The sequence below is a fragment of the Sphingomonas sp. 22176 genome (assembly GCF_052045505.1).
GTDB lineage: Bacteria > Pseudomonadota > Alphaproteobacteria > Sphingomonadales > Sphingomonadaceae > Sphingomonas.
Genome location: NZ_JBQEPL010000004.1, coordinates 114628 through 169809, shown reverse-complemented (window position 1 = coordinate 169809; position 55182 = coordinate 114628). Strand labels below are relative to the sequence as shown.

At 67.1% G+C, this 55182-nt stretch carries 59 protein-coding genes (2 of these 59 cut by a window edge); 31 read left to right on the top strand and 28 right to left on the bottom strand.

Annotation, left to right across the window (positions count from 1 at the left end; genetic code table 11):
• A protein-coding gene (locus ACTJKY_RS15370) for a M1 family metallopeptidase (protein WP_440846997.1) crosses the window boundary here: on the bottom strand, positions 1-798 show its 5' portion. Its footprint begins 1815 nt before the window's first position; 798 of the gene's 2613 nt are visible here — the first part of the coding sequence; the start codon lies at positions 796-798; the stop codon falls past the left edge of the window.
• 140 nt (positions 799-938) lie between these two features.
• On the opposite strand from ACTJKY_RS15370, the gene ACTJKY_RS15365 reads away from it, so the two are divergent.
• The gene (locus ACTJKY_RS15365) at positions 939-2162 is read left to right on the top strand and encodes an SGNH/GDSL hydrolase family protein (protein ID WP_440846996.1); all 1224 of its coding nucleotides are present in this window, start codon (positions 939-941) and stop codon (positions 2160-2162) included.
• Between the two features lie 239 nt (positions 2163-2401).
• Here the strand turns inward: ACTJKY_RS15365 and ACTJKY_RS15360 are convergent, their stop codons facing one another.
• Positions 2402-3472, bottom strand: a complete 1071-nt coding sequence (locus ACTJKY_RS15360) for a PA0069 family radical SAM protein (RefSeq protein ID WP_440846995.1) — start codon at positions 3470-3472, stop codon at positions 2402-2404.
• A 56-nt stretch (positions 3473-3528) separates the two neighbouring features.
• On the opposite strand from ACTJKY_RS15360, the gene ACTJKY_RS15355 reads away from it, so the two are divergent.
• On the top strand, positions 3529-3864 hold the full coding sequence (locus ACTJKY_RS15355; RefSeq protein WP_440846994.1) for a VOC family protein: 336 nt from the start codon (positions 3529-3531) through the stop codon (positions 3862-3864).
• Between the two features lie 73 nt (positions 3865-3937).
• Here ACTJKY_RS15355 and moaB read toward each other — a convergent pair whose 3' ends face one another.
• From moaB to ACTJKY_RS15340, 3 genes are read right to left on the bottom strand one after another with little or no spacing between them, the layout of a single operon-like run.
• Positions 3938-4465 (bottom strand): molybdenum cofactor biosynthesis protein B, encoded by a 528-nt coding sequence (moaB, locus tag ACTJKY_RS15350; protein ID WP_440846993.1) that lies wholly within the window; start codon positions 4463-4465, stop codon positions 3938-3940.
• Complete coding sequence (locus tag ACTJKY_RS15345) at positions 4455-6335, bottom strand: transglycosylase SLT domain-containing protein (protein ID WP_440847112.1); 1881 nt, start codon at positions 6333-6335, stop codon at positions 4455-4457. The genes moaB and ACTJKY_RS15345 overlap by 11 nt, the downstream gene beginning before the upstream one ends.
• 29 nt (positions 6336-6364) lie before the next feature.
• Entirely contained in the window at positions 6365-7087 is a 723-nt protein-coding gene (locus ACTJKY_RS15340) for a uracil-DNA glycosylase family protein (protein WP_440846992.1), read from the bottom strand.
• A gap of 131 nt (positions 7088-7218) precedes the next feature.
• Here ACTJKY_RS15340 and ACTJKY_RS15335 point away from each other — a divergent pair, with 131 nt between their 5' ends.
• The 9 genes from ACTJKY_RS15335 (at position 7219) to ACTJKY_RS15295 (ending at position 17551) form a co-directional block, all read left to right on the top strand.
• A complete protein-coding gene (locus ACTJKY_RS15335; RefSeq protein WP_440846991.1) occupies positions 7219-8871 on the top strand; it encodes an electron transfer flavoprotein-ubiquinone oxidoreductase in 1653 nt (550 codons plus the stop codon).
• A complete protein-coding gene (locus ACTJKY_RS15330) occupies positions 8846-10432 on the top strand; it encodes a tetratricopeptide repeat protein (protein ID WP_440846990.1) in 1587 nt (528 codons plus the stop codon). The genes ACTJKY_RS15335 and ACTJKY_RS15330 overlap by 26 nt, the downstream gene beginning before the upstream one ends.
• A 20-nt stretch (positions 10433-10452) precedes the next feature.
• Positions 10453-11289, top strand: a complete 837-nt coding sequence (locus tag ACTJKY_RS15325; RefSeq protein WP_440846989.1) for a 4-(cytidine 5'-diphospho)-2-C-methyl-D-erythritol kinase — start codon at positions 10453-10455, stop codon at positions 11287-11289.
• Between the two features lie 160 nt (positions 11290-11449).
• On the top strand, positions 11450-12184 hold the full coding sequence (locus ACTJKY_RS15320) for an enoyl-CoA hydratase/isomerase family protein (RefSeq protein WP_440846988.1): 735 nt from the start codon (positions 11450-11452) through the stop codon (positions 12182-12184).
• The gene (locus ACTJKY_RS15315) at positions 12181-12912 is read left to right on the top strand and encodes an N-formylglutamate amidohydrolase (protein WP_440846987.1); all 732 of its coding nucleotides are present in this window, start codon (positions 12181-12183) and stop codon (positions 12910-12912) included. Before ACTJKY_RS15320 ends, ACTJKY_RS15315 begins: the two co-directional genes overlap by 4 nt.
• Before the next feature lie 11 nt (positions 12913-12923).
• Positions 12924-14645, top strand: a complete 1722-nt coding sequence (gene ilvD, locus ACTJKY_RS15310; RefSeq protein WP_440846986.1) for a dihydroxy-acid dehydratase — start codon at positions 12924-12926, stop codon at positions 14643-14645.
• Positions 14626-14964, top strand: a complete 339-nt coding sequence (locus tag ACTJKY_RS15305; protein ID WP_440846985.1) for a hypothetical protein — start codon at positions 14626-14628, stop codon at positions 14962-14964. Before ilvD ends, ACTJKY_RS15305 begins: the two co-directional genes overlap by 20 nt.
• On the top strand, positions 14961-16364 hold the full coding sequence (locus ACTJKY_RS15300) for an NAD(P)H-hydrate dehydratase (RefSeq protein WP_440846984.1): 1404 nt from the start codon (positions 14961-14963) through the stop codon (positions 16362-16364). Before ACTJKY_RS15305 ends, ACTJKY_RS15300 begins: the two co-directional genes overlap by 4 nt.
• The gene (locus tag ACTJKY_RS15295; RefSeq protein WP_440846983.1) at positions 16361-17551 is read left to right on the top strand and encodes a class I SAM-dependent RNA methyltransferase; all 1191 of its coding nucleotides are present in this window, start codon (positions 16361-16363) and stop codon (positions 17549-17551) included. The genes ACTJKY_RS15300 and ACTJKY_RS15295 overlap by 4 nt, the downstream gene beginning before the upstream one ends.
• Here the strand turns inward: ACTJKY_RS15295 and truA are convergent.
• Together truA and fmt are read right to left on the bottom strand one after the other, a co-directional pair.
• Positions 17541-18287 (bottom strand): tRNA pseudouridine(38-40) synthase TruA, encoded by a 747-nt coding sequence (gene truA / locus ACTJKY_RS15290; RefSeq protein WP_440846982.1) that lies wholly within the window; start codon positions 18285-18287, stop codon positions 17541-17543. The genes ACTJKY_RS15295 and truA overlap by 11 nt on opposite strands.
• Positions 18284-19186: a methionyl-tRNA formyltransferase gene (gene fmt, locus ACTJKY_RS15285; protein ID WP_440846981.1), complete on the bottom strand. Its 903-nt coding sequence runs from the start codon at positions 19184-19186 to the stop codon at positions 18284-18286. Before fmt ends, truA begins: the two co-directional genes overlap by 4 nt.
• A 53-nt stretch (positions 19187-19239) precedes the next feature.
• Here fmt and recR point away from each other — a divergent pair, with 53 nt between their 5' ends.
• The 4 genes from recR (at position 19240) to ACTJKY_RS15265 (ending at position 23614) form a co-directional block, all read left to right on the top strand.
• Positions 19240-19836, top strand: a complete 597-nt coding sequence (gene recR, locus ACTJKY_RS15280) for a recombination mediator RecR (RefSeq protein WP_440846980.1) — start codon at positions 19240-19242, stop codon at positions 19834-19836.
• Positions 19837-19867: 31 nt separating this feature from the next.
• The gene (gene def / locus ACTJKY_RS15275; protein ID WP_440846979.1) at positions 19868-20392 is read left to right on the top strand and encodes a peptide deformylase; all 525 of its coding nucleotides are present in this window, start codon (positions 19868-19870) and stop codon (positions 20390-20392) included.
• Between the two features lie 248 nt (positions 20393-20640).
• Positions 20641-22047: a DNA recombination protein RmuC gene (locus ACTJKY_RS15270; protein ID WP_440846978.1), complete on the top strand. Its 1407-nt coding sequence runs from the start codon at positions 20641-20643 to the stop codon at positions 22045-22047.
• A 10-nt stretch (positions 22048-22057) separates the two neighbouring features.
• On the top strand, positions 22058-23614 hold the full coding sequence (locus ACTJKY_RS15265) for a hypothetical protein (RefSeq protein ID WP_440846977.1): 1557 nt from the start codon (positions 22058-22060) through the stop codon (positions 23612-23614).
• Positions 23615-23656: 42 nt separating this feature from the next.
• Here ACTJKY_RS15265 and ACTJKY_RS15260 read toward each other — a convergent pair whose 3' ends face one another.
• From ACTJKY_RS15260 to ACTJKY_RS15230, 7 genes are all read right to left on the bottom strand, one after another.
• A complete protein-coding gene (locus ACTJKY_RS15260; RefSeq protein WP_440846976.1) occupies positions 23657-24166 on the bottom strand; it encodes an META domain-containing protein in 510 nt (169 codons plus the stop codon).
• Positions 24135-24938, bottom strand: coding sequence for a TrmH family RNA methyltransferase (locus ACTJKY_RS15255; RefSeq protein WP_440846975.1), 804 nt, complete (start codon positions 24936-24938; stop codon positions 24135-24137). The genes ACTJKY_RS15260 and ACTJKY_RS15255 overlap by 32 nt, the downstream gene beginning before the upstream one ends.
• A 212-nt stretch (positions 24939-25150) precedes the next feature.
• Positions 25151-25423: an HPr family phosphocarrier protein gene (locus tag ACTJKY_RS15250; RefSeq protein WP_064312097.1), complete on the bottom strand. Its 273-nt coding sequence runs from the start codon at positions 25421-25423 to the stop codon at positions 25151-25153.
• Positions 25420-25824, bottom strand: coding sequence for a PTS sugar transporter subunit IIA (locus ACTJKY_RS15245; protein WP_064312096.1), 405 nt, complete (start codon positions 25822-25824; stop codon positions 25420-25422). Before ACTJKY_RS15245 ends, ACTJKY_RS15250 begins: the two co-directional genes overlap by 4 nt.
• 1 nt (position 25825) lies before the next feature.
• Entirely contained in the window at positions 25826-26758 is a 933-nt protein-coding gene (gene rapZ / locus ACTJKY_RS15240) for an RNase adapter RapZ (RefSeq protein WP_440846974.1), read from the bottom strand.
• Between the two features lie 50 nt (positions 26759-26808).
• On the bottom strand, positions 26809-28383 hold the full coding sequence (locus tag ACTJKY_RS15235) for a stimulus-sensing domain-containing protein (protein WP_440846973.1): 1575 nt from the start codon (positions 28381-28383) through the stop codon (positions 26809-26811).
• Positions 28352-29062, bottom strand: coding sequence for a response regulator (locus ACTJKY_RS15230; RefSeq protein ID WP_440846972.1), 711 nt, complete (start codon positions 29060-29062; stop codon positions 28352-28354). Before ACTJKY_RS15230 ends, ACTJKY_RS15235 begins: the two co-directional genes overlap by 32 nt.
• A 208-nt stretch (positions 29063-29270) precedes the next feature.
• On the opposite strand from ACTJKY_RS15230, the gene ACTJKY_RS15225 reads away from it, so the two are divergent.
• Together ACTJKY_RS15225 and ACTJKY_RS15220 are read left to right on the top strand one after the other, a co-directional pair.
• Positions 29271-30872, top strand: coding sequence for a phosphoenolpyruvate carboxykinase (locus tag ACTJKY_RS15225; RefSeq protein WP_440846971.1), 1602 nt, complete (start codon positions 29271-29273; stop codon positions 30870-30872).
• 136 nt (positions 30873-31008) lie between these two features.
• Positions 31009-31320 (top strand): hypothetical protein, encoded by a 312-nt coding sequence (locus ACTJKY_RS15220; protein WP_440846970.1) that lies wholly within the window; start codon positions 31009-31011, stop codon positions 31318-31320.
• 36 nt (positions 31321-31356) lie between these two features.
• On the opposite strand, the gene ACTJKY_RS15215 is transcribed toward ACTJKY_RS15220, so the two are convergent.
• The 5 genes from ACTJKY_RS15215 to ACTJKY_RS15195 form a co-directional block, all read right to left on the bottom strand.
• Entirely contained in the window at positions 31357-31584 is a 228-nt protein-coding gene (locus ACTJKY_RS15215) for a DUF4170 domain-containing protein (protein WP_093295174.1), read from the bottom strand.
• A gap of 77 nt (positions 31585-31661) precedes the next feature.
• Positions 31662-31973 carry a hypothetical protein gene (locus ACTJKY_RS15210; protein ID WP_440846969.1) on the bottom strand — a complete coding sequence of 104 codons (312 nt, stop codon included), beginning with the start codon at positions 31971-31973 and terminating at the stop codon, positions 31662-31664.
• A gap of 4 nt (positions 31974-31977) precedes the next feature.
• Entirely contained in the window at positions 31978-32310 is a 333-nt protein-coding gene (locus ACTJKY_RS15205) for a DUF3618 domain-containing protein (RefSeq protein WP_440846968.1), read from the bottom strand.
• Positions 32307-32648, bottom strand: a complete 342-nt coding sequence (locus ACTJKY_RS15200) for a phage holin family protein (RefSeq protein ID WP_440846967.1) — start codon at positions 32646-32648, stop codon at positions 32307-32309. Before ACTJKY_RS15200 ends, ACTJKY_RS15205 begins: the two co-directional genes overlap by 4 nt.
• Before the next feature lie 18 nt (positions 32649-32666).
• Complete coding sequence (locus tag ACTJKY_RS15195) at positions 32667-33275, bottom strand: hypothetical protein (protein WP_440846966.1); 609 nt, start codon at positions 33273-33275, stop codon at positions 32667-32669.
• A 114-nt stretch (positions 33276-33389) separates the two neighbouring features.
• On the opposite strand from ACTJKY_RS15195, the gene eno reads away from it, so the two are divergent.
• The 4 genes from eno to ACTJKY_RS15175 all read left to right on the top strand — a co-directional run bounded on the left by eno (position 33390) and on the right by ACTJKY_RS15175 (position 37627).
• Complete coding sequence (gene eno, locus ACTJKY_RS15190) at positions 33390-34670, top strand: phosphopyruvate hydratase (protein ID WP_440846965.1); 1281 nt, start codon at positions 33390-33392, stop codon at positions 34668-34670.
• A gap of 56 nt (positions 34671-34726) precedes the next feature.
• Positions 34727-35047 (top strand): FtsB family cell division protein, encoded by a 321-nt coding sequence (locus ACTJKY_RS15185; RefSeq protein ID WP_440846964.1) that lies wholly within the window; start codon positions 34727-34729, stop codon positions 35045-35047.
• A 146-nt stretch (positions 35048-35193) separates the two neighbouring features.
• Entirely contained in the window at positions 35194-36243 is a 1050-nt protein-coding gene (gene pdhA, locus ACTJKY_RS15180; protein WP_440846963.1) for a pyruvate dehydrogenase (acetyl-transferring) E1 component subunit alpha, read from the top strand.
• A 1-nt stretch (position 36244) separates the two neighbouring features.
• On the top strand, positions 36245-37627 hold the full coding sequence (locus ACTJKY_RS15175; protein WP_440846962.1) for a pyruvate dehydrogenase complex E1 component subunit beta: 1383 nt from the start codon (positions 36245-36247) through the stop codon (positions 37625-37627).
• Positions 37628-37686: 59 nt separating this feature from the next.
• Here the strand turns inward: ACTJKY_RS15175 and ACTJKY_RS15170 are convergent, their stop codons facing one another.
• The 3 genes from ACTJKY_RS15170 to ACTJKY_RS15160 are packed head-to-tail and all read right to left on the bottom strand — an operon-like array spanning position 37687 to position 40972.
• Positions 37687-38421, bottom strand: coding sequence for a TadE/TadG family type IV pilus assembly protein (locus tag ACTJKY_RS15170; RefSeq protein ID WP_440846961.1), 735 nt, complete (start codon positions 38419-38421; stop codon positions 37687-37689).
• Entirely contained in the window at positions 38418-38993 is a 576-nt protein-coding gene (locus tag ACTJKY_RS15165; protein WP_440846960.1) for a TadE/TadG family type IV pilus assembly protein, read from the bottom strand. The genes ACTJKY_RS15170 and ACTJKY_RS15165 overlap by 4 nt, the downstream gene beginning before the upstream one ends.
• Positions 38990-40972 carry a TadE/TadG family type IV pilus assembly protein gene (locus ACTJKY_RS15160; RefSeq protein WP_440846959.1) on the bottom strand — a complete coding sequence of 661 codons (1983 nt, stop codon included), beginning with the start codon at positions 40970-40972 and terminating at the stop codon, positions 38990-38992. Before ACTJKY_RS15160 ends, ACTJKY_RS15165 begins: the two co-directional genes overlap by 4 nt.
• A 75-nt stretch (positions 40973-41047) precedes the next feature.
• On the opposite strand from ACTJKY_RS15160, the gene ACTJKY_RS15155 reads away from it, so the two are divergent.
• Complete coding sequence (locus ACTJKY_RS15155; RefSeq protein ID WP_440846958.1) at positions 41048-41728, top strand: squalene/phytoene synthase family protein; 681 nt, start codon at positions 41048-41050, stop codon at positions 41726-41728.
• A gap of 59 nt (positions 41729-41787) precedes the next feature.
• On the top strand, positions 41788-42279 hold the full coding sequence (locus ACTJKY_RS15150) for a histidine kinase (RefSeq protein ID WP_440846957.1): 492 nt from the start codon (positions 41788-41790) through the stop codon (positions 42277-42279).
• 4 nt (positions 42280-42283) lie between these two features.
• Here ACTJKY_RS15150 and ACTJKY_RS15145 read toward each other — a convergent pair whose 3' ends face one another.
• On the bottom strand, positions 42284-42994 hold the full coding sequence (locus tag ACTJKY_RS15145) for an SDR family NAD(P)-dependent oxidoreductase (protein WP_440846956.1): 711 nt from the start codon (positions 42992-42994) through the stop codon (positions 42284-42286).
• Positions 42995-42998: 4 nt separating this feature from the next.
• Positions 42999-44462 carry an amidophosphoribosyltransferase gene (gene purF / locus ACTJKY_RS15140; RefSeq protein ID WP_440846955.1) on the bottom strand — a complete coding sequence of 488 codons (1464 nt, stop codon included), beginning with the start codon at positions 44460-44462 and terminating at the stop codon, positions 42999-43001.
• Between the two features lie 132 nt (positions 44463-44594).
• Here purF and ACTJKY_RS15135 point away from each other — a divergent pair, with 132 nt between their 5' ends.
• Positions 44595-44843 (top strand): DUF7218 family protein, encoded by a 249-nt coding sequence (locus ACTJKY_RS15135; protein ID WP_440846954.1) that lies wholly within the window; start codon positions 44595-44597, stop codon positions 44841-44843.
• Positions 44844-44846: 3 nt separating this feature from the next.
• Here the strand turns inward: ACTJKY_RS15135 and ACTJKY_RS15130 are convergent, their stop codons facing one another.
• The gene (locus ACTJKY_RS15130) at positions 44847-45947 is read right to left on the bottom strand and encodes a lysozyme inhibitor LprI family protein (RefSeq protein ID WP_440846953.1); all 1101 of its coding nucleotides are present in this window, start codon (positions 45945-45947) and stop codon (positions 44847-44849) included.
• A 100-nt stretch (positions 45948-46047) separates the two neighbouring features.
• Here ACTJKY_RS15130 and hisI point away from each other — a divergent pair, with 100 nt between their 5' ends.
• The 5 genes from hisI (at position 46048) to ACTJKY_RS15105 (ending at position 49649) form a co-directional block, all read left to right on the top strand.
• On the top strand, positions 46048-46410 hold the full coding sequence (gene hisI / locus ACTJKY_RS15125) for a phosphoribosyl-AMP cyclohydrolase (RefSeq protein WP_121077314.1): 363 nt from the start codon (positions 46048-46050) through the stop codon (positions 46408-46410).
• The gene (locus tag ACTJKY_RS15120; protein WP_440846952.1) at positions 46407-46904 is read left to right on the top strand and encodes a hypothetical protein; all 498 of its coding nucleotides are present in this window, start codon (positions 46407-46409) and stop codon (positions 46902-46904) included. Before hisI ends, ACTJKY_RS15120 begins: the two co-directional genes overlap by 4 nt.
• Before the next feature lie 73 nt (positions 46905-46977).
• Positions 46978-47346 (top strand): hypothetical protein, encoded by a 369-nt coding sequence (locus tag ACTJKY_RS15115; protein WP_440846951.1) that lies wholly within the window; start codon positions 46978-46980, stop codon positions 47344-47346.
• A 45-nt stretch (positions 47347-47391) separates the two neighbouring features.
• Positions 47392-47820, top strand: a complete 429-nt coding sequence (locus tag ACTJKY_RS15110) for a MerR family transcriptional regulator (RefSeq protein WP_333571902.1) — start codon at positions 47392-47394, stop codon at positions 47818-47820.
• A 26-nt stretch (positions 47821-47846) separates the two neighbouring features.
• Positions 47847-49649, top strand: coding sequence for an acyl-CoA dehydrogenase C-terminal domain-containing protein (locus ACTJKY_RS15105; RefSeq protein WP_440846950.1), 1803 nt, complete (start codon positions 47847-47849; stop codon positions 49647-49649).
• Here ACTJKY_RS15105 and ACTJKY_RS15100 read toward each other — a convergent pair.
• Complete coding sequence (locus tag ACTJKY_RS15100) at positions 49646-50956, bottom strand: cell wall hydrolase (RefSeq protein WP_440846949.1); 1311 nt, start codon at positions 50954-50956, stop codon at positions 49646-49648. The genes ACTJKY_RS15105 and ACTJKY_RS15100 overlap by 4 nt on opposite strands.
• A gap of 201 nt (positions 50957-51157) precedes the next feature.
• On the opposite strand from ACTJKY_RS15100, the gene ACTJKY_RS15095 reads away from it, so the two are divergent.
• Together ACTJKY_RS15095 and ACTJKY_RS15090 are read left to right on the top strand one after the other, a co-directional pair.
• Positions 51158-52975, top strand: coding sequence for a cation:proton antiporter (locus ACTJKY_RS15095; protein ID WP_440846948.1), 1818 nt, complete (start codon positions 51158-51160; stop codon positions 52973-52975).
• Positions 52972-53607, top strand: a complete 636-nt coding sequence (locus tag ACTJKY_RS15090) for an OmpA family protein (RefSeq protein WP_440846947.1) — start codon at positions 52972-52974, stop codon at positions 53605-53607. The genes ACTJKY_RS15095 and ACTJKY_RS15090 overlap by 4 nt, the downstream gene beginning before the upstream one ends.
• Positions 53608-53744: 137 nt before the next feature.
• On the opposite strand, the gene cysK is transcribed toward ACTJKY_RS15090, so the two are convergent.
• Positions 53745-54665, bottom strand: coding sequence for a cysteine synthase A (gene cysK / locus ACTJKY_RS15085; RefSeq protein WP_440846946.1), 921 nt, complete (start codon positions 54663-54665; stop codon positions 53745-53747).
• Positions 54662-55182: the end of an MFS transporter gene (locus ACTJKY_RS15080; RefSeq protein WP_440846945.1), read on the bottom strand. 802 nt of this gene lie beyond the right edge of the window; only the last 521 of its 1323 coding nucleotides appear in the window; the start codon falls outside the window, past its right edge — the gene reads right to left on this strand; it ends in the stop codon at positions 54662-54664. The genes cysK and ACTJKY_RS15080 overlap by 4 nt, the downstream gene beginning before the upstream one ends.

Below are 55182 nucleotides of genomic sequence, written 5' to 3'. Positions count from 1 at the left end.
GTAGTTTTCGAGCAGCGAGACGATCTTGCCGGATTCCTTGAGGGCGAAATCCAGCTGGCCGGCATTGGGCTTGGTGCCGACCACGCCCAGCGGCATCGGCGTGCTGCGCTGCGGGGTCGGCGGGATCATCGTCGCGGCAGTGGCGAACGGGCCCGTAACCAGCGCGACCAGATAGGTCGGCAGCGGCTTGGTCGGCGCGAACTGGTGGCGAACCAGCGTACCCGCCTTGCGGCTGCTCGCCTCGGGTGCGTTGCTCACCGCGGTGAAACCGGGCTTGGTAGTGATCGAAACGGTGAAGGGCGTCTTGTAGCCCGGCTGGTCGAAGGACGGGAAGGCGGCGCGCGCCTCGATCGATTCGAACTGGGTCCAGCTATACCAGCTGTCCTCGACCTTGACGTGGTAGAGCCCCTGGGTGCCGGTGCCGAAGGCGGCGTCGTAATCGAACACCAAAGTCACGCGGCCGGCGGGCAGCGTCTTGCCGAAATCGAGCTCGGCAAGGCCGGTGGCGCTCTTCTGGGTGAAGGTGGCGGTGACCGACTTGCCGCCGCTGCGCGCGATCGCCTTGGCGACGTGCAGGTCGCGGCCGTGCATCCAGATCGTCCGCGCGGGCGCCTTCAGGTCGATGTCGATCTCGGTATGGCCGTTGAAGCGATCCTTCTCGGGCAGGATAGTGAAATCGAGGCGATAGGCGATCGGCGTGGCCGCATCGGGCAGCTTGCCGGTGGGCACGGCGGGCGTCTGGGCGAGGGCGGCGACGGGCAGCAACAAGGCGGAGGAAGCGAAGAGAAGCGCGCGCATCGAGATTCCTTGGTCGAAGAAGGAAACTGCTTAGGTCTGCCGCTGCATTGCCGCAATAGCACAGCGGCACGCCCGAAAGGGTTGCCCTGTCTAAGTTCCGGGCTATGGTACCGCTATCAACGCGTTAGTGGAGAGGTTGTATGGCGAAAAAGCTGCGCTGGGTAGCGGTTGGGCTGCTTGCGGCGGCTACGGCGCAGGCCGCGCCCGCAGACCGATGGACGACCGCCTGGTGGACCTCGCAGCTGTCGCTCGACTCGCAAAATGCCTTGCCCGCGGCCGATCTCACCGATGCGACGCTGCGCCAGATCGTCCGGCTCCAAGGATCGGCGACGCGGCTGCGGGTGCGCTTCACCAACCGCTTCGGCACCGCCCCGCTGACCATCGACGGTGCGACCATCGCGCGGGCGACGGATGCGGCGAGTCCGCGGATCGACCCCGCCACGCTGCGCCCCCTGCGCTTTGGCGGCGCGACGGCGGTGACGATTCCCGCGGGTGCCGATTACTGGAGCGACCCGGTCGATGTGAAGGACGCGGGCGGCACCAATCTCGCTATCTCGCTTTACGTCGCCAACCCGCCAGCGCAGCAGACTGGGCACCCCGGCTCGCGTGCGACCTCTTATATCGTCCACGGCAACCACAGCGCCGACCCTGACCTGACGGGTGCCAAGACGGTCGACCACTGGTTCCAGATCGCCGGCATCGAGGCGGTGGCGCCCAAGGCACGCGCGATCGTGGCGTTCGGGGACTCGATCACCGACGGCTATGGCGTGAAGCCCAACACCAATGCGCGCTGGACCGATGCGCTTCAGCGCCGGCTCCGTGCCGTGCCCGGAATGGGCGAGGTCGCGGTGCTCAACGCCGGGATCGGCGGCAACCGGCTGCTCAACGACGGGCTCGGCCCGAACGCGTTGGCGCGGTTCGACCATGACGCGATCGGCCAGCCGGGCGTAACCCACCTGATCGTGTTGGAAGGCGTAAACGACCTCGGCACGCTGACCCGTGAGGCACCGGTGCCGGCGGCGACGCACAGCGCGCTGGTCGTGCGGATGATCGACGCCTATCGCCAGATCGTCACCCGCGCCCATGCCCGCGGCATCAAGGCGATCGGGGCGACGATCATGCCCTATGCCGGCTCGGGCTATTACCATCCTGACGCGCAGAACGAGGCCGATCGCCAGGCGGTCAACCGCTGGATCCGCACGCCCGGCAATTTTGACGCGGTGATCGACTTCGACGCCGCGATGCGCGATCCAGCCGACCCCAATCGGCTGCGCAAGGACTATGACAGCGGCGACGGGCTGCATCCCTCGGTCGCGGGCTATGCGGCGATGGCAGGGGCGGTGCCGCTGGCACTGCTGCGGTAGGGCGTGCTTCTCGACATGGCACCTGCTCAGCGGTACGATCCGGCAATGCCGAGAAGGTCTGCCTTTCTGATGGCCGCCGGTATGGCGATGCTGGCATTTTCCTGTGCCATTCAAGGCGATCGGGGCGGCGGGGCACGTGCGGGCTGCCGCGTTCGGCGGCGCGGTGTTCGCCTTCCTGCTTTTTGCCGGAGTCTTTCTTCGTCAGGCATTCCGAACGCCTGCCTGAGATTTCCTGCAGCTTAGAACAATTCGCCCTGCGGCCCGGCGGGCGGGCGGAATAGGTCGGTGCTGAGCCGCATCCGTTCGCCGTCCAGTCCGTAGCGCTTCACGGCGCGGGTGAAGCGGGTGCGGAGCAGGTCCGCCCAGGGGCCCTGGCCACGCATGCGGGTGAAGAAGCCGGGATCATTGTCCTTGCCGCCGCGGATCGACTGGATCGTCGCCATCACCTTAGCCGCGCGATCGGGGAAATGCGTGTCGAGCCAGGCGCGGAACAGCGGGGCGACCTCCCAGGGGAGGCGCACGGGCAGGAAGAAGGCGCCGCGCGCGCCCGCTTCCGCCGCGCGTTCGAGGATATGCTCCATCTCGTGATCGGTGACGTGCGGGATCACCGGCGACATCGAGACGAACACCGGCACGCCCGCATCGGTGAGGGTGCGGATCGCCGCCAGCCGCCGCTCGGGATGCGGCGCGCGCGGCTCCACCGTCATCGCGATCTTCGGGTCGAGCGAGGTGACCGACAGCATCACCGCGGCCAGCCCCTGCGCGGCCATGGGCGCGAGCAGGTCGACGTCCTTCACCACACGGTTCGACTTGGTGGTGATCGTCACCGGATGGCGGCATTCGGCGAGCAGTTCCAGGCAGCCACGCGTGATCCGCCAGGTCGATTCGATCGGCTGATAGGGATCGGTGTTGGTGCCGAACGCAATCGGCTTGCAGACATAGCCGCGCTTGCCGAGTTCGGCGCGGAGCAGGTCCGGCGCGGTCGGCTTCACGAACAGCTTGCTCTCGAAATCGAGGCCTGGAGAGAGATCGATATAGGCGTGGCTCGGCCGCGCGAAGCAATAGATGCAGCCATGCTCGCAGCCGCGATAGGGGTTTACCGATTGCTCGAAGCTGATGTCGGGCGACTGGTTGCGGCTGATGATCGTGCGCGGGCTTTCCACAGTCACGGTGGTGCGGAGCGGCGGCGGGGCGCCGTCGATCGCTTCCTGCGCGTCGAGCCAGTCGCCGTCCGCCTCGCGGGCGGGAAGGTTGAAGCGCGCGCTCGCGTCGTTGAACGTGGCGCCGCGGACGGGGCGACTCTTTGCCATTGCGCGATGGTAGGGCGAGCGATAGAACGAAGCAAGAACATTGAGGGGAATGGACGATGGCACGGCTGAACTATCTGGAATTGCCTGCGGGCGACGTGGGCGCGCTCAAGGGCTTCTATGGCGCGGTGTTCGACTGGCAGTTCACCGATTTCGGGCCGAGCTATGCGGCGACGATGACCGGGGATACCGATGTCGGGATCGACGGCGATGCGCAGGGGCGCACGCAGCTGCTGCCGGTGATCGCGGTCGACGATCTGGAGGCGACGCTAGCGGCGGTGGAAACCGCGGGCGGTGTGGTGACGGTGCCGATCTTCAGCTTTCCCGGTGGGCGGCGGTTCCACTTCCGCGATCCGCAGGGGCATGAGCTGGCGGCGTGGGTGATGGAGGGGTGAGCTGCTTAGTGCCCCTNCCCTGCTTTCGCAGGGGCACGGCAAGGAAAGGGGCACGACGAAAGTAGAAACCCCCTTACCGCTCCTGCAGCCGCCCCATCAGCTCGACGAAGTTGCAGGGCTTGTGGCGGATGTCGAGCTGGGTGGCGAGGATGCCGTCCCAGGCGTCGGTGACCGCGCCGGTCGAGCCCGGCAGCGCGAAGATATAGGTGCCGCGCGCGACCCCGGCGGTGGCCCGCGACTGGATCGTCGAGGTGCCGATCTTGGCATAGCTCAGCCAGCGGAACAGCTCGCCGAAGCCGGGAATTTCCTTGTCCCAGACCCGCGCCAGGGCTTCGGGCGTCACGTCGCGGCCGGTCACCCCGGTTCCGCCGGTGGCGAGGATCACCTCGACGGCGGGTGCCGCGATCCACGCTTCGAACTGCGCCGCGATCGCATCGACATCGTCGCGCAGGATCGCGCGGTCGCTGAGCAGATGCCCTGCCTCGGTCAGCCGCTCGACCAGCCTGTCGCCGGAGCGATCGTCGGCCAGCGTGCGGGTGTCGGAGACGGTGAGGACGGCGATGCGGACGGGGCGGAAGGCGATGCTCTCGTCAATTGCCACGCGCGACCTCGCTCGGCAGCTTGGCGGCGCTGATCGTGACGGCGGTACCGGTCGCGGGCAACTGGAACTGCTGCTGGATCGGCGCGGGCTCAACCGGCTGGGGCGCCGGGAAGGTCAGCGTCGGCGCGCGCAGGGTCTTGAGCTTGACCGCCTTGGCGCCGGCCATGCCGGGGAAGCGCGGCCACATGCCCCCGGCGAGCGCAATGCGGCTGGGCGAAGGCTTGCCGTCGTGCAGCTCGTACATCCAGTAGTTGCGCAGCACCGTCACGACATAGCCGCGCGTTTCCCAATAAGGGATGCTCTCGATGTAGAGCAGCGGATCGCCGCCGTCGCGCGAGGCCTGGTTCCAGGCATCGACCGGGCTCGGGCCCGCATTGTAGGCTGCGATCACCTTGGGGAGCAGGCCCTGCGTCTGCGGCATGTCGCGCAGCTGCTCGAGATAGGACTGGCCGATCTCCATGTTGACCGACGGCTTGGTGAGGTCGCTGGCGGCATAGGTCACGCCCCGCCTACGGCCCACGTCGATCGCGGCGCCGGTTTTCACCTGCATCAGGCCCATCGCGCCGGCGGCGCTGCGCACCTCGGTGCGGAAGCTCGACTCCTGCAGCGTGTGCGCGAACACCAGCGAGCGATCGACGCGCCAGCCACCATCGGGCGACCAGTTTGGCACCGGATAGCGCGCCTCGACGATCGGCTTGGCCCCGGCCGGGCCGTTATGCGCGAGCCAGATCTCGGTCTGGGGCAGGCTCAGCTCGGCGGCGAGGCGGGTGAGCGCGCCGTGATCGTCGGGCGTGCAGAACTTCGCCTGGTGGCGCAGCACCTGGTCGGCAAGCGAGGTCTCGCCGATCTCGGCCAGCGCGGCGGCGACGCGGACGTTCGGCCGGCGTTCGAGCGCGGCCCAGTCCTTGCTGACCATTCGGTCGCCTTCCAGCCGCTGTTCCTCGAGGCCGAGGCTGGAGCGAGCGAGCAGGCCGTAGAAGGTCTCGCCATATTGGCTTGCGGCGCGCAGCTTGGTCGCGACGCGATCGGGTCGGCCGCACGCCATTTCGGCGCGCGAGCCCCAGAACAGGCCCGCTGCGCGCAGCTCGGTATCGCCGGCGCGGGTGGCGACGCGCTCGAAGGCGGCGGTGGCGCCGGCGCAATCCTGCTGGCGCCAGGCGGCGAGGCCATCGGCCCAGTCGGCCTGCGCGGCCCATTCGCCCAAGCCCTGCTCGGCCTTGGCGGCCATGCGGCGGGCATTGGCGTCGTCACCGGCGACATAATAAATCCAGGCAACCTTCTGCTGCCACTCGGTCAGCGCCTCGGGCGTCAGGTCGCCCGCGAAGCGCGCGACCACCGCCTCGGCGGCGGGACCGTTGTCGGTCTTCACATAGGGCGACATCAGGATCGCGACTTCGGTCGCGGCATTGTCGCTGCGGACCGAGCGGGCGCGCTTGCGGATCGGGGCGCCGTCGAACCAGATCAGCCGCTGGGCGACCGGCAGCATGGGGAGGTCGTTCACGCCGCGCGCCTTGGCGAGGCGCACGAGCTGTTCGGCCTGGGGAAGCTCCGGCGCTTCGGTGATCAGCGCGACCAGCTGGTCTGCCTCGACGCGGGGGCTGCCCTTGGCGGTGTAGAGCTGGGCGCGGGCGATGGCGTGGAGCGGCCCCGGCTTCATCGAATCGAGCTTGATCTGGGCGTCGGCCCAGCGGCCGTTGCGGATGGCGTCGAAGACGAAGCGATAATCGGCGCGCTGATCGGCATCGAGCTGCGGCGGAATGCCGTCGCCCTTGTGCTTGGCGGCGGGGGTGGGGGCGTCCTCGTCGATGACCGCGGGGCTGGTGTCGTCGGACAACGCGGCCAGGGCCGGCGTGGCGATCGGCGCCGTCATCAGCGTGGCGGCAAGCAGGATGCGCAAGGTCAAAGGCTCGGTCCCCGGCTCAGCAGCAACAGATGTTTCCAGGTTTCGCTCTTGGCGGCCGGGCGCTCGATCAGCGAGCGCGGATGGTAGGTCGCCACAACCTGGGTATTGGTCTCGTAGCGGTTAACGTCGTGCGAACGAAGCTCCGGCGGCCAGGCATCTGGCCCGAGAACCGCACGGGTCGCCGCATGGCCGAGCAGCAGGAGCTTCGTCGGCTGCACGAACGACAGGAAATGGGTGGCGAGCTCGACCAGCTTCGGCGCCGCGTCGGCGGGCACCTGACCAGTGGCGGGGCGGGCGAAGCAGAGCGGCACCAGCTGTACCGACTCGCGGGAAAGGCCGACGGCGGCCAGCATCCGGTCGAGCAGGGCGCCGCCCGGACCGTTCCACAGCGTGTCGCTGTCCTCGGGCTCGGGCATGTCGACAAAAATCGTCCAGGCCGGATTTTCGACGATCGCGGGGGCGATCAGCGGGCTGTGCCATCCGGCCTCGGGCGCCGTTTCGCCGGTGCGCCAGGCGAGGAAGTCGGGCAAAGTCTGCGGGAGCGCGGGCGCCGGCGCCGCTACGGCAGGCTCAGGCTGCGGCTCGGCGCGGAGCGGCGCGGGCTTGGCGAACCAGTCGCGCACTTCGTCTTCCACGAGCACGTCAACCCCGGCGGAATCCCACCATTCGAGCGCGCTTGCGAGCGACTTGTGCCAGCTATTGTCTGGTTCTGCCCCCATACCCATTCTTTGAATCCCAGTTGACGGCGGGGTCAATCTGGCTTCATCGCCGGATAGACAGAACGTTGCGCGCGCGCGACGACAGGTGGCCGCGAGGGCCGTGTTAGTACGAAGGACTTAGGGGAACAAGGATGAGCGAACGGGAGTCGATGCCCTATGACGTCGTGATCGTCGGCGCGGGGCCTGCCGGTCTTTCCGCGGCGATCCGGCTCAAGCAGTTGGCGAACGAGGCCGGTGCCGAGCTCTCGGTATGCGTGCTGGAAAAGGGCTCCGAGGTCGGCGCGCACATCCTTTCGGGTGCCGTCGTCGATCCCAAGTCGCTCGACGAGCTGCTGCCGAACTGGCGCGACGATGGCTGCCCGCTGGCGCGCACGCCGGTGACCGAGAACCACCACTGGGTGCTCAGCGAGAAGGGTAAGTCCGCCTATCCGGAGTTCCTCACGCCGCCCTATCTCCATAACAAGGGCACCTACACCGGCAGCCTCGGCAATCTCTGCCGCTGGATGGCGGAGAAGGCAGGCGAGTTGGGCGTGGAGATCTTCCCGGGCTTCGCCGCCGCCGAAGTGCTGTACAACGACGACGGCAGCGTGAAGGGCGTCGCCACCGGCGACATGGGCGTCGCCAAGGACGGCGAGCACAAGCCGGACTATCAGCCCGGGCTCGAGATCCACGCGAAGTACACCTTCCTGTCGGAGGGATGCCGCGGACACCTATCGAAGCAGATGATCCGCCAGTTCGATCTGGATGCCGAGAGCCAGCCGCAGGTCTACGGCATCGGCATCAAGGAATTGTGGGACATCGATCCTGCCAAGCACGTGCCGGGTCGGGTGATCCACACCCAGGGCTGGCCGCTGACCGACGGCAGCAATGGCGGCGGGTTCATCTACCACCAGGCCGACGGCCAGGTCGCGATCGGCTTCGTCGTGTGGCTGGGCTACAAGAACCCGTGGCTCTCGCCCTTCCAGGAGATGCAGCGCTGGAAGACGCATCCCGAGATCGCTGAACTGCTCAAGGGTGCCAAGCGGGTCTCCTACGGCGCCCGCGCCATTTCGGACGGCGGTTGGCAGTCGGTCCCCAAGCTGGTCGCGCCGGGCCTGGCGCTGATCGGCGACTCCGCCGGTTTCCTCAACGTGCCGCGGATCAAGGGTACCCACACCGCGATGAAGAGCGGGATGATGGCGGCCGAGGCGGCCTTCGCCGCAATCCAGGCCGGGCGGACGAGCGACGAGCTGGCGGCCTATCCGGAAGCCTATGAGGCAAGCTGGGTCTACAAGGAACTGCGCGGCGTCCGCAACGTGGCGCCCTTGGTCAAGAAGTTCGGCGATACCTGGGGCACGCTGCTCGCCGGCGCAGCGATGTGGAGCGAGCATCTGGGGCTGCGCTGGCCGCTGACGATGAAGCACAAGCCCGACAATGAGGGCCTGCTCTGTGCCGACCAAGCGCCAAGGATCGACTATCCCAAGCCCGACGGCGTGCTGACCTTTGACCGGCTCTCCTCGGTGTTCGTCTCGAACACCAACCATGAGGAGGACCAGCCGGTCCATCTGACGTTGAAGGACAAGGATATTCCGATCGGGTACAATCTCCCGATGTACGCCGAGCCTGCGCAGCGTTATTGTCCGGCGGGTGTGTATGAGGTCGTAGGGGAAGGCGATGATCTGCGGTTCCAGATCAACGCGCAGAATTGCGTGCACTGCAAGACCTGCGACATCAAGGATCCCACCCAAAACATTAACTGGGTGGTGCCAGAAGGTGGCGGTGGCCCCAATTATCCGAACATGTAGCCTTGGTTTCGCGCTGCTGCTGGCGGCACCGGCAGCGGCCCAGACCGCGGATCTGACCGACTATGTCCGCGCCCGTGCCGCCGATGCGGCGGGCGCGGCGGGCGTTGCGGCGCAAGGCTATGGCCGTGCGCTGGCCGCGACGCCGGACGATCCGGTAATCGCGCTGCGCGCCTATCGTCAGGCGCTGATGGTCGGGGACATGGCGCTCGCCACGCGCGCTGCCGCAGTGATGGAAAAGGCAGGCGTCGCGCCGCCTGACACCGCGCTGGTCGACATGGCGGTGGCGCTCGCCGCGGGCAACCAGCCGGGCGCCGCCGATGCGGTCAAGCGGCTCAAGGGCACCCCGTTCGACTTCCTGATGCCGATCTTCACCGCCTGGCTCGCCCAGGCGCGCGGGCTGGACGGCGTCGCGGTGATCGACAATCTCGACCTGGGTGCGCTCGGCCGTCGCTATGCCGCGCCGCAGCGTGCGCTGATGTTGCTGGCGCAGGGCAAGGACACTTCCACCGTGCTGGAGTCGATGGCGACGCTGGTCGGCGACGGCGATGCCGATACCCGCATCGATCTGGCGACGGTGCGCGGCCGCGACGGTGGACGTTTCCTGCTCGAAGGCGGCGGGCCGGAACTGGAGGCCGTCGCGCACACGCTCGGTGCGCCGCAGCCGGTAACGATCGCCTATGGCCTCTCTCGGATGTTCCGCGCGATGGCGAGCGACCTGGGCGGCGACCGGATGGCGACGCTGACCATCGTTCTCGCCCGCTGCGCGCTGATCCTCGATCCCGGCGAGACCCGCGCGCGCATCGTGCTCGCCGATGCGATCAACGGCGCCGGTGCACCGGACCTTGCGCTGCAGACGCTGGCCGCGGTCCCCAAGGACAGCCCGTTCGCGCGTCGCGCCGCTGGCGTGCGTGTCGCCGTACTGCGCGATGCCGGCCGCGCCGATGCCGCGCTCGCCGATGCCAAGGCGCTTGCCGAGGATCGCAGTGCCACCCCGTTGGAGGTGGAGCGCTACGCCCAGCTGCTCACCGATACCGGTCGCCACGATGCAGCGGCCCGGGTCTATGCCGAAGCGCTGCGGCGCGGGGGGCAGGGCAGCGCCGATCTTCATCTCGATTACGGGCTGGCGCTCGAAAAGGCGGGACGCTGGGACCAGGCGCTGCCGGAACTGCGCAAGGCCGCCGAGCTCGCGCCCAACCGCGCCGAAATGCTGCGGACGCTGGGCGTCGCGCTGATCACCCATGGCGCCGACGGTGCCGAGGCGCTGCGCCTGCTCGAACGCGCGCACAAGATCGCGCCCGAGGATGCGGAGGTCGCCGATGCGCTCGGTTGGGCCTATGTTCGCCAGGGCGAGGTTGCGCGCGGCGCGGCATTGCTTGAAACCGCCACGCGCAGTGATCCGGCGGGTAGCGCGGCGAACGAGCATCTGGGCGACGCGTATTGGCGGCTCGGCCGCCAGTTCGAGGCGCGCTATGCCTGGCGGGCCGCGGCGATCCATGCGGCGCCTGCCGATGCCGAGCGGATCGCCCGCAAGCTGCGAGAGGGGCTGACGGCCGCCTCGTGATCGCGCTAGGGGTGGCGGCGATGCAAGATCCTCGCACCGTCACCGAGCCCGCGCGCGCCAAGCTCAACCTGGCGCTCCACGTTCGCCATCGCCGTCCGGACGGCTATCACGAGCTGGAGACGTTGTTCGCCTTTGTCGAGCATGGCGACACCGTACGAGTGACGCCCGCGGAGACCGCCAGCTTCACGCTGACCGGCCCGTTCGCGGCGGTGCTGGCGGGCGAGGGGGACAATCTCGTCACGCGCGCCGCAATCCGGTTTCGCGAGGGGTTCGGCGGCGGGGCGCATGCGATCGAACTGGAGAAGCACCTGCCGGTCGCCTCGGGCATCGGCGGCGGCTCGGCGGACGCGGCGGCGACGCTGCGGGCGCTGGCTGCGCTCCACGGCGTGGACCTCGCGGACCCGAAGCTGTTCGCGATCGCCGACGCGCTTGGCTCCGACGTGCCCGCCTGCCTGCTCGGCCGCACTGCGCTGGGCCGGGGGCGGGGCGAGCAGCTGGACCCGCTGGAGGGGCTGGCCGGCACGCCGACCTTGCTGGTCAACCCTGGCGTGGGCGTCTCGACGGCGGCGGTGTTCAAGGCGTGGGACGGCGTGGACCGCGGCCCGATCGGTGCGGGCGACCTGCTCGCCGTGACGCAAGCGGGGCGCAACGACCTCGAGCCCCCTGCGCGCGCCATCGCGCCTGCGATCGATGCCGTGCTGGCGGCGTTCGCCGCGCAGCCAGGCGTGCTGCTCGCCCGCATGTCCGGCTCCGGCGCGACCTGCTTCGCGCTGTTCGAGTCCGACGCCGCACGGGATGCCGCGGCGGCAGCCTTGCAGCGGCCTGAATGGTGGCTCGCCGCGACCCGACTTTGCTGAGGCGGTAAGCGAATCTTTACCGTTTTACGACAAGGCTGTGCGTGGCGGATCTGACGCGCTCGCGAACGTCTGCCCTTGGCCCGCGGGTGCGCTTCCCTCTGGGAAGTCCCCCCGCGCGCCATCGCGTGACTTGGCCGCGCGGATCGGGCACAGCCTCTCCATGATCGAAGTTCGTTGGGATGGGCCGATCGCCACGATCGCGCTCGCACGCGGATCGGCGCGCAATGCGGTGCCGATCGCTGGCTGGGAGCAGCTCGCCGCAGCCACCACGGGTCTGGACGCTGCCCGGGCGGTGATCCTCCGCTCGGACATGCCCGGCATCTTCTCGGCCGGCGCCGATATCGGCGAGTTCCCCCAGCTGCAAACCGATCCCGCCGCCCGCACCCGCTTCCGTCTTGCCATGCGCGCCGGGATCGAGGCGCTGGCGGCGCTGCCGATGCCGGTGCTCGCCGCGATCGACGGCGGCTGCTTCGGTGCGGCGGTAGCGCTGATCCTCGCCGCGGACGTGCGGTTTGCCGGGGATGGCGCGCAGTTCGCAGTGACGCCCGCGCGACTCGGGCTCGGCTATCCGCGCGATGACGTCGCCCGGCTCGCCGCGCAGGTCGGACAGGGGCGGGGGGCCGAGCTGCTCTTCACCGGCGAGGCGATCGACGCCGATGCGGCCGTGCGGATCGGCCTGGTCGAGCGCCGCGCACCCGATGCTGGTGCTGCGGCCACGGCGCTCGCCCAGAGCATCGCGGAGAATGCGCCCGCCGCCATCCGCCAGCTCAAGCGGGCGCTGCGCAAGCCTGCCGACGCCGATCTCGACGCCGCCTTCGAGGCCGCGTTCGGTGGCGCTGAGTTTGCCGAAGGGCTCGCCGCCTTCCAGGCACGCCGCAAGCCGGTGTTTGCATGAGCGTCGCGGAGATCCTGTCCGGCGGTGCGCAGGACGTGCTGCTGCTGTGCGACCATGCCTCGAACGCGGTGCCGCCCGATATCGATCTCGGCATCGATCCCGCGCTGCTCGACCTGCATATCGGCATCGACATCGGCGCCGCCGACGTGACCCGCGCGCTCGCCGCCCGGCTCGATGCCCCGGCGATCCTCGCCACCGTCTCGCGGCTGGTGATCGATCTCCACCGCGAGCCCGATCATATCGGCTTAATCCCCCACCGCAGCGACGGCCATGCGATCCCCGGCAACGAGACCGCCGATCGCGCCGCCCGCATCGCCCGCTTCCATGCACCCTATCACCGCGTGCTGCGCGACCAGGTCCGCCGCCAGCGACCCGCGCTGATCCTGTCGATCCACAGCTTCACGCCGTGCCTCGAACATGGCGGCACGCCGCGGCCCTGGGAGATCGGGATCCTCTACAACCGCGATACCCGCGCTGCCCGCCCGTCGGTGGAATGGCTCCGGGCGCAGGGCTGCGTCACCGGCGACAACGCGCCCTATTCGGGCCTGCTGCTCAACGCCACGCTCAACAGGCATGCCGAGGCGCAGGGCATTCCGTCGATCGCGATCGAGATCCGTAATGACCTGATCCGCGATGCTGCGGGCGTCGAGCGATGGGCCCAGCGACTCCAGCAACTTACGCTTTTTCTGCGCAACACTCTTGCGTCAAAGGGTGTTCCCGCGACATAGGCTTGCGCGCCATGACCAACCGATTCGACAAATCCAAGCTCCCCAGCCGCCACGTCTCCGTGGGGCCCGAGCGCGCGCCGCACCGCAGCTATTATTACGCCATGGGGATTCCCGAAGAGGATATCGCCAAGCCGTTCGTCGCTGTGGCGAGCGCCGGCAACGACAGCGCGCCGTGCAACACCACCCTCGATTTCCAGGCCGACGCCGCCCGCCAGGGCGTGATCGCCAATGGCGGCATGCCGCGCCGGTTCAACACCATCACGGTGACCGACGGCATCGCCATGGGCCATCAGGGGATGAAATCCTCGCTCGTCAGCCGCGAGGTGATCGCCGACTCGGTGGAGCTCAGCGTGCGCGGCCATTGCTATGACGCGCTGGTCGCCTTCGCGGGCTGCGACAAGTCGCTGCCCGGCATGATGATGGCGATGTTGCGCCTCAACATCCCGTCGATCTTCGTCTATGGCGGCTCGATCCTGCCGGGCCGGTTCGAGGATCGCGACGTCACCGTGGTCGACGTGTTCGAGGCGGTGGGCAAGTTCGCCGCCGGCAACTGCCCACTCAAGGACCTGACCGCGCTGGAAAAGGTCGCCTGCCCAGGGCACGGCGCGTGCGGCGGCCAGTTCACCGCTAACACCATGGCGTGCGTCGGCGAAGCGATGGGATTGTCCTTGCCAAACAGCAACATGGTGCCTGCTCCGTACAAGAGTCGTGAAGAGATTGCGATCGCTGCCGGCGCGCAGGTGATGAACTTGCTCGAGATGAACCTGCGCCCGCGCGACATCGCGACTCGAGCCGCCTTCATCAACGCCGCCCGCGTGGTGGCAGCGACCGGCGGCTCGACCAACGCCGCGCTCCACCTGCCTGCGATGGCCAACGAAGCGGGCATCGAGTTCGACCTGCACGACGTCGCCGAGGCTTTTAAATCAACGCCATACATCGCTGATCTGAAGCCGGGTGGCAAGTATGTCGCCAAGGATATGCATGCCGCGGGCGGCGTCTACATGCTGATGAAGACGATGCTCGTTAACGACCTGCTCGACGGCAGCTGCATGACCGTCACCGGCAAGACGCTGGGCGAGAATATTGACCAGGTCACCTGGAACCCCGACCAGAAGGTGATCTACGACGTGAAGACGCCGATCACCCCGACCGGTGGCGTCGTCGGCCTGCGCGGCTCGCTGGCACCCGAAGGGGCGATCGTGAAGGTCGCGGGCATGCACCGGCTCCAGTTCACCGGCCCGGCGCGGGTGTTCGATTGCGAGGAAGATGCCTTCCAGGCAGTCGAGCATCGCCAGATCAACGAAGGCGAGGTCATCATCATCCGCTATGAAGGACCGAAGGGCGGCCCGGGCATGCGCGAGATGCTGTCGACCACCGCGGCGCTCTATGGCCTCGGCATGGGCGAGAAGGTGGCGCTGATCACCGATGGCCGTTTCTCGGGCGGCACGCGCGGCTTCTGCATCGGCCATGTCGGTCCCGAAGCGGCCGAGGGCGGTCCGATCGCGCTGGTCGAGGACGGCGATACCATCCGTATCGATGCAGAGGCGGGCACGATCGACCTCGACGTTGCCGAGGACGTGCTGGCGGAGCGCCGCGCGCGGTGGCAGCCGCGGGTGAACGACTATCAGTCGGGCGCGCTCTATCGCTATTCGCAGAATGTCGGCCCGGCCTATCAGGGGGCGGTGACGCACCCCGGCGCCAAGGCCGAGCGTCATGTCTACGCGGACATCTAGTCTCGCGCTGACCTTGCTCGTGGCGGGCTGCGGTGCCGATCCGGCGTCGCAGCCCGCTGCGCAAGCAGGCGAGACGGTGGCGTGCGGTCCGGTTGGCGAGACGCTGTTGCCGGTCTGCACGGTGGAGCGGGATGGCAGCATGCTGATCCTGCACCATCCGGATGGCGGATTTCGTCGCTTGGCGGTGCAGGGCAATGTCCTCACCGCAGCGGACGGCGCTGAGCTGGCGAGCGTCACCCGTTCTGCCGGCGCGACCGAGGTGACGATCGGCGGGATGCGCTATCGTCTCGCAGGCAAGGGCGCTACAGCGGGGCAATGATCCCGCCCGGCGCCCCCATCCTCACTGCCGACGCGATGCGAGCTGCCGAAGAGGCGGTGTTCGCGCGCGGCGTTTCCCAAGACGAACTGATGGAGCGTGCCGGCGCGGCCGTCGCCCGCGAAGCCGTGCGCTTCGCGATGGGGCGGCCGGTGCTGGTGCTCGCAGGTCCCGGCAATAATGGCGGCGATGCCTATGTGATCGCTCGACATTTGCGCGCGGCGGGGCTCGATGTGCTGGTCGCGGCATCGGGTGCACCCAAGCCCGGCGCGGCCGAGCGGATGCACGCGCGCTGGGATGGGCCGACGACCTCGCTCTACGGCGCACCGGTGCGGCCGGTGGTGATCGACGGGCTGTTCGGTATCGGTGTTACGCGGCCTTTGGAGCGGAGCATCGCTGCCGTCCTCTCTGAACTCGTACGCGGAGCAGAGTTCACGCTGGCGATCGACCTGCCCTCGGGGATGGATACGGACAGCGGTGACGAACTAGGCGCGCCGCGCGGCGTGAACGCCACGATCGCGCTGGGAGCGCTCAAGCCCGCGCATGTGCTTGGCGACGGGCTGTCGCGCTGCGGCCATGTGCTGCTCGCCGATATCGGCATCCCTGCCGACGCGGCCTGGCAGACCGTGGCTCGGCCGCGGCTCGAGACGCCGGGCCCGCAGAGCCACAAATATAGCCGCGGACTGGTCGCGGTGGTGGAAGGCGCGATGCCCGGGGCCGGCCGGCTCGCCGCGCGCGCGGCGATGGCGAGCGGGGCAGGCTATGTCATGCTCGCCGGGCCCGAGCCCGCAGGGCCGGCGCCGGACGCATTGGTCCGCCGCACGATCGACGATGCCGATGACTTGGCCGATTTCCTTGCGAGCGACCGGATCGACTCCATCGTCCTCGGCCCCGGCCTTGGTCGTGATCGACGTGCCGAAGCGTTTCTGCGCGCGGGCTTGGCTGCCGACAAGCCGATGGTGGTCGACGGCGACGCGCTGAGTCTGCTCGGTACCAACGCTGCCACGACGCTGGCGGCCCGCGAGGCACCGGTGTGGATCACGCCCCATGGTGGCGAGTTCGACCGGATGTTCGGCGGCTCGGGCAGCAAGATCGATCGCACCCTTCAGGCAGCGGCGTCGAGCGGGGCGACGGTCGTCCACAAGGGCGGCGACACCGTGATCGCGGGCCCGGACGGCAGCGTGCGGGTGCTCGCGGGGGCCTCGCCGTGGCTTTCCACCGCGGGGACTGGCGACGTGCTCGCGGGCGTGCTTGGCGCGCAGATCGCGCAGGGCGGCAGCGGGGTCGATCCGGCCGCGGCGGCCGTCTGGCTGCACGGACGCGCGGCGCGGCTTGCAGGTCCCGCCTTTTTCGCCGATCAGCTCGTCGCTCAACTGGCGGAAGCGTGTTCGGAATGTCTGTGAGCGAAGTCGAAGTGGTGCGCGTCGCCGCGCGGGGCGATGGGGTGACCAGCGACGGCCGGCATTTCCCCCTTACCGCGCCCGGCGACTGGGTGGGCGAGGACGGCGCGATCCGCTTCGGCCCGCACCACCAGGCGCCGCCCTGTCGCCACTTTCCAAGCTGCGGCGGCTGCCAACTACAGCATCTCGACGATGCGACGTGGAGCGGTTTTCTCGCCGAGCGCGTGCGTACGGCGCTGGCGGCGCAGGGGCTGGAGGCGGAGATCCGCACGCCCTTGCTGTCGCCGCCGCGCACCCGCCGCCGGGCGACGCTCCATGCCGAGCGTCGCGGCAAGCAGGTGCGGATCGGTTTTACCGAGGCGGGCAGCCACAAGCTGGTCGACCTCGTCGAATGTCATGTCCTGGCGCCCGAGCTGTTCGCCCTGCTGGCGCCGCTGCGTCGGCTGTTCGCGACGCTGTTGCCCGATGCGCGGCGGGTGAACGTGCATCTGGCGCTGAGCGATCAGGGCCGCGACGTACTGGTTGAGGGCATCGACCCGCAGGGACTCGCCGCAGCCGAGGCGATCACCGCCTTCGCCGAAACCGAGAAGCTCGCCCGCTTCGCCATCGACGAAGGCTTCGGCCCGACCGCGCGCTGGGAGCCGGTGCCGGTGACGATCACGCTGGGCGGTGTTGCGGTGCCGCTGCCGAGCGGCAGCTTCCTTCAGGCGACACCCGAGGGCGAGGCGGCACTGGTTGCGGCGGTGCGCGCCATCGTTGGTGATGCCCGTACCGTAGCGGACCTGTTCGCTGGCCTCGGCACCTTCACCTTCGCGCTGGACGGCGCACGCGTCTATGCCGGCGAGGCCGCGCGGGACGCGATCCTGTCGCTCAAGGCGGCGGCGGGTGCCACGGGGCGGCAGGTGTTTGGCGACCATCGCGACCTGTTCCGGCGCCCGCTCATGACTGCAGAGCTGGACCGGTTCGATGCCGTGGTGCTCGATCCGCCGCGGGCCGGTGCGCGCGAGCAAGTGGGCGAGCTGGCCCATTCCAAGGCTCCCATCGTCGCCTATGTTTCGTGCAATCCCAGTACGTTCGCGCGGGATGCCGAGGTTCTGTGCAAATGTGGCTATCGGCTCGAATGGGTGCAGCCGGTCGGGCAGTTCCGCTGGTCGACCCATGTCGAGCTGGCGGCGAAGTTCACCCGCTAGGATATTCCGCGCGCAGGAAAAACAGGCCGTCGGGTGGGGCGTTCAGCCCCAACTTCGTGCGATCGCGCGCTTCCAGCACGTCGCGGACGTCCTGAGGCGCCCATTTGCCCTGACCGACCAGCGACAGGCAGCCGACCATCGAGCGAACCTGGTGGTGCAGGAACGAGCGGGCTGACGCGAAGACGCTGATGCGCTCGCCATCCTGTACTACGTCCAGGCGGTCGAGCGTCCGCACCGGGCTCTCCGCCTGGCAATGGGCCGATCGGAAGGTGGTGAAGTCGTGCCGGCCGACGAGATGGTCCGCGGCGGCCTGCATGGCGGCTGCGTCCAGCGGCCCGGAAAGGCGCCAGGCGAGCCCCTTTTCCCAGGTGAGTGGCGCGCGGCGGGTTATGATACGATATTCATAATGGCGGCTAAGGCATGAGAAACGTGCGTGCCACTCCTCCGAAACTTCTTGGCAGGCGAGGATCGCGACCGGGTGCGGGCGGATTTTGGCATTGAGGGCCTCCATCAGCCGGAACGGGGCAATCGTCTTGGCGATGTCGACGTGCGCGCGCATCCCCAGCCCATGCACCCCCGCATCGGTGCGGCCGGCGGCGTGGACCACCACGGCCTCACCGGTCACCGCGTATGCCGCTTCCTCGATCGCCTGCTGGACGGTGGCGCCGTGATCCTGCCGCTGCCAGCCCATGAAGGGGCGGCCGTCGAATTCCACCGTCAGGGCGAAGCGTGTCAAAGCTGGGTTCCTGCCGGGATGGGGAAGCCACGGAGCAGCTCGCCCACCGTCATCACCCCGCGGCCAGCCCGCTGGATCGAGGTCGGGCGGATCGAGCCTTCGCCGCAATGGATCAGCAGGTTGTCGCCGACCGTGCCCGCGGGGCCGCTGGCGTCCACCAGATCGGCGGCGTGGATGCGGAAGCGCTCGCCGTTCAGCTCGAGGAAGGCGCCGGGGGCGGGGTTGAACGCGCGGACGGCGCGCTCAACTTCTACCGCGCTCTTGGTGAAGTCCAGTCGAGCTTCGGCCTTGTCGATCTTGGAGGCATAGGTGATGCCCTCCTCGGGCTGCGGCTCTGCGGGATAGGCGTCGAAGTCCGCGAGCACCTGTACCATCAGCCGCGCACCCATTGCGCTCAGCTCGGCCCGCAACTCGCCGGCGGTCTTGCGGTCAATCGGCGTGCGCCCTTCCAGCCGCACCGGGCCGGTATCGAGCCCGGCTTCCATCTGCATGATCCCGACGCCCGTCTCCGCATCGCCGGCGAGGATCGCCCGCTCGATCGGCGCCGCACCGCGCCAGCGCGGGAGCACCGAGCCATGGACGTTTAGGCAACCGAGCCGCGGCGCCGCCAGCACTGCCTTGGGCAGGATCAGGCCGTACGCGGCGACCACCGCGACGTCTGCATCCAGCGCCGCCAGCGCGGCTTGCTCCTCCGCGCCCTTGAGGCTGAGCGGCGTCCGCACTTCGATCCCCAGCGCCTCGGCGCGGGCATGAACCGGGGAGGGGGTCAGGGCCTTGCCGCGCCGGCCGCCGGGACGGGGCGGTTGGCTGTAAGCCGCGACTATCGTGTGCCCGGCATCGACCAATGCATCGAGCACCGGTACGGCGAAATCGGGGGTTCCCATGAAGAGGATGCGCATCTGTTCCCTCAACCGCTTGGCAGGCGCGCATGCAAGCCCCTATGTGAAGCGCCATGGCCTCTCCCGAAATCGAAGCGCTGACCCAGGCCCTGTCGCGGCTGCCCGGTTTCGGGCCGCGTTCGGCGCGGCGGGCGGTGCTCCACCTGCTCAAGAAGCGCGAGACGACGCTCGACCCGCTGCTCGCGGCGCTCAGCGCGGTCAGCCAGAAGCTCACGACCTGCCATATCTGCGGCAATGTCGACACGCACGACCCTTGCGCGATCTGCGCCGACCCGCGCCGCGACGACCGTTCGCTGTGCGTGGTGGAGGAAGTCGCCGACCTCTGGGCGCTCGACCGCGCGCGGCTGTTTCCCGGCCGCTTCCACGTTCTGGGCGGCAAGCTCTCCGCGCTTGACGGCGTGCGCCCCGAGGATCTTCGCATCGACGCGCTGGTCCGCCGGGTAGGCGCGGGCGGGATCGACGAGGTCGTGCTCGCGATGAACGCGACGCTGGAGGGCCAGACCACCGCGCATTACGTCTCCGAGCGGCTGGAGGCGTTCCCGATCCGCGTCACCCAGCTCGCCCACGGCCTGCCGGTGGGCGGTGAATTGGACTATCTCGACGAGGGAACGCTTGCCCAGGCGCTCCGGGCGCGCCGCCCGATTGCTTGACGCTGGGGGACCGCTCTCCTAAATTTACGGAATGGCCATCCTCCCCATCGTCGAAGTTCCCGATCCGCGTCTGCGTCTCGTCTCCACCCCGGTCGAGGCGGTCGACGACGACATCCGCACGCTGATCGGCGACATGTTCGACACGATGTACGATGCGCCCGGCATCGGCCTCGCCGCGATCCAGGTGGGCGTGCCCAAGCGCCTGATCGTGATGGACCTGCAGGAGGAAGAGGATGAGGAGGGCAAGCCGATCCGGCACCCGCGCGTCTTCATCAACCCCGAGATCCACGAGCCGGCCGAGGAAGTTTCGGTCTATACCGAGGGCTGCCTGTCGGTCCCCGACCAGTTCGCCGATGTCGAGCGCCCCGCGCGCTGCCGGGTGACCTGGCTCGACGAGAAGGGCGAGGCGCATGATGAGGTCTTCGAGGGCCTGCTCGCCACCTGCATCCAGCACGAGATGGACCATCTGGAGGGCATCGTGTTCCTCGACCATCTCTCGCGGCTCAAGCGCGACATGCTGATGAAGAAGCTCAACAAGGCCCGCAAGGCGGCCTGAGGGCGCTCCATTCCCCTAATGCCGTCATCCCGACGAAAGTCGGGATCCATTCGCCACTACGCTGGGGCTCGAGCCGCGACGGTGACCCCAATGGATTCCGGCTTCCGCCGGAATGACGGGGAGGGGCGAGGGCGTCCCGTCACTTATCCACCGAACCCTCGCCAACCCGCGCCGAACCGACCGCCGGCACCCTTGCGGCCCGCTCCCCCGGCGCGTAAGTTCGCGTCCTGTTCCCGGGAGATTTGGCGTTGGATCCGTTCGTCGTTGCCTTTGTGATGGTTGCCCTGGTCGTGGGCGTGGTGGTCGGCTGGCTGATCGGCGCGCGGGGCACGAGCGAGGCGCGGGCCGAAAGCGCCCGGCGCGAAGCCGATTTCAAGGCCGCCATCACCGATCTCGCCATGGCCGAAGAACGCGTCGGCCAGCTCCCCCGCCTGCGCGAGGAAGCCGCGATGCTCCGCAACGAGCGCGACGCCGCCCGCATCGAGCTGGCCGAGCTCAAGGCCAAGGCCGGCGCCTTCGAGGAGCGGCTGACCGAATTCGTCAATGCGCGCGAGATGATGGCCGGCCAGTTCCGCGAATCCGCCGCCAAGATGCTCGACGAGACGCAGCGCGCCTTCCTGGAACGCGCGGAGGCGCGCTTCCACCAGGCTGGCGAGAAGAACGAGGAGCGGCTACGCACGCTGCTCCAGCCGATCGACACCACGCTCAAGCGCTATGAGGAAGGCCTGCAGCGCGTCGAGAAGGACCGCACCGACAGCTATGGCCAGCTGCGCGAGGCGATCAGCGCGGTGCATTCGAGCCTGGGCGAGACGCGCGCGGAAACCTCCAAGCTGGTCAACGCTCTGCGCGCCGCCCCCAAGACGCGCGGCCGCTGGGGCGAGCAGCAGTTCCGCAACCTGATCGAGATCGCCGGGCTTTCCGGCCATGTCGATTTCGCCGCCGAGGTTTCGGTCACCACCGAGGACGGCATGCTGCGGCCGGACTTCATCATCCGCCTGCCGGGCGACCAGCAGCTGATCGTCGACGTGAAGTGCGTGCTCGACGGCTATCTCCAGGCGGCCGAGGCGACCAGCGCCGAGGAGCGCACCGCGGCGCTCAAGGCCCATGCCAAGGCGATGAGCACCCATGCCGACGCGCTGTCGCGCAAGGCCTATTGGGCGCAGTTCGAAAAGGCGCCCGATTTCGTGATCATGTACATCCCGGGCGACAATTTCCTGTCCAGCGCGCTGGAAGTGGACATGGAGCTGTGGGAGCGCGCGGCGCGCAACCGGGTGATCATCGCCGGCCCCTCGGCCTTCCTGCCGCTCGCCCGCACCGTCGCCTCGATGTGGCGCCAGCAGAAGCTGACCGAGGATGCCCGCGAAGTCGGCAAGCTGGGCAAGGAGCTGTACGAGCGGCTGGCGACGGCGGCGAGCCACCTCAAGCGCGTCGGCGGCGGGCTGAACAGCGCAGTGGAGAATTACAACAAGTTCGTCGCGAGCTTCGAAGGGCGGGTGATGGTCTCCGCGCGGCGCTTCCAGGCGCTCAACGTGGATATCGGCAACAGCTCGCTGGACGCGATCGACACGGTCGACGTGATCGCGCGGGCGCCGACGGCGGAACTGCCGGCGCCGGAGGGCGGGAATATGGCGGAAGAAGCGACTGCGGTGGAGTGAGGGGGAGCTTATGCAGTCTTCAGGCCGGCTAGCTGATTGTGAGGGTGTAGAGCAACTCAGAGAAAGTCTTCAGCTGAGGTTGTCTCGATTAATTGGAAGTGCTGACGATAGATCGCTTCTAAGGCTGGTTTGGGCGGTCGATGTTGCCCAGAGCGGCGGTGCGCCTATTGCCAGATCTCTCCTTCCACGTGATTTCCCTATTGGAGACACGGAAGGTGGACTATCTAATGACTCGATCATTTTCCCATGGGAAATGGAGACTCTAGTAAATGAATTACTTTTCCATGATAAGAATTATCATAAAGCTGTAGATTTGACGACGTGGGATGGTTTTTATCAGATTGTTAAAGTTTTACGAATTATTGAAGAATGCGACTATAAAATTAGAGGTGATAATGTAAACGCGTATTTTGAGTTATTTGGATTGGCTTCTCGGCAATTTGAATGGCAAAATAATATTCCTAATCTGTCGCAATTTTATCGTAGCTTGCACATATTTGGTCAAGGTATTTGCGCTGATTACTTCAAAAGAAGCAAAAATATCGGCATTGACGAGTTGGTGCTCGTCGGATTTGCCCTGTCAGGTTGGTTTTCTGTTAGCTCAGAATTTAATAAAATAGAAGATTTGTCTGGGCTTGGCATCGGGCCGGAGGTTGCGGCTGCAGCTCTGAAGGTCTTGGCGGCGCCTCTTGAGCAGGTGCGGGGTATGGCTCAACGGGAGCGCAAGATGTCAGCCATGATAGCATATCGGCCGAGTGTATTACGACGATTTCCTTGTGTTAATATCGCAAATTTTGGGTATAGAATTATCGCTCCATTGCCGAGGTTGATATTCGATAGGATAACGACTGGCTTATACTATGACGTTATCTCCGGCGGCGGTGCCGTAAATAGTGAATATGGTCAGCGTTTCGAATCATATTCTATTAGTTATATCAAGGCAATGCTTCCTAACGCAAATGTGGAAAGCGAATCCAGATACAAGATTGGTGGCGATAACTTTCTCACGCCTGATATCCGATTGTCTTCACATGAGGGTGCGGAGATAGATTTGGCAGTCGAATGCAAAGCGACACGAATGTCGTTTGATGCAAAGTTCTCTGATGAGCTTATAAACGATCGTGGGTATGACGAAATTGCCAAAGGTATCTTTCAGATTTGGAGATATTACTCACACTGCCGCCGAGGAATTGGCGGGCGGAAATTTTCGAAGGACGGTGTCGGGCTCATTTTGACGCTCGACAGTTGGATGGTCCTTGCCAACTCTATATTCGATGACGTATTCTCAAGGGCCGAGAAATTGGCCTTAGAAAAAGATCCTTTGATAATGTCAGAGGATAAAATCCCAATTGGATTCTGTTCGGCCTCTGACTTAGAATCTTCGCTTCGATTCGGAACAAGAGAAACGTTAATCTCGGCGATAAAAGTGGTGGCAAAGCCGGAGAATAGGGGTGGATTTTTGCAAAGAGCTCATGAGGTTGTTGCGGGAGATGTAGAGTCTCTTCGAGATTATCCTTTTAAAGACGTATCATCCTACCTGCCGTGGTGGGACCGAGTTGCTGGTTAGAATCAGTGAAATAGATGCACATTCGCTGACCAGCCCTCCAGCTTAGAAGCTTCGCCCCGTCGCCCTCACCAGCACCAGTGTCTTCCCTTCTCTCCCCGTCAGCAGCAGCCGGCCGCGATGACTCTGGCGGACCGCCAGGCGCTGGTCGAGCAGCGCGAGCAGCGCCTTCTCCTGCCGCATCAGCGCCGGCGAGCAGGCGCGGCGGGTGGTGATCACGCCGCCGGTGGTGAGGTACCCCCGTTCCACCCGGTAGTTGCCGCCCAGCGCGTTGCAGCCGGTATAGCCGCTGATCCGCAGGCCCTCCAGCTTCAGTCGGGCGCGGCTGCCGGGGACGACGGGGTGTCCCTCAATCCCGGTCACGCGCCAGTCGCCCAGCAGCAGCTGTTCCTCCGCGTCGAAGCCGTGCGTCTCCGCGCGCGGGGCCTCGCGCACCGGCGGCGGCTCGGGCGTTTGCGCGGCGGCGGGGAGGGCTGCGGCCAGCGCCCAGGCGAGCGCGGCGGCCGCGGCGAGGCGGCGGCGGTCAGCCGTGCCGGAACTGGTTGCGTACTTCATAGGCCATCACCGCCGTTGCCACTGCCGCATTGAGGCTGTCTGCCTTGCCGAGCATGGGGATCTTTACCAGAAGATCGCACGCGGCTTCCATATGCGGCGGCATGCCTTGCGCTTCGTTGCCGGTGAGCAGGAAGGTCGGCGTGGCGTAGCGCGGGGCCTGGTAATCATGGTCGGTATCGAGGCTGAGGCCGACGAGCTGGCCGGGGCCCGCGCGCAGCCAGGGCTCGAACTCCTCCCAGCGGGCGCGGGCGACCGGGACGGTGAACAGCGCGCCCATGCTCGCGCGCACCGCCTCGACCGAGAAGGGATCGACGCAATCGTCGAGCAGGATCAGCCCGCCGGCGCCCACCGCGTCGCCGGTGCGCAGGATGGTGCCGAGATTGCCGGGATCGCGCAGCCGCTCGGCGACCAGCCAGATCGGCGCGGTGCTGCGGTCGATATCGGCGAGGTCCAGCGCGAATTCCGGGTACACGCCGACGACCGCACCCGGATTGTCCTTGCCGGAGAGCTTCGACAGGATGTCGGCATTGGTCTCGATCGCCTCGCCACCCTGCGCCTCGGTGGCGGTGACCAGCGCCACGACCAGCGGGTGGCGGGCGGTCTCGGCGGTGTAGAACAGATAGTCGGGGATCCGGCCGGCCTCGCGCGCCTCGGTCAGGATGCGCAGGCCCTCGGCGAGGAACAGCCCCTCTTCGCGGCGGTGGCGCTTGTCGCGCAGGTTGCGCATGCGCTTGATGAGGGGGTTGGAATAGGCGGTGATTTCGCGTGGCATCCGCGCGCTATAGGGCGGGATGGGGGCGGGGGCTAGTTGGGGGGCTTCTTAGCCTGCGTTCCCCTTCCGCTTGCGGGAGGGAGCATCAGGTGAACAGCGCGGGGCGCTGTTCACCTGATGCTGGGAGGGGCTGGAACCTAGCAGCGCTTCTTCCACGTCAGTCCCTCCCCCGACCCCTCCCGCACGCGGGAGGGGAGCGCATGTGGAGAGGGTTATTCCTCGTTGAACCGCGCTTCGACCAGTTCCACCAGCGCCTGCACCGCGCCTTCTGCGCCGTCGCCTTCGGCCCAGATCGTGATCGTGTCGCCCTTGGCGGCGCCGAGCATCATCAGGTCGAGGATCGAGGTGCCGGCGGCGCTGTTGCCGTCCTTCTCGACGGTCAGCTCGCAGGGCTGGGTGCTGGCGAGCGTGACGAAGGCCATGCTGGCGCGGGCGTGGAGGCCGCGGCGGTTCTCGATGAGCACCTCGCGCGACACCCGGCTCATTGCGGCGGCCCCAGCATTTCCGACGCGACCGTCACGTACTTGCGGCCGGCGTCGCGCGCGGCGAGCACCGCGTCGGTGACGGACATGGTCTTGCGGGCGCTGCCCAGGCGGATCAGCATCGGCAGGCTGATGCCGGCGATCACCTCGACCTTGCCCGCCTTCATCAGCGAAATGGCGAGATTGGAGGGGGTGCCGCCGAACAGGTCGCTCAGCACGATCACGCCTTCGCCCGAATCGACCGCGCCGATGGCGCTGGCGATGTCGGCGCGGCGGCCCTCCATGTCATCCTCGGGGCCGATGCAGATCGCGGCGACCTGCTCCTGTTTCCCCACCACATGTTCCATCGCGACGACGAACTCCTCGGCGAGTCGTCCGTGCGTCACGAGCACCAACCCGATCATTCTATTCTCCGCCCCTAGCCATGGACACCGGCGCCCCCTCCAGGGAGTCCTGTGGCGCGGTCTGCAAATCTCTGTGCGTCACCGTGGGCGAAAATCCTTCGTCGCGCAACCGGCGGGCCATCCGTTCGGCGACATGGACCGAGCGGTGCCGTCCGCCGGTGCAGCCGAACGCGATCGTCACATAGGCTTTCCCCTCCGCCTGGTAGCGGGGGAGCAGCAGCAGCAGCAGCGATTCGATCTGCGCCATGGCAGCATCATAGGCCGGGTCGGCCTGGATATAGGCGGAGACGTCGGCATCGAGTCCCGTGCCGGGACGAAGCTGCGGGTCCCAGTGCGGATTGCGCAGGAAGCGCATGTCCAGGACGAGATCGGCGTCGCGGGGCAGCCCGCGCGAGAAGCCGAACGAGGTGACGCTGAAGGTGGTCTTGCCGCCATCGGCCGAGAAGATCCCGCGGATCGCCTGGGACAGCTGGTTGGCCTTCATGTCGCTGGTATCGAGCAGCCGGTTCGCCCAGCGGCGCAGCGGCCCGAGCAGTTCGCGCTCGCGGGCGATGCCGTCCTCGGCGGGGCGGTCCTGCGCGAGGGGGTGGCGGCGGCGGGTTTCGGAGAAGCGGCGGATCAGCTCGGCGCCGGTGCATTCGAGGAACAGCGTGCCGACGTCGAGGCCCTGGTCCTCGCGCAGCTTCTTGATGCGCTGGACGATGCTCTCGGCATCGAAGCCGCGGGTCTGGGTGCCGAGGCCGAGTGCCAGCGGGCGCTCGTCGTCGCCGCCATCGGCGCCGGGCGCGGTATCGAGCAGGCGGTTGAGGAGGAGGAGGGGGAGGTTGTCCACCACCTCCCAGCCGAGATCCTCGAGCGTGCGCAGCACGGTCGACTTGCCGGCACCCGACATGCCGGTAACAAGCAGGATATGTTTGGGGCGACGCCGTTGCATGATGCTCTCGTTATAGCTTGGCGGGAGCGCGGACGGGTCGATGGGCGTATTCATGCGCGGGCCGCCAATGGCAGCCGCACCACGAAGCGTGCGCCCTGCGATCGATCCTCCCGCGATTCCACTATTATGCTTCCCTGATGGCCTTCGACGATGGTGCGGGCAATGGCAAGCCCGAGCCCCGAATGCTGGCCGAACGCCTCGCTGGAGGGGCGCACCGAATGGAAGCGCCGGAAGACCGCCTCGCGCGCCTCCTCAGGCACGCCGGGGCCTTCGTCCTCGACCCAGATGGCGAGGGTGTCGCCTTCCTCCTCGGCCGAGATCGCGATCAGGCCGCCGGGGGGCGAGAAGGACAGGGCGTTCTCGATCAGGTTCTCGAACACGCGCTCAAGCCGCGTCGGGTCGCCCATCACTTCCATCGACTGGCCATGCGGGCGATCGAAGCGGAGGCGGATTTCCTCGGGCACGCCGCGGGTCTCGCGCTGGCCGATCAGCGCGGCGATGAGGTCGCCCAGGTCGAAGGGCTCGAAGGTGGTGCGGCTGAGCTGGGCGTCGATGCGCGAGGCTTCGGAAATGTCGGTGATCAGCCGGTCGAGCCGGTGGACATCGTCGCGGACGATGTCGAGCAGCTGGTCGCGCAACCCCGGGTCCTTGACGGTCGACAGCCCTTCCACGGCGGAGCGGAGCGAAGCGAGAGGGTTCTTCAGCTCATGGGTGACATCGGCGGCGAAGGTCTCGGTCGCGTCGATGCGCGCGCGCAGGGCGCCGCTCATGTCCGAGAGCGCACGGGCGAGCATGCCGATCTCGTCGCGGCGTTCGGGGAGGCGGGGCACGACCACCTCGCGAGCACGACCGAGGCGGACGCGGATCGCCGCCAGCGCCAGCCGGCGCAGCGGGCGGACGATGGTGCGGGCGAGGAACAGCGACAGCAGCACCGAGACCAGCGAGACGATGCCGAGCACCACGCCTAGCCGATATCGCTCGATCCGCACCGTCTGCGTGATGTCGCGGGCGTTGACCGCGGTCATCACCACGCCGAGCCCGGTGATCGGCGCGGCGGCGGTGATCACGGGGGTGCGATCGGGCGCGCGCCAAACGCTCGCGGCGGCGGCGTGGGTCTCCAGCGCGGTGCGGACGTCGGGCCAATCGAGCCCGGCGTCGCGCGGGCGTTCGCGATAGAGCGGCGCGCGGTCGGCACCGGCCACCTTGTCGATCACCGCATCCAGGAAGCGCGCGATGGTCTGGCCCATGGGATCCTTGTCCGGATCGCGCAGTACCAGGTTACGCAGGCCGAGCTCGCGGCTGTCGCTCAGCAGCTTGCCCTGCGGATCATAGAGGCGGATGCGCGTGCCCATGTCGCGGGCGAGGCTCAGCACCAGCAGGTCGCGGCGCTTGTCGGTGGCCGAGGCTAGCGCCTGGGCGATCAGGCGCACCTCGCGGCTGGTCTGCTCGACCCGGTTGTCGACGATCCGGCTGCGATAGCTGTCGAGATAGAAGAAGCCGCCGCACAGCAGCGCCAGCGCGAAGATGTTGACCGCCAGGATCCGCGGCGTGAGGCTGACCCGGCCCGACCATCGCAGCGCCAGGTCGTGCTCGTCATTCATCCGAGAAGCGATAGCCCGCGCCATACAGCGTCTCGATCGCGTCGAACTCCGGGTCTACCTGGCGGAACTTGCGGCGGACGCGCTTGATGTGGCTGTCGATCGTGCGGTCGTCGACATAGATGTCGTCCTGATAGGCCGCGTCCATCAGCTGGTTGCGCGTCTTGACGATGCCCGGGCGCTGGGCGAGCGTTTCGAGGATCAGGAATTCGGTCACGGTCAGCGTGACGTTGACGCCGCCCCAGGTGACCTTGTGCCGCGCGGGGTCCATGCTCAACCGGCCGCGCTCCAGTGCCTCGGCGGGCTCCGCAGGTGCGGCGCCTTCCGCCACCGGCATGGTCGGCTCGGTACGGCGCAGGATCGCGCGGATGCGGGCGATCAGCAGGCGCTGCGAGAAGGGCTTGGCGATATAGTCGTCCGCCCCCATCGCCAGTCCCAGTGCCTCGTCCAGCTCGTCGTCCTTGCTGGTGAGGAAGATCACCGGGATCTGGCTCTTCTCGCGCAGGCGGCGGAGCAGTTCGAGCCCGTCCATCTTCGGCATCTTGATGTCGAGCACCGCGAGCTCGGGCGGGTTCTCGATCAGCGCCTTGAGTGCGCTTTCGCCGTCCGAATAGACGCGGGTGAGGAAGCCCTCGGTCTGGAGGGCGATCGACACCGAGGTGAGGATGTTGCGGTCGTCATCGACCAGCGCGATCGTGGCGGTCATCCGGAAACCCGGGGCTGGCGCAAAATCAGCATCGACACCCGTTAGACCAAAGTTTCTTCCGCCTCAACCGACCGACAACGCTTACCCGGATTGACCCCCTCCGCGCCCCCATGTCAGGAGGCGAGTCGAAATAAAGTTGCGCGACCAAGCAATCATCTGCTTTGTCATATAAACAGCGCGACAGTCTTTTGAGGAGGGTGTTTTGAACATGCGTCAGTCGCGCCATGGTTTTGGCGAGCAGGGGATTGCCACCTCGGCAACCCTCCACTGGAACCTGATTACCGCGCCGCTGGTCGAGCACGCGATCCGGCGCGGGGAAGGCAGCCTGGCCGTCGAAGGGCCACTGGTTGTTGCTACGGGAAAACATACCGGGCGATCGGCGAAGGACAAGTTCATCGTCCGCGATGCCGAGACGGAGGCCAATGTCTGGTGGGGCAAGACCAACCAGGCGATGACGCCCGAACATTTCGCCGCGCTCAAGGCCGACTTCCTTGCCGAGCTGGGCAAGCGCGACGAACTGTTCGTGCAGGACCTCTATGGCGGCTCGCAGCCCGAGCACCGCGTGCGGGTGCGGGTGATCAACGAACTCGCCTGGCACAATCTCTTCATCCGCACGCTCCTGGTCCGGCCAGAAGCGGAAGCGCTGGCGGATTTCGCCCCCGAATACACGATCATTGACCTGCCGAGCTTCCGCGCCGATCCCGCGCGCCACGGCACCCGCAGCGAAACGGTGATCGCAGTGAACTTCACCGACAAGCTGATCCTGATCGGCGGCACTGCCTATGCCGGCGAGATGAAGAAGAGCGTGTTCGGCCTGCTCAACTATCTGCTGCCCGAACAAGGCATCATGCCGATGCATTGCTCGGCCAACATTGGCCCCAAGGGCGACACGGCGATCTTCTTCGGCCTGTCGGGTACCGGCAAGACCACGCTCTCCGCCGATGCCAGCCGTACGCTGATCGGCGACGACGAGCATGGCTGGTCGGACACCGCGGTCTTCAATTTCGAGGGCGGCTGCTACGCCAAGATGATCCGCCTCTCGCCCGAGGCCGAACCCGAGATCTTCGCCACCACGAAGCGCTTCGGCACGGTGCTGGAAAATGTGGTGATGGATCCGGAGACGCGCACGCTCGACCTCGACGATGCGACGCTCGCCGAGAACAGCCGCGGCTCCTATCCGATCGACTTCATCCCCAATGCCTCGGCAGACAATCTCGGACCGGTGCCGAAGAACATGATCTTCCTCACCGCCGATGCGTACGGCGTCCTCCCGCCGATCGCGCGGCTGACGCCCGAGCAGGCGATGTACCATTTCCTCTCGGGCTACACCGCGCGGGTGGCGGGCACCGAAATCGGCGTCACCGAGCCCGAGGCGACCTTCTCGACCTGCTTCGGCGCGCCGTTCATGCCGCGGCACCCGTCGGTTTATGGCAATCTGCTCAAGAAGCGTATCGCCGAGGGCAATGTCGCGTGCTGGCTGGTCAATACCGGCTGGACGGGCGGCAAATACGGCATCGGCCACCGCATGCCGATCAAGGCGACGCGGGCGCTGCTCAACGCCGCGCTCGACGGCAGCCTCAATGCGGCCGAGTTCCGTGTCGACCCCCATTTCGGCTTCGAGGTGCCGGTGGCGGTGCCCGGCGTGGACACGGCGATCCTCGACCCGCGCGAGACCTGGCCCGACAAGGCCGACTATGATGCGACGGCGGAGCGGCTGGTCGACCAGTTCGTCGAAAATTTCGCTCAGTTCGAGGACCATGTCGAAGCCGGCGTCCGCGCCGCCGCGCCCAAGGCAAAGGCGCTCGCCTGAACGACGCGGCCGATCTTCCGCCGCGGTGCTTCCCCAGCGCCGCGGCGATCGTCCGGATCGGGGAGGGGCTGCTCGCCTGTACGCTGTCGCGCGAGGACTGGACCATGAGGCGCATCTCGCGGCGTGCCTGTATCTGTTGACCGAGCAGCCCGACGTGGATGTGGATGCCGAGATCGGCGGCTTCATCCGCCGCTTCAACGAGAGCGTCGGCGGCATCAACGATGATAGCAACGGCTATCACGAGACGATCACGCGCACCTGTGTCGCGGGGGTGCGGCTGTATCTGGCCGAGATGCCTGAAGCCGATCTGCTCGCGCGGGTGAACGGGCTGCTGGCATCGCCGATGGGCCGACGCGACTGGGCGCTGCGTTTTTACAGCCGGGAGCGGCTGTTCTCGGTGGCGGCGCGGCGGGACTTTGTGGAACCCGACCTCGCGCCGCTGCCGTAAGCACCCCTCCCGCGGACGGGAGGGGCAGCTTCGATATCAGGCCTTGCCGGCCTCGACGTCGGGATCGAGCAGGCGGTGGAGGTGGACTACCACATAGCGCATCTCGGCATCGTCGACAGTGCGCTGTGCTGCAGCGCGCCATGCCTTTTCGGCGCTCGCATAATCGGGGAAGATGCCGACCACGTCGAGCTTCGAGGGATCGACGAAATCGAGGGTCGTCGGATCGGCAACGCGGCCGCCGAAGACCAGGTGAAGCTTGCTCATTACGCCTCCTGGGGGTGGGGGGATGCTGCAGCCCTTACCGGCACTGCAGCATCGCACTCAACCCCCTTATAGGCGGCTCAGCGCTTGGCCGTCGCGTCCTTGGCCGCGTCGATCACCGTGCCGAACAGCGCCGAGACGCGTTCCTTGGTGGCGTCGCTGTTCGGGATCAGCGATTCGATCTGCTCGCGGCCGCTGTCCTTGGCAGCCTGCACCGCCGCGGCGGCGCCGTCCGCCAGCTTGCGGCCGATCGGCTGCAGCGCCGCCTTTTCGCGCTCGAAGCGCGGCAGCAGCATGCCGATCACCACGCCCAGCGCGACGCCGCCGGCGAGCAGCAGCGCGGGGTTTTCGGTGAGGCGCGATCCGGTTTCGGTTTCGGTTTCGGTGCTCATGGCGTCATCCTTCTGCATTGCTGTCTTTGGGATCCGAAGTCTTTTTGGGCTCGGCGGTGTCGTGTTTGCCCTTGCGGAAAATGTCGATGATCCAGCCGCGCGCGAGCACCAGGCCGATGCCACTGGTGACCGCGGCAGCGAGCCACGGCCGTTCGCGGACGGCTTCGGTGCCCTCGCGCGCGATGATCGTCACGCTCTGCTTGGCATTCTCCATCGCTTCCTGTGCGATGTTGCGCGGCTTCAGCCGTTCCTGGATCGTGCCGACCGTTCCCATCAGCTTGTCGCGGGCGGCACGCGCACGGGCACGCGCCGCGTCGGGATCGCGGGGTAAAGTCATGCTTGCGCTCCCATCGCCTTGCGGATGCCGCGCGCCGCCACCCAGCCGAGCAGGGCAGCGACGACGAGGCTGACGCCGACGACGATCAGTGTCGCCCAGCCGGGGCCGACCAGCGTCGCCAGCGTCAGGATCGCGCCGACGATCAGCCCGATCGCCGCGGCCAAAGCGAGCGCGAGGGCAAGGACGGCGGCGATCGCTGCGCCTTTGACCTCGGTAACCTTGGCCTGGGCGACGGCCTTGAAATAGTCGACCTCGGCGCGGGCATAATCCTTGGCGTCTTCGGTGAGCTGGCCGATCAGCTCACCGATGCCGGCGTCTTCCGTTCGGGGGGCGTCCATGCCCTGTGCTGCCCGTCCTTAGCTCTGGGTCGTGCCGGGGGATGCCGACGGACCGCTGCCGAAGCCGGCGGGCTCGACCTTGAGGTCGTCGGTCGACGGCGTGTTGCCGGTCGGAGCGGTCGTGGTGCCGGTGCCGGTCGTACCCGAAGCCTCGATGCCCGACTTGATCACCCGCGCCAGTACGAAGCCGAGTGCTGCTGCGGTGCCGACGGCGATCGCCGGGCTCTTCTTCACGAACTCGGTCGCTTCATCGACCAGCTCGTTCACTTCCTTTCCGCGCAGCGAGTCCGCGAAGCCGGCAATGCCGTCTGCGGCGGTGCGGGCATATTGGCCGTACTGCTCGCCAAGCTTGGCATCGACATCGCCTGCCGCCGTGCGCATCATCTCGGCGACTTCGTCGAGCGCGCTGGTCGCGCGGTCCTTCCCGGTGCCGGCGAAGCCCAGGATGTGCTCCTTGGCCTGATCGGCGTACTTGGCCGCTTCCTCGCGAATCGTGTCGGAGGCGTTGCGCGTGAAGCTGCTGTGCTCCGCGCCCGTGCCGCCTTCGGTACCGCCGCTTGCTGCGCCGGTTTCACCCATGTTCCCTGCGAGCGGATCGCCCGCAATGTTGGCCGTTTCGTCTGCCATGATCAAAAACCCTCCATGTCGCGTCGAAACAACAACGGCCCCGTTTGCGAGTTCCCTTGCGAACCGCTAGAGGCACCGCGCGCCTCATTCCAGATATGTTACGGAGACCATGACGTGACCGCAATCATCGACGTCCACGCCCGCCAGATTCTCGATAGCCGTGGCAACCCCACGGTGGAAGTGGATGTCCTGCTGGACGATGGCAGCTTCGGCCGCGCCGCCGTGCCTTCGGGCGCCTCTACCGGTGCCCATGAGGCCGTGGAAAAGCGCGACGGCGACAAGTCCCGCTGGCTCGGCAAGGGCGTCGAAGGCGCCGTCGATGCGGTGAACGGTGAGATTGCCGAGGCAGTTCTCGGCCTCGACGCCGAAGACCAGGCCGATCTCGACCGCACCATGATCGAGCTCGACGGCACCGCCAACAAGGGCCGCCTGGGTGCCAACGCCATCCTCGGCGTCAGCCTCGCCGCCGCCAAGGCCGCAGCCGATGCGCGCGGCCTGCCGCTCTATCGCTATGTCGGCGGCGTCAACGCGCACGTCCTGCCGGTGCCGATGATGAACATCATCAACGGCGGCGAGCATGCCGACAACCCGATCGACTTCCAGGAATTCATGATCGTGCCGGTCGGCGCCGAGAACATCGTCGAGGCGGTGCGCTGCGGTTCGGAAATCTTCCACACGCTGAAGAAGAAGCTGCATGAGAAGGGCCTGGCGACCGGCGTGGGCGACGAGGGCGGCTTCGCGCCGAACATCGCCTCGACCACCGAAGCGCTCGACTTCATCATGAGCAGCATCGAAGCCGCCGGCTACAAGCCCGGCGACGACGTGATGCTCGCGCTCGACTGCGCTGCCACCGAATATTTCAAGGACGGCGTCTACAAGATGGTGGGTGAGGGCAAGACCCTCAGCTCGACCGAGAATGCCGAGTTCCTGGCGAAGCTCGCCGCCGACTATCCGATCTTCTCGATCGAAGACGGCATGGCCGAGGACGACTGGGAAGGCTGGAAGACCCTGACCGAACTGCTCGGCGGCAAGGTCCAGCTGGTCGGCGACGATCTGTTCGTCACCAATCCCGAGCGCCTGCTGCGCGGCATCGAGGGTGGCTATGCCAACTCGCTGCTCGTCAAGGTCAACCAGATCGGCACGCTGACCGAGACGCTCGAGGCCGTCAGCCTCGCCCAGCGCTCCTCCTACACCGCGGTGATGTCGCACCGTTCGGGCGAGACCGAGGACGCGACGATCGCCGATCTCGCGGTCGCCACCAACTGCGGCCAGATCAAGACCGGCAGCCTCGCGCGCTCGGACCGGCTCGCCAAGTACAACCAGCTGATCCGCATCGAGGAAGAGCTGGGCGACGCGGCGGTCTATGCCGGCCGTTCGGTGCTGCGCCGCGCCTGAACTAGGTAGGAACCGCAATCTTGCTAAGAGCCGATCGATCAGCGAAAAACACGGGCATGAAGCGCGCTTCGCCCATGTCCACGCTGCTGCGCCGCGCGGGGCTTCCCGCCGCGGCGCTGATCGCCATCGGCTTCTTCGCCTATAACGCGGTTCTGGGGCCCAACGGGATCGTCGCCGCCAAGGAAGTGCAGCACGAGCTTGCCGCCAAGCAGCGCGACTATGCGCTGCTCGACAAGAAGCGTGCCGAGCTCAAGAATCGAGTCGATCTGCTCGATCCGAAGCGTGGCGCCGATCCCGACATGGTCGACGAGCTTGCCCGCAAGCAGCTCAACGTCGTCCGCCCCGACGAAGTGATCATCCCGCTCGACAAGAAGTGACTGCCGTAGCGGCACCTGTTGCCAGCCGCGGCGGAGCGTCTTAGTGCGGATGTACGTGGGCCGAACCCGCGCGTTGGTTGCAAGCTTTGCAAGAACGCGCGTATAGGCACCCGCCTTTCCCCTCCCCGGATGAGGAATATCTGATCGTGGCCAAAGCACCGGCACGCAACGCACCGACCCCACCCGCCGTACCGAATCGCGAGCGGCCCAGCGAACCGGAACGGTTCAAGGCCTCGAAGGAAGAGCTGCTCGAATTCTATCGCCAGATGCTGCTGATCCGCCGCTTCGAAGAGAAGGCGGGCCAGCTCTATGGTCTCGGCTTCATCGGCGGCTTCTGCCACCTCTATATCGGCCAGGAAGCCGTTGCGGTCGGCCTGCAGTCGGCGCTGGACGGCGAGAAGGACTCGGTGATCACCGGCTATCGCGACCATGGCCACATGCTCGCCTATGGCATCGACCCCAAGGTGATCATGGCCGAGCTGACCGGTCGCGGCGCGGGCATCTCGCGCGGCAAGGGCGGCTCGATGCACATGTTCTCGACCGAGAAGAAGTTCTACGGCGGGCACGGCATTGTCGGCGCGCAGGTCTCGCTCGGCACGGGCCTCGCCTTCGCGCACAAGTATAACGAGGATGGCGGCGTCGCCATGGCCTATTTCGGCGACGGCGCCGCGAACCAGGGCCAGGTGTACGAATCGTTCAACATGGCCGAGCTGTGGAAGCTTCCGATCATCTACGTGATCGAGAACAACCAGTACGCCATGGGCACCAGCGTCAACCGCTCCTCGGCGGAAGACCAGCTGTACAAGCGCGGCGAAAGCTTCCGCATCCCCGGCATCCAGGTGGACGGCATGGACGTGCTCGCCTGCCGCGGCGCCGCCGAGGAAGCGCTCGCCTGGGTGCGCGCCGGCAAGGGTCCGATCATCCTCGAGATGAAGACCTATCGCTATCGCGGCCACTCGATGTCCGATCCGGCCAAGTATCGCAGCCGCGAGGAAGTCCAGTCGGTCCGCGACAAGTCGGATCCGATCGAGGCGGTCAAGCGCGAGCTGGAAGGTTTCGGCGTCAAGGAAGACGAGCTGAAGGCGCTCGAAGCCGAGATCCGCAAGATCGTGAACGAATCGGCGGACTTCGCCGAACAGACGCCGGAGCCCGATCCGGCCGAACTCTATACCGACGTTCTGGTGGAGACCTACTGAGATGGCGATCGAACTCAAGATGCCGGCACTCTCGCCGACCATGGAAGAGGGCACGCTCGCCAAGTGGCTCGTCAAGGAAGGCGATGTCGTGAAGTCCGGCGACATCCTCGCCGAGATCGAGACCGACAAGGCGACGATGGAATTCGAAGCCGTCGACGAAGGCACGATCGCCAAGATCCTGGTCGCCGAGGGCACGGATAACGTGAAGGTCGGCACCGTGATCGCGATGATCGCGGGCGAGGGCGAAGATGCCTCGACCGCCGCTGCCGCGCCGGTCCCCGCCAGCCAGCAGGCCGAGCCGACTCCGGCGCCCGCAAAGGCACCGGAAACCGGCACCGCCCAGCTGACCGCCGCGGTCGAGAAGACCCGCCCGGCCGATCCCGCCGTACCCGCCGGCACCGAGATGGTGAAGACCACCGTCCGCGAAGCCCTGCGCGACGCGATGGCCGAGGAAATGCGGAGCGATCCGCGCATCTTCGTGATGGGCGAGGAAGTCGCCGAGTATCAGGGCGCCTACAAGGTGACCCAGGGCCTGCTCGACGAATTCGGTCCCAAGCGCGTCATCGACACGCCGATCACCGAGTACGGCTTTGCCGGCGTCGGCACCGGTGCGGCGATGGGCGGCCTGAAGCCGATCATCGAGTTCATGACGTTCAACTTCGCCATGCAGGCGATCGACCACATCATCAACTCGGCGGCCAAGACCAACTACATGTCCGGCGGCCAGATGCGCTGCCCGATCGTGTTCCGCGGCCCCAACGGCTCGGCGAGCCGCGTCGGCGCGCAGCACAGCCAGAACTACGCCCCCTGGTATGCCAGCGTCCCCGGCCTGATCGTGATCGCGCCCTATGACTCGGCCGATGCCAAGGGCTTGCTCAAGGCGGCGATCCGCAGCCAGGATCCGGTCGTGTTCCTTGAGAACGAGCTGATGTACGGCCGCAGCTTCGACGTGCCGAAGCTCGACGATTACGTCCTGCCGATCGGCAAGGCCCGCATCATGCGCGAGGGCAAGGACGTGACGCTGGTCAGCTACTCGATCGGCGTGGGCGTGGCCCTCGAAGCCGCCGAGAAGCTCGCGGCCGAGGGCGTCGACGCGGAGGTGATCGACCTGCGCACGCTGCGTCCGCTCGACAAGCAGACCGTGCTGGAGAGCCTGAAGAAGACCAACCGCATCGTGGTGGTCGAGGAAGGCTGGCCGACCTGCTCGATCGCGTCGGAAGTCGCCGCGTTCGTGATGGAAGAGGGCTTCGACGACCTCGACGCGCCGGTGCTGCGCGTGACCAACGAGGACGTGCCGCTGCCCTACGCCGCGAACCTCGAAAAGCTCGCGATGGTGACCGCCGACAAGGCCGTCGCGGTCGTGAAGAAGGTCACCTATCGCTGATCTTCGGCTAAACGAATGACAAAGGCCCGTCCGACACTCCGTCGGGCGGGCCTTTTTCGTCAGGCGCTGTAGAGGTCGCAGGTCGAGCGGTTGGCGGCCGGCGCGGGATTGTAGACCTGGCCGTAATCGCGATTGTCGCGGACCACGAACGAGGCGACGTAGCGCATCGTCTTGGTGCTGGTGAACCAGCCTTTGCCGACCAGCGGCGTGTAGAGATAGTTGATCTCGACGAACATCACCCCGGAGTCGGTCGGCGCGCTCACCTGCGCGCCGTTCTCGCCCATCCCGTTGGGGGCGAGCGTGCCGGGGTGCTGGCTGCTGTTGTCGCCCAAGCTGGCGGTGTTGACGCCAGCATCGGGGTCATAGGTGACTCCGTCGGCCTTCACCGTCTTGCCATAGTGCGAGTCGTAGGTTGCGCCGCTCTTCGCGCCGATGCAGCGCTGCCAGTGGATGCGCTGGGTACCGCCGCTATTCTCCAGGCTGGACAGCGTGATGCGGCCATTGGCGGTGAGGTTAAGCGGCGTGCCCTGCTGCTTGGCGGCGAGCAGCACGTCGTTGAGGTCGACCTCGCGCAGCTGCGTGAAGCCGGTGCCCTTGAACTCGCCGACGCGGCTGGCATTGTCGGCCAGTGCCAGCGCGATCTGGCTCAGCCGCTGGTTGGTGATCGCATAGTTGGTCAGCTCGATCGCCCACAGTCCGGCGGTCAGCACGATCGGGAGCCCGAGCGCGAATTCGAGCAGCGCAGCGCCCGAGCGCGCGGCGATCAGGCGGCGGAGCAGCGGGCGCACGTTCATGAGCACGAGATCTTCTGCGGCATCGGGATCGACTGGGTGCCGTAGGGCTGGTTCTTGAAGCGGGTCGCGGCGGTGAGCACCACCTGGTTGCTCAGCCCGATCAGCCGCGCGACCGGGAAGATGCGCGTGTAGGTCGCCGTTACCTTGTAGATGGTGACGTCGCTGGCGCCGCCCTGGCCGGCGCGGCCGGGATCCATGTCCCACTGGCCGTTGCCGTTGATGTCGGTGAAGCACTCGCCGAAATCATATTTGTTGTTGCCGTTGCTGTCGACGAAGTCCTCGGGCTTGATCACCGAGAAGCTAGAATAGAAGAGCCGGCTGGGGGTGACGGTCGCGTTGCCGGCGACCTGACGGACGGTGGTAATCACCCGATCGTCGATTTTGCCGGTGTCGGCCGCCTCGATGGTGGAGTCGCGCGCCGCCTTCTGCACCGCGCCTTCGAGCACCGCCTGGACATAGGCCTGGTAGCACAGGTCCATCAGCCCCATCAGCAGCCCGAGCAGCACCGGCAGCAGGATGGCGAACTCGACCAGCGTGCCGCCGCGCTCGTCGGAGGCGAGGGGGCGCGTCATTTGCTGACCCGCAGCATCGCCACGCGCTTGGCGATCGTCTGGAAGGCTGCGTCCAGCGCGCTGTTGTCCGCCGCGTAGAAGGCCTGGCCCGACGTGGCGCATTGGGTAAGCTCGTTGGTCAGTGTCTGGCCGAAGCCGACGACGAAAATCGAGATGTTTCGCGCCTTGGCGGCTGTGCAGGCGGCCAGGAAGCGCGCATTGTGTGCGTTAATCTGGTCTTGGTTGGTGCCGCAGGAACCTGCGCCCTTGCTGACCACGCGCTGATCATACGCCTCGATGCCGTACATGCCGTAGAGACACATGTTGGGCTGCATGTCACCATCGGTCATGAAGACAATGTAGCGCTTCGGCGCGTTCCGGCCCGGCCAGGCTGCAGTGTCCGCAGCAAACAGCCCGGTCGGCGAAATCAGCCGTGTTCCCCAGATCATGCCAGTGTCATGGTAGGTGCCGCCCTGCGGCACAAAGTCGGTGGCATTCACATAGGCGGTGACATCCGCCTCCGTCATCTCGGCGAGACGTTGTACCGGCTTTCCGCAGGATACCCATCCATTGGAAATGTTGAAGTAGAAATTCATCGGCGTGTACGTGTACAGCGCGTATTTATTGTCATATGGCACCGCATAATCGCCATACGGATTAACGCTGTTGCCAGAATAGTTCACGCTATTGCCGGCATAGGCGGTGCTATACCCGCCCCGATAATAGATGACGTCCTGCCACATCGGCCGCCATCTTGTGCTATCGTTCGTGGGTTTCAGGTCGGGGTCGAGGTCGCCTGGCAGGTTTTTCTGATCGATTGGCAGCGTTTTCGAGGTGTCGCGCTCTTCCAGACAGCCTAGCCAGCTAGACGTTGCGCCATTGATCTTGCTGGGGTCCGTTACCGTAGTGCCAAGCTTGTACTGGCTCGTATCAAGATTCACCTGCGTGTAGGTCCAGGAGACGCGCAGGGGTTGGGTCGTTACCGTGCAGTTGCCGACCTTAGCATTCGGGCTGTTCGGGACCCAGCTTACCGTGGCCCACGATGCGGTCCCGCTAGTCGTATAGTTCGGGCTGGCCGGCGTCCGGCCGGCCTGCGCGTTGCATTCGCTCTGCGTCTTGTTGGCTTGCGCCGGAGCGGTCGAGGCATTGCCATTGTTGATGTCGTACGGACGCCGGCTGTCGTACGTCCAACTATTGACGATATAGTCCGTCGACAGTGACGTGACGGCATAACCGGCATTGACCGTCGACGTGTAGGTAACGAAACCGTACCGTAGATGGGTCGTCGGGTCGACTGCGGCCTTCAAGGTTTTGTAGAAGTTGACGACCGCCTGGCGCAAACCGGCAATCTTCGATCCGGACTTCTCCGTGACCGCGTAGCCGGTGCCCTTGTAGCCCGTGGCACCGTCAATTGAGGGACGCGTATAGGCATAGGGAGTCTGGCCACAGCCGCCGGTGCCGTCAGAGGTGAGGCACGCCATCGAGCCCGTCGTATCCAGCACGAACATGATGTCGGTATCCGCCACGTCGTAGCGGGCCTCGCAGGTCACCGTTAGCGCCTGGTCGCGGAAGCCCATCATGCCCGTCAGCGTCATCGGCACCGTCGCGGTGGCGGTGCCGGCGACCTGGTTCTCGCTGGTCTTGGACGGCGTGAAGTTCACCGACTTTGTGCCGAACAACCCGATCTTGAAGTTGTTGGAAAAGAAGGCGTCGGCCTGCTTCGTCGCGTTGTCGTCCAGCGTCATCGAACTGCTCGAGATCATGAACCGCCGTCCGGCCAGCGCACCGGCGTCGCATGCCTGCTGCAGCCGGTTCTTGACCATGTAGAGCCGCGCGGTGTCGACCGCCGAGCCGGCGATGAACAGCAAGGGGATCAGCGCGATCGCCATCATCGCCAGCGTGTTGCCGGCGACGTTGCCGCGCAGGCGCGCGAGCAGCCCGCCCCTTGGGACCGTCCGGGAGAGGTACCGTTGAAACCGCTCGAGAACCGTTCTGCGCATGGCGATCGATCGAAACCCCAGGGCGCGGCAGCCTTCGCTCTTCCGTCGCCGATCCTCCCGCCATAGAGGGAAGGGGTGAACGCTTCCCTAAACATGCCCCCCGAAGACCCTGAGCGGGCGCTGATCCTCTCCTATGCGCCGGCTGCCGAGCGTCCCGCGCTTGCCGCGCTGCTGGCGCTGGACGAGGCGCTGGCCCAGCTGCTGCGCACCACCAGCGCACCGGCGGTCGGCCAGTTGCGGCTCGCCTGGTGGCGCGAGGCGCTGGCCAAGCTGGACAGCGCGCCGCCGCCCGCCGAGCCGGTGCTGCGCGGCCTTGCCGCCGAGCTGCTGCCGCGCGGCGTCAGCGGTGCATCGCTGGTGCCGTTCGTCCATGGCTGGGAAGTGCTGGTCGAGGAGGAGGCGCTCGATGGCCTGGCACTCGCCCGCTATGCGGCGGGGCGGGGGAGCCTGTTCGTGGCGGCGGGTACTGCGCTCGGCGCCGCGGGCGATCCGCTGGCGACCGGCGGCGAGGGCTGGGCGCTGGCCGATCTCGCCCGCCATCTCGGCGATGGCGCGGAAGCCGATGCCGCCCGTAGCCTGGCCGCCCCGAAGTTGGCCGACGCACTCGGCCGGCGCTGGAGCCGCAATGCCCGCGCGCTGGGCGCGATGGCACACCGCGCGCGGATGGACCTCAACGTGGCCGCCGATGCACCGCTGCCGATCGGCGCACCCAAGCGAGTCGCGCGGCTGCTCTGGCACCGCCTCAGCGGCCGCTAGGTCTTGGCTGCATCCCCTTGAAGGTGTAGGGTCTCCTCTCCTCGGGGGAGGATTGGGGCATGTGGCGATATGCGGTGGGCGCCGGTGCGGCGCTGTTGCTGGCGTTCGGTGGATTTCTGTTGTTCCAGCATGCGCCCGGGCGCGGGCCGCTCGCGGCGGTGCTGCAGCCGGCACCTGCAGCGGCGGGTACGGCCACGCCGCTCCCCGACGCTGCGCCCGAGGCCGATGCTAAGACCCGCGAGCAGAAGCGCTTCGATCGCTACGACAAGGACCGCAACGACGCGGTGAGTCGCGAGGAATATTTCGCTGCACGCCACAAGGCGTTCGCCAAGCTCGACACCAACGGTGACGGCAGGCTGAGCTTCGAGGAATGGGCGGCCAAGTCGATCGCCAAGTTCACTGGTGCCGATACCGACAAGTCGGGCACGCTCACCCGCACCGAGTTCGCGATCACCGCCCCGCCGCGCAAGCCGCCGGGCGCGCGCTGCGCCTGCGCCAAGCCCGCCCCTGCACCAAGCCCCGCCGCCAAGGACGGGGACGACGAGAACTAGGGCGTCAGCCGACTCGCTCGAAATGGCCGCGTTCGAACCCGCCGGCCATGAGCGCGACGATCCGTTCGGCGACGACTTCGGGTGCCTTCACCGTTGCCGGATCCTCGCCCGGAAAGGCGCGCGCGCGCATCTTGGTGCGGGTGGCGCCGGGATCGACGATGCCGACCCGGACCTGGCTGACATTCTCCAGCTCGTGCCCATAGCTGAGCAGCAGATTCTCGAACGCCGCCTTGGACGCGCCATAGACGCCCCAGTACGCGCGCGGGGTGCGCCCGACGCTGGAGGTGACGCCCAGCACCCGCGCGGCCGGCGCCTTGCGGAGCATTGGATCGAATGCGGCGAGCATCGCGCCCTGCGCGCTGACGTTGAGCGCCAGCACCTTGCCGAACTCGGCGAAGTCGATCGCGTTCACCGCGCTCAGCGTGCCGAGCATGCCGGCGTTAAGCACCAGCATGTCGAGCGTCGGCCAGCGCTCGCCGATCGCGCCGGCAAGTCGGCCGATCGCGTCATGCTCGGCCAAGTCGAGCGGCGCGATCGTCGCGCTGCCCCCGGCCTGGAAGATCGCGTCCTCCACTTCCTCGAGCCCGCCCGCGGTACGGGCGGTGAGGATGACATGGGCGCCGGCGGCACCCAGCGCGATGGCCGTTGCCGCACCGATGCCGCGGCTGGCGCCGGTGACGAGGGCGGTCTGTCCCGCCAGCGGACCGTCGCTCACCGGCTCAGCCGACCTTCTCGGCGAGCAGCGCCAGCTGGTCCGGCGGCGGCGCCAGTTCGTCCTGGTCGGTCAGCGTCGTCGGATAGTCGCCGGTGAAGCAGGCGTCGCAGTATTTCGGATGGATATCCGCGCGGCGTGCCTCGCCCAGCGCCTTGTACAGGCCGTCGATCGAAACGAAGGCGAGGCTGTCGGCATGGATGAAGTCGGTCATGCCGCCAACGTCCATCTTCGCGGCGAGCAGCTTGGCGCGCTCGGGCGTGTCGACGCCGTAGAAGCAGCTGTGGCGAGTCGGCGGCGAGGCGATGCGCATATGCACTTCCTTCGCGCCGGCATCGTGCATCATCTGGACGATCTTGAGGCTGGTGGTACCGCGCACAATCGAGTCGTCGATCAGCACGATACGCTTGCCCGCGATCAGCTCGCGATTGGCATTGTGCTTCAGCTTCACGCCCAGGTGGCGGACCTTGTCGCCCGGCTGGATGAAGGTGCGGCCGACATAGTGCGAGCGGATGATGCCGAGTTCGAACGGAATGCCCGACTGCTGGGCATAGCCGATCGCCGCCGGCACGCCCGAATCGGGCACCGGCACGACGAGGTCTGCCTCGACCGGCGATTCGATCGCCAGCTGCGCGCCGATCGCCTTGCGCACCGAATAGACCGAGCGGCTGTCGCTGATCGAATCGGGGCGCGAGAAGTAGACATATTCGAAGATGCACGGCCGCGGCGCCTGGGGTGCGAACGGCTTGTGGCTGGTCATCTCGCCATTGGCCTTGACGATCACCAGTTCGCCCGGCTCGACGTCGCGGACATATTGCGCATCGCACACGTCGAGCGCGACCGTCTCGGACGCAAACACGATCGACTCGCCCTGGCGGCCCATCACCAGCGGACGGATGCCGAGCGGATCACGGCAGGCGATCATGCCCTCGGGCGTCATCACGATCAGCGAATAGGCACCCTCGACCTGCTTGAGCGCATCAATGAACCGGTCGATCAGCGTGCGGTACTGCGAAGTGGCGACGAGGTGGATGATCACCTCGGTATCCGAGGTCGACTGGAAGATCGCGCCGCGGCGGACAAGATCGCGCCGCAGCCGCATCGCGTTCGAGATGTTACCGTTATGCGCCACCGCGAAGCCGCCGCTGGCCAGCTCGGCATAGAGCGGCTGGACGTTGCGGATCGCCGACCCGCCGGTCGTCGCGTAACGGACATGGCCGCAGGCGGTGGTGCCGGCTAGCGAGCGGATCACGTCGTCGCGATCGAAATTGCCGGCGACATGGCCCATCGCGCGATGCGTATGGAACTGATTGCCGTCCCAGCTGGTTATGCCCGCCGCCTCCTGGCCGCGGTGCTGGAGCGCGTGCAGTCCCAGTGCGACCATCGCGGCCGCGCCTTCGCTGTTGGAAACGCCGAATACGCCGCACTCTTCGCGCAGCTTGTCGTCATCGAACGGGTGTGTGGTAATCATTGGCCCTCGGGGGGGAACGGGGACGATGGGCGGGCATATAAGCGCTTCGTCCCGCTTTGTCTCCGGTCTGTAACAGGGAAAAGGACCGTTTACCCTTTTTGCAGGTTAACCCCCTGAGAAAGGAGAGCGATCATGGCCAAGGACCACGGCACCCAGATCAAGAACGACGACCTCTACGAGAAGCTGCGCGACGAGGGCGCCTCGAAGGAGAAGGCTGCGCGCATCGCCAACGCGCAGGCGAACAAAAGTCTTGATTCGGGTGGCGGCAAGCTGGAGCAGCGCAGCAAGGCCGAGCTGTACGACGAAGCCAAGGAGATCGGCATCGAGGGACGGTCCAAGATGGACAAGGACGCGCTGGTGAAGGCGATCCGTATGCATTGAGCCTCACTCACATTGGTGCGCGTCCGTCATCAGCCGGGAGAGCGCGCCGCGGGCCATCGTTGCGGCAGCTGCCGGGGCGCGGTGCAGATAAGTGACGTAATAGGCGGTGAGGTCGCGCTCGACATTCGCGACATCCGCCTTGGTTACGTCCTTGCGTGCGGGCAGCAACTTGGCCTTGCCGGGCTCGAGCGTCCCCAGCCGCGCCGCATCGACGTCGCGGTTGAAGCTGCTGTACGCCATATAGCGGATCGTGCCCTCGCACTCCGGCCAGCTATGGAATAGCTTGGTCTGCAGCGCCCCGAGCGACGGCAGGGGCGGCAGGGTGTCGCCGCAGTCGTTGCGGAAGACGAAATTGTCCATCGTCGATCCGAATACCGGGCCGGTGGCGTCCAACAACCTGGGGTGCCGCACGATCGCGCCGCAGGGCAGGGTGCGCGGCGCGCCCGAGAGCCTGGGCTCGTCGACATAGGGGCCGAGCACGTTGAGGAAGGTGGCGAAGTGGCGATCCGAGCGGAACAGGTCGTCGATCGTCTTCACCGTGACGCCGTCTGTGCCGGGCTCGCGCAGGATCGAAGCGCCGAACGATTGGTCCGGCTTGGTCTGTAGGCCGGTGAGATAGGGCTGGAGCAGCGCGGCAATGCGGGTGCGGCTTTTCGCGCGTTCGGGCGCGGACCAGTTGGCGTCGACCGGCGCTTCCGACCAGAGCTGCACCGCCTCGAGGATCGGCGCGAAGGCAGGGTCGCCGCGCCGCAGGATCGGCAGCGCGGTGGCTGGGGCCTTGAGGAGCGCTGCGATCGCCAGTTCCTGGTTGCGCAGGGCATAGCGGTCCAGCAGGCAGGCGGCGAACGGCGGCTTGCAGGCGCGCATCTCCTGCAGCGCGGTGCGCTGGGCGGCGAGCTGGTTGGAGGGGCCGCTGCCGAACGCGTTTTCCTTGGCGATCGCGAAAAGCTGCGCCATCTCGCGATCGAGCGCGCTGAGCTTCGGGTCGGCGCAGATCGCCTTCTCCGTCAGCGCCGCGGCGGTCGAGCAGGCGAAGCTAGGGCCCGTCTGCGCCGGAACGGGAGCCGCCGCTAGGGCGAGCGGGGCCAGGGCAAACAGGAACACGATACTCTCCCTTCGAATACAGGACGCAACGATGCCCTAAACTGCTCCACGCGGACATGCGAGGGATGACGCTCGCCGCGAACCCGGCTACAGCGCGCCCGTGACCGACATCCGCGAAACGGGCGCCACGCTCGACCCGAAATATGACGCCAACGGCCTGATCACCGCCGTTGCCACCCATGCCACCACCGGCGAGGTGCTGATGCTCGCGCATATGAATGCCGAGGCGCTGGCGGTGACGCTGGAGACCGGCAAGGCCACCTTCTGGTCGCGCAGCCGCGGGCGGTTGTGGACCAAGGGCGAGACCTCGGGGCATTTCCTCCACGTCGTCGAAGCGCGGATCGATTGCGACCAGGACGCGCTGTGGCTCCGCGTCGAGCCGCACGGCCCTGCCTGCCACACCGGCGCGCCGAGCTGCTTCTACCGCCGGATCGAGAACGGAGCGCTGGTGCGCGACGCATGAGGCGGGCGGGGCTGGCGTTGCTGCTCGGGCTCGCCGCGTGCGGCGGGCCGGCGCCTGCGCCGCCCGCCGGCACCGCGGTCGATCTCGAAAATGCCGCGATCCAGCGCGGGCTGGTCCGCGATCCCAAGGATGTGAGTATCGCCGGTGCCTATGCGCGCGGGCCCGACCGGCTCTGCATCATCCCGGTCGGCGCGGCGCACCGGATCGGCATCGTCATCGACTATGGCGAAGGCAATGGCTGCCGCGCGACCGGATCGGTGCTCCGCGACGGGGAGGGGCTCACGCTCACCCTCGGGCCCGACGGCGGCTGCCGCTTCACCGCCCGCTATGACGGCGACCATCTCGCGCTGCCGGGCGCCTTGCCCAAGGCCTGTGCGCAGCTCTGCACCGGCCGCGCGGCGCTGGCGGGGGCGCAGTTCGCGCGGCTCGGCGAGTCGGTGCCGGAGGCGCAGGCGATGCGTGACGCCGAGGGCCATGCGCTCTGCGGGCAGTAGACGCGGCGCTTGCATGTGATACCCTCTCCCGAGGCTGCCGGAGCCGACAGGCAGCCATGTCAGGAGAGCGCCGATGCGTGTTCTAGTCCTTGCGAGCGCCGCCTGCCTGGTGGCTGCCCTCCCAGTCTCCGCCCAGATCTGGGGCGGGCCCGTACCCTCGAGCGGCGGCGGCAGCTTCGCCGGGCGCGGTATTCATGTCCCGACGCAGCCCCGCACTGCGCGCAGTGAGATACGTGCCGGCGAGCGGAGCGGACAGCTCGCCCGCGGGGAAGCGCGACAGCTGCGCCGGGAGACCACCGGCAACAGCAACATCGCCGAGCGGCTTTCCAGTGATGGGCTCACCGAGAGTGAGGCCGCCGAGCTGCAAACGCGTGCCATCCTGCTCCACGAGGACATCGTCCGCGCCCGCTACAACGGTGATGCCACGCCGCCGAAGAACTAGCGCCTACCACTTGACGTTCACGTAAAGGTAAACTACAAAGGCAGTATGACCGCTGCTGCCGCTCCGATCGAGGCCCTGGCGCCGATCGAACCGCGTCCCGACCGCGACGCCTTTTCCATTTCCGACCTGTGCGCCGAGTTCGGGGTAACCCCCCGCGCGCTGCGCTTCTATGAGGACGAGGGGCTGATCTCGCCCGAACGGCGCGGCACCCAGCGCATCTACACGCATCGCGATCGCGCCCGGCTCGCCTGGATCCTGCGGGGCAAGCGCGTCGGGTTCAGCCTGGGCGAGATCAAGGAGATGATCGATCTCTACGATCTTGGCGACGGCCGGCGCGTGCAGCGCCAGGTGACGCTGGAGCGGTGCATGGACCGCATCCGCCATCTGGAGGCACAGAAGCGCGACATCGACGCGCATATCGCCGAGCTCGCGCAGTTCGTCGACCTGATCAAAAGCAAAGACAACGAGCACTAAAGACAACGAACGCTGAGGAACCTGAAATGCCGCAGTTTACCCCGCCCGTGCGCGACACGCGCTTCGTCCTCGATCGGGTCATCGGGCTCGATCGCTACACCGACCTCCCGCACTTCCAGGCGGCGACGCCCGACGTGGTCGACGCGGTGCTGGAGGAGGGCGGCAAGTTCGTCGCCGAGGTGTTGTTCCCGATCAATCATAGCGGTGATCAGCAGGGCTGCACCCGTCACCCGGACGGCAGCGTGACGACGCCCGATGGCTTCAAGGAAGCGTACAAGCAGTTCGTGGAGAGCGGCTGGGGTACGCTGAGCGCGCCGGCCGAGTTCGGCGGCCAGGCGATGCCGCATGTCGTGGCGACCGCGTTCGAGGAATATATGATCGCCTCCAACATGGCCTTCGCCATGTATCCGGGCCTCACCCACGGCGCGATCGCCGCGCTGCTGGTCAAGGGCTCGGAGGAGCAGAAAGCCAAGTACGTGCCCAAGATGATCTCGGGCGAGTGGGGCGGCACGATGAACCTGACCGAGCCGCAGTGCGGCACCGATCTGGGCCTCATCAAGACCAAGGCCGAACCCAATGCCGACGGCTCCTACAGCATCACCGGCACGAAGATCTTCATTTCGTCGGGCGAGCATGACCTGACCAGCAACATCATTCACCTGGTGCTGGCCAAGACCCCCGGCGCGCCGGACAGCACCAAGGGCATCTCGCTGTTCGTGGTGCCGAAGTTCCTGGTGAATGACGACGGCTCGCTCGGCGCGCGCAACGGCGTGAGCTGCGGCTCGATCGAGCACAAGATGGGCATCCATGCCAACTCGACCTGCGTGATGAACTATGACGGCGCCACCGGCTGGCTGGTCGGCGAGGAGATGAAGGGTCTAGCCGCGATGTTCATCATGATGAACGCGGCGCGTCTGGGCGTCGGCCTGCAGGGCCTCGGCATCGCCGAGGTCGCGATGCAGAACGCGGTCCAATATGCCGGCGACCGCCGCCAGGGCCGTGCGCTCACCGGGCCGAAGGAGCCCGCGGAGAAGGCCGACACGCTGTTCGTCCATCCCGACGTGCGCCGCATGCTGATGGAGGCCAAGGCGCAGATCGAAGGTCTGCGCGCGCTGTGCCTGTGGGGCGCGCTCCAGGTCGACATGGAACATGCCGCCGCCAGCGAGGAGGAGCGGCAGCTCGCCGGTGACCTGATCGGGCTGCTGACTCCGGTGATCAAGGGCGTCGGTACCGATATCGGCTACAAGGTCGCGACCGACTGCCAGCAGGTCTATGGCGGCCATGGCTATATCGCCGAATGGGGCATGGAGCAATATGTCCGCGATGCCCGCATTGCGATGATCTACGAAGGCACCAACGGCGTGCAGGCGATGGACCTGGTCGGCCGTAAGCTGGCGCTGAACGGCGGCCGGGCGGTGCAGGCCTTCTTCCGCGTGGTGGGTGAAGAGATCGCCGTCGCAAAGGGTGACGCGAAGCTCGCGGGCTTCGCCGAGGCGCTGGAAAAGGCGCTGGGCCATCTCCAGGGTGCGACGATGTGGCTGGCGCAGAACGGGTTCAAGAACCCGAACGAAGTCGGCGCGGGCGCCTATCCCTACATGCAGCTGACCGGACTGGTCGCGCTCGGCCTGATGTGGCTGCGCATGGCCAAGGCCGCGAGCGAGGCGCTAGCGCAGGGCGCCGAGGACGTCGCCTTCCTCGAAGCCAAGCTGGTCACCGCGCGCTTCTATGCCGAGCGGTTCCTCCCCGATGCGAGCGGCCTGCGCCGCAAGATCGAGGCGGGCAGCGAGGCGGTGATGGCGCTCGACCCGGAGATGTTCAAGGCAGCCTAATCGCTGCTGGGAACCGGCGAGGCCGGCGTTGCGGGAGCCGCAGCGCCGGCTTTGTTTTGTGCGGGCGGTGTCTTGCGGCGGACGCCGTCCAGCGGCGCGGGCTCGGTGGTCGGTGACGGCGTCGGCATGGCGGCCGGGGCAGGCTGTGGCTGGCGGCGCATGCACTGGGCCGTACTCGGACGGCGGAACTGCTCACAGTTCCACAGCGCCTTCACATACTGGACCTTCTCGTCGCGCAGATAGCTGAACGACATCGCCGCCGCCTGGTCGCCGGTCGGCGGCAGACGGGCGGGCTTCTTGGACGGGTCCAGCCACGCCATGAACTTGCAATAGGGCCGGTCGCCGCAGGTGCGCAGCGCGAGGGCCGGGTAGAGGTCCGGGACCATGTCGTCGGGCAGGGTCACCAGGAAGACGTTCTGATCACCTGCCACCGCGGCGGGAACGGCGCTCGCCGGGATCGCGCCGGCGGCCTTGTTGGCGTCGAACAGCAAGCCCGTCGCACCCGGATCGCCGGCCGGCCCCACAGCCTCCGTGGTGCCGCCCAGATGCGCGGGGGAGAGCTTGGCGAGTAGGGGGATGTTGGGCTCAGCGGCGACATAGGAGCGGTTGAAGGCGGGCGGGGTGCCCCACCAGCCCGCCCAGCGGAAGAACAGGTGCGTGTGCAGTTCGACGATCTTGTCGAGGCTCGCGCTCCAATAGGGCACCACCCAATCGGTATGATAATGGGTCGCGTGGCCTACCGGACGGAATACCGTGCCGTGCAGCGCCATCTGTGCGATCTCGCGGGCGCGAGCCCAGGCCACCGGCGTCGGCGACCATCGGGTGAGCGCGCCGTCGCAGCTGAAGGTGAACTGGCAGCCGGTGCTGCGCTCCGATCCCTGGAATACCACGCCGCACACCGTCTTGGGAAAGGCGGGGTGGCGGACGCGGTTGAGGATCACCTGCGCCACCGCGCGCTCGCCCAGCGCATCGTCGCCCGCTTCGTAGATTTCCGCGGCGGCGAGGCAATCGACCGCGCGCGCCTGGCTGTCCGCTGCCCCGACCAGATGGAAGGGGCGCGCGGCCGGGTTGGGATCGGTCGAGAACGGGATCGAGGCGTTGAAGGCACGGGCATCCTCGGGATCCAGATCGGCGATCGCGACCGGCTCGACCGGGGGCAGCTCTTCTTTCGGTACCACGCGATTGGGCAGCACCACCGGTGGTACCCGGCGGGCGCGGTGCGGCATCCTGGGCGCGTCGAGCACCAGCAGCGCCGGCACCACCAAGGCGGCAAGCGCGACGATGCCGAGAACGAGGCGGAGCCACAAAGAAGGAGAAGCAGTGGGAAGAGCAGGCGTCACAGGCGGTTGCGATGTTCCGAAATCAGGGTGGCCGCCTGTATCCCAAAGCGCCTGAACTGGGAACAACACAGTTCCGATCGCCAGCGAAACGGAACCGATGCCGCAGTGCAACCGTATTGCGGGCGGGGGCGCAACGCGTTTGCGCATAAAAGAAGGCCTGTTCTCCGGATGCATCAACCCGCGCTCGTCATCGCGCTGATCGGTGCGCTCGGCATCGGTGCCCAGTGGATTGCCTGGCGTACGGGCTGGCCCGCGATCGCCCTGATGCTGGTCGCGGGTGTGCTCGCGGGGCCCGTTGCCGGCTTGATCGAGCCGCACGCCGTTTTTGGCGAGCTGCTAGAGCCGATCGTCTCGATCGCCGTCGCGCTGATCCTGTTCGAAGGCGGCCTGAGCCTCAACTTCCGCGAGCTGCGCCGCACCGACGGCGCGGTCACCCGGCTAGTGCTGCTGGGCGTCCCGATCGGCTGGGGGCTGGGCACGCTGGCGCTCTATTATGCCGCCGGGCTGGTCTGGCCCGTCGCGACGCTGTTCGCCGGCATCCTCGTCGTCACCGGGCCCACGGTGGTGCTGCCGCTGCTGCGCCAGAGCAATGTCGCCCAGCGGCCGCGGGCGATCCTGAAGTGGGAAGCGATCGTCAACGATCCGATCGGCGCGCTGTGCGGGCTGATCACCTACGAATATCTGCGCCGCTCGGGCGATGGCGGTACGCTGCTCAGCGTGCTGGGCTCATTGCTCGCCGCGAGCATCGTCGCCGGGCTGATCGGTTATGTCGTGGCCAAAGCGATCGGCTGGGCCTTCCAGCGCGGCCATGTGCCCGAATATCTCAAGGCGCCGGTGCTGCTCGTGGCGGTCATCGGCGTGTTCGTCGGATCGAACCTGATCCAGCAGGAAACCGGGCTGATTACCGTCACGGTGATGGGCGTGGCACTCGCCAACATGAAGCTGGACTCGCTGCGCGACATCCACCCGTTCAAGGAGAATGTCACTGTCCTCCTGATCTCGGGCGTGTTCGTGCTGCTCTCCGCCTCGCTCGATTTCGAGGTGCTGCGGCATTTCGAGTGGCGCTTCCTCGCCTTCCTCGCCGCGCTCTTGTTCCTGGTGCGGCCGATCACCGTGCTGCTGAGCCTCGCCTTCACCAAGGTGCCGTGGAACGAGCGGCTGCTGGTGGCCTGGATCGCGCCGCGCGGTATCGTCGCGGTGGCGATCTCCGGCCTGTTCGCGCTGCGGCTGGACAAATTGGGGTATAGCGACGGCTCGATCCTCGTCACCCTTTCCTTCGCCGTCGTCGTTGCCACCATCGTGGCGCACGGCTTCTCGATCGGGCCGGTGGCGAAGCTGCTCAAGGTGACCGGCGCCACCGAGCGCGGGTTGCTGATCGTCGGCGGCACGTCGTGGAGCCTCGCGCTCGCCGACCAGCTCCGCCAACTCGAAGTGCCGGTGACGATCTGCGACACCAGCTGGCAGCGGCTGCGGGCCGCGCGCTCGGCCGGCATCGCCACCTATCACGGCGAGATCCTCGCCGAGGCGACCGAGGACCGGCTGGACATGTCGCAGTTCCAGGTGCTCGCCGCGACCAGCGACAACGAGGCCTATAACGCGCTGGTCTGCAACGAATTCGCCCATGAGATGGGCCGCGACAATGTCTACCAGCTCGGCAGCGGCGGTGATGACGAGGATGTGCGGGCGCTGCCGGAATCCCTCCGAGGACGCGCACTGTTCACCAGCGGCCACGGCGTCGACGAAATCGTCGAGCGCGAGGGCGATGGCTGGACCTTCCGCAAGACGCGGCTGACCGAGCAGTTCGATTTCGACGCGGCCAAGGCAGACCTGCCGGACGCGGCCGACATGCTGCTGCTGGTGCGCAAGGGCGGGCTGCTCCGCTTCTTCTCGCACGCCAGCCGACCGACGCCGCAGCCCGGCGACACGATCATCTCGTACGTGCCCCCCATGCCGGCGGCGCGACGGCTTCAGGAGGAGGTTGCATGAGCAGATGGGCGATGCTGGCGCTCGCGGTGACGTTGGCGGGCTGCAATGCGCGGGAGCCCGCGCGCGACAATGCCGCGGCCGAGAACAAGAGCATCCTCGCCGAGGACGACGGGCTGGCGAACAACAGCGCTGCGGAGGCGCCCAAGTCGATCCTCCGGCCCGAAGTGGTGCCGGACGAACCGGAGAAGCCCGAGCTGAAGCCGCTGGATCTCGTGGTGCCCTTCGGCGCGGCGGGCCTCAAGTTGGATGATGCCGGTCGTAAGCTGCTGGACGAACTGCTGGCGAACCCGACGACCGCCGCAGGTGGCGCGATTACGATCAGCGGCCACACCGACACGCGGGGCAATGATCGCGACAATCTCACCGCCTCGCGCAAGCGGGCCGAGGCGGTGCGCGATTATCTGCTCTCGAAGGGCGTGCCCGCCGCGCGGATGACGGTAGTCGCGCTCGGCGAGACCCGCGCGCTGGTGCCGAATGCCAAGCCGGACGGCAGCGACGATCCGGAGGGGCGGGCGAAGAACCGGCGCGTGGAGGTGCAGGTCGCGCTGCCTGCCGCCGCGGAGACATCAGCGGCGGCACCGGACAACGGAACCGCCGAGGCTTCGGCAGTTGATTCTAAGGCCCAGCAATAGACCCTAACGCGCTGTAATATGGGTAGAAGCCGGGATCCAACGCCCTCAGCGTTACGGCTCCTGCTGCAACCGAATGCGAATGGATCCCGGCTTTCGCCGGGATGACGCTGGAGGGGGTGGCGCCCCTCCACCTCCGATCAGCTCTCGGGCAGGAAATCCGGCACACTCAGATAGCGCTCGCCGGTGTCGTAGTTGAAGCCCAAGACCCGGACGCCATCAGGCAGGTCGGGCAGCTTCTGCAGGATCGCCGCCAGCGTGCCGCCCGAGGAAATGCCGACCAGCATGCCCTCTTCGGCGGCCGAGCGGCGCGCCATGTCCTTGGCGACGGCGGCATCGACCTTGATCACGCCGTCGATCGCGTCGGTGTGCAGGTTCTTCGGCACGAAGCCCGCGCCGATACCCTGGATCGGGTGCGGGCCCGGCTGGCCGCCCGAGATCACCGGCGACAGTTCCGGCTCGACCGCGAACACCTTGAGGTTCGGCCATTCCTTCTTCAGCGCCTCGGCGACGCCGGTGATGTGGCCGCCGGTGCCGACGCCGGTGATGATCACGTCGATCGGCGTGTCGCGGAAGTCGTTGAGGATTTCCTGCGCAGTGGTACGCACATGCACGTCGATGTTCGCAGCGTTTTCGAACTGCTGCGGCATCCAGGCGCCGGGCGTGCTCTCGACGATCTCGAGCGCGCGCTCGATCGCGCCCTTCATGCCTTTCTCACGCGGGGTGAGGTCGAAGCTCGCGCCATAGGCGAGCATCAGCCGGCGGCGTTCGAGCGACATGCTCTCCGGCATCACTAGGATCAGCTTGTAGCCCTTCACCGCCGCGACCATCGCTAGGCCGACACCGGTGTTGCCGCTGGTCGGCTCGACGATCGTGCCGCCGGGCTGGAGGCTGCCGTCCTTCTCTGCCGCCTCGACCATGGCCAGCGCGATGCGGTCCTTGATCGAGCCGCCCGGGTTCGAGCGCTCGGACTTAATCCAAACCTCGGCGCCGGGGAACAGCTTGTTGATACGGACGTGCGGCGTGTTGCCGATCGTCTCGAGGATCGAATGGGCCTTCATGTCGTCATCTCCTTGGGAGGAACTTCGAGGGTGGCCGGAGGATCGAAGGTTCGAGCCCGCTTGAGCTCAGGGAATAGCTTCGACCACAGCAATGTGACAAGGATCGCGCCGATACCGCCGCCGATCACCGCGGCAACCGGCCCGATCAGCGCGGCGAGGAAGCCGCTTTCGGCTTCGCCCAGCTCGTTCGAGCCGGAAATGAACAGCGTGGAGACCGCGCCGACGCGGCCGCGCATCTCGTCCGGCGTGTAGAGCTGGATCAGCGACTGGCGCACGTACACGGACACCATGTCGGCCGCGCCCAGCACGAACAGCGCCGCGAGCGAGATCAGCACGGCGGGCGACAGGTCGGTGCCCACCGCCTTGGGGCCGAGCACGGGCACCAGCAGCGGAGCAGCAGCGCCGAACACCACCGTCGCCACGCCGAACAGCGCGACCGCGACCAGCATCTTCACGCCCACATTGGTCTTGAGCGGGCGCCACGAGAAGAACAGGGCCGTCACCACCGCACCCAACG

Coding starts and splice junctions, on each gene's coding strand:
- ACTJKY_RS15200 (WP_440846967.1), bottom strand. CDS start 32,648: ATGGACGCCCCCCGAACGGAAGACGCCGGCATCGGTGAGCTGATCGGC.
- ACTJKY_RS15095 (WP_440846948.1), top strand. CDS start 51,158: ATGCATCAACCCGCGCTCGTCATCGCGCTGATCGGTGCGCTCGGCATC.
- ACTJKY_RS15320 (WP_440846988.1), top strand. CDS start 11,450: ATGATCGAAGTTCGTTGGGATGGGCCGATCGCCACGATCGCGCTCGCA.
- ACTJKY_RS15335 (WP_440846991.1), top strand. CDS start 7,219: ATGAGCGAACGGGAGTCGATGCCCTATGACGTCGTGATCGTCGGCGCG.
- ACTJKY_RS15360 (WP_440846995.1), bottom strand. CDS start 3,472: ATGGCAAAGAGTCGCCCCGTCCGCGGCGCCACGTTCAACGACGCGAGC.
- ACTJKY_RS15185 (WP_440846964.1), top strand. CDS start 34,727: ATGAAGCGCGCTTCGCCCATGTCCACGCTGCTGCGCCGCGCGGGGCTT.
- ACTJKY_RS15090 (WP_440846947.1), top strand. CDS start 52,972: ATGAGCAGATGGGCGATGCTGGCGCTCGCGGTGACGTTGGCGGGCTGC.
- fmt (WP_440846981.1), bottom strand. CDS start 19,186: ATGCGCATCCTCTTCATGGGAACCCCCGATTTCGCCGTACCGGTGCTC.
- rapZ (WP_440846974.1), bottom strand. CDS start 26,758: ATGCAACGGCGTCGCCCCAAACATATCCTGCTTGTTACCGGCATGTCG.
- ACTJKY_RS15225 (WP_440846971.1), top strand. CDS start 29,271: ATGCGTCAGTCGCGCCATGGTTTTGGCGAGCAGGGGATTGCCACCTCG.
- recR (WP_440846980.1), top strand. CDS start 19,240: ATGGCCTCTCCCGAAATCGAAGCGCTGACCCAGGCCCTGTCGCGGCTG.
- ACTJKY_RS15160 (WP_440846959.1), bottom strand. CDS start 40,972: ATGCGCAGAACGGTTCTCGAGCGGTTTCAACGGTACCTCTCCCGGACG.
- ACTJKY_RS15345 (WP_440847112.1), bottom strand. CDS start 6,335: ATGACGGCGCCGATCGCCACGCCGGCCCTGGCCGCGTTGTCCGACGAC.
- ACTJKY_RS15265 (WP_440846977.1), top strand. CDS start 22,058: ATGCAGTCTTCAGGCCGGCTAGCTGATTGTGAGGGTGTAGAGCAACTC.
- ACTJKY_RS15365 (WP_440846996.1), top strand. CDS start 939: ATGGCGAAAAAGCTGCGCTGGGTAGCGGTTGGGCTGCTTGCGGCGGCT.
- ACTJKY_RS15355 (WP_440846994.1), top strand. CDS start 3,529: ATGGCACGGCTGAACTATCTGGAATTGCCTGCGGGCGACGTGGGCGCG.
- ACTJKY_RS15175 (WP_440846962.1), top strand. CDS start 36,245: ATGGCGATCGAACTCAAGATGCCGGCACTCTCGCCGACCATGGAAGAG.
- ACTJKY_RS15305 (WP_440846985.1), top strand. CDS start 14,626: ATGTCTACGCGGACATCTAGTCTCGCGCTGACCTTGCTCGTGGCGGGC.
- ACTJKY_RS15150 (WP_440846957.1), top strand. CDS start 41,788: ATGTGGCGATATGCGGTGGGCGCCGGTGCGGCGCTGTTGCTGGCGTTC.
- ACTJKY_RS15135 (WP_440846954.1), top strand. CDS start 44,595: ATGGCCAAGGACCACGGCACCCAGATCAAGAACGACGACCTCTACGAG.
- cysK (WP_440846946.1), bottom strand. CDS start 54,665: ATGAAGGCCCATTCGATCCTCGAGACGATCGGCAACACGCCGCACGTC.
- ACTJKY_RS15235 (WP_440846973.1), bottom strand. CDS start 28,383: ATGGCGCGGGCTATCGCTTCTCGGATGAATGACGAGCACGACCTGGCG.
- ACTJKY_RS15325 (WP_440846989.1), top strand. CDS start 10,453: ATGCAAGATCCTCGCACCGTCACCGAGCCCGCGCGCGCCAAGCTCAAC.
- ACTJKY_RS15215 (WP_093295174.1), bottom strand. CDS start 31,584: ATGAGCAAGCTTCACCTGGTCTTCGGCGGCCGCGTTGCCGATCCGACG.
- ACTJKY_RS15210 (WP_440846969.1), bottom strand. CDS start 31,973: ATGAGCACCGAAACCGAAACCGAAACCGGATCGCGCCTCACCGAAAAC.
- ACTJKY_RS15315 (WP_440846987.1), top strand. CDS start 12,181: ATGAGCGTCGCGGAGATCCTGTCCGGCGGTGCGCAGGACGTGCTGCTG.
- ACTJKY_RS15260 (WP_440846976.1), bottom strand. CDS start 24,166: ATGAAGTACGCAACCAGTTCCGGCACGGCTGACCGCCGCCGCCTCGCC.
- purF (WP_440846955.1), bottom strand. CDS start 44,462: ATGATTACCACACACCCGTTCGATGACGACAAGCTGCGCGAAGAGTGC.
- ACTJKY_RS15230 (WP_440846972.1), bottom strand. CDS start 29,062: ATGACCGCCACGATCGCGCTGGTCGATGACGACCGCAACATCCTCACC.
- ACTJKY_RS15110 (WP_333571902.1), top strand. CDS start 47,392: ATGACCGCTGCTGCCGCTCCGATCGAGGCCCTGGCGCCGATCGAACCG.
- ACTJKY_RS15170 (WP_440846961.1), bottom strand. CDS start 38,421: ATGAACGTGCGCCCGCTGCTCCGCCGCCTGATCGCCGCGCGCTCGGGC.
- ACTJKY_RS15340 (WP_440846992.1), bottom strand. CDS start 7,087: ATGGGGGCAGAACCAGACAATAGCTGGCACAAGTCGCTCGCAAGCGCG.
- ACTJKY_RS15120 (WP_440846952.1), top strand. CDS start 46,407: ATGAGGCGGGCGGGGCTGGCGTTGCTGCTCGGGCTCGCCGCGTGCGGC.
- ACTJKY_RS15300 (WP_440846984.1), top strand. CDS start 14,961: ATGATCCCGCCCGGCGCCCCCATCCTCACTGCCGACGCGATGCGAGCT.
- ilvD (WP_440846986.1), top strand. CDS start 12,924: ATGACCAACCGATTCGACAAATCCAAGCTCCCCAGCCGCCACGTCTCC.
- ACTJKY_RS15165 (WP_440846960.1), bottom strand. CDS start 38,993: ATGACGCGCCCCCTCGCCTCCGACGAGCGCGGCGGCACGCTGGTCGAG.
- ACTJKY_RS15205 (WP_440846968.1), bottom strand. CDS start 32,310: ATGACTTTACCCCGCGATCCCGACGCGGCGCGTGCCCGTGCGCGTGCC.
- def (WP_440846979.1), top strand. CDS start 19,868: ATGGCCATCCTCCCCATCGTCGAAGTTCCCGATCCGCGTCTGCGTCTC.
- ACTJKY_RS15105 (WP_440846950.1), top strand. CDS start 47,847: ATGCCGCAGTTTACCCCGCCCGTGCGCGACACGCGCTTCGTCCTCGAT.
- ACTJKY_RS15115 (WP_440846951.1), top strand. CDS start 46,978: ATGCGTGTTCTAGTCCTTGCGAGCGCCGCCTGCCTGGTGGCTGCCCTC.
- ACTJKY_RS15245 (WP_064312096.1), bottom strand. CDS start 25,824: ATGATCGGGTTGGTGCTCGTGACGCACGGACGACTCGCCGAGGAGTTC.
- ACTJKY_RS15250 (WP_064312097.1), bottom strand. CDS start 25,423: ATGAGCCGGGTGTCGCGCGAGGTGCTCATCGAGAACCGCCGCGGCCTC.
- ACTJKY_RS15255 (WP_440846975.1), bottom strand. CDS start 24,938: ATGCCACGCGAAATCACCGCCTATTCCAACCCCCTCATCAAGCGCATG.
- ACTJKY_RS15195 (WP_440846966.1), bottom strand. CDS start 33,275: ATGGCAGACGAAACGGCCAACATTGCGGGCGATCCGCTCGCAGGGAAC.